This is a genomic window from Solihabitans fulvus (assembly GCF_008386585.1).
GTDB lineage: Bacteria > Actinomycetota > Actinomycetes > Mycobacteriales > Pseudonocardiaceae > Solihabitans > Solihabitans fulvus.
This window is the reverse complement of the sequence record NZ_VUOB01000065.1, coordinates 1-57,671: the sequence shown is the minus strand read 5'-3', so window position 1 is coordinate 57,671 and position 57,671 is coordinate 1. Positions and strand designations below refer to the sequence as shown.

Here is a 57,671-nt window from a genome sequence, read left to right as displayed (position 1 = left end):
CGCGCGTACCCGGACGAGGCGTACAGCGCGAGGGCCTCCGGCTGTTCCGTGCCGGTCTCCAACACGGCCCGCCGCCTGCCCGCGGCCAGCGCGGTCCGCTCCAGCTCGGCGAGCACCGCCCTGGCCAGGCCCCTGCCGCGCGCCGCGGGCACCACGTACATCCGCTTCCACTCGGCGTCGCCGACCTGGAAGTCCGGGAGCGGGCCGTCGTGCGCGCGCCAGCCGCCGCAGCAGACCGGCTCGTCGTCGAGGTAGCCGACCAGGAACAGGCCGTTCGGCGAGGCGAACTCCGCCGGGTCGACCGGAGTGACGTCCTGGTCGCCGTAGCGGCGCACGTACTCCTGCTGGACCTCGGCGATCAGCTTCGCCGCGTCGGGATGGTCGTAGGCGGTCGTCCTCAGCTCCACGGCCGTCACAGTAGGTGTTTCGCCGGGACAACGACCAGACCCTGATCCCAACGCACTAGCGCCAGTGCTCCCAGCCCGCCGGCTTCTCATAGGCGATGCCGTCGACGGTGACACCGGAGCCGTGCCGGACCGTGCCGATGGTCCGCCAGCCCTCCGGCACGCCGCGCGGGTCGGGGAAGGTCGCGGCGAGCGCGTGGTCCTCGCCGCCGGTGAGCACCCAGTGCCGGGGGTCCGCGCCGAGCGCGGAGGCCACGTCCTGGAGCCGGGGGTGCACCTCGAGCAGATCGGTGCGCAGGTCGATGCCGATGCCCGAGGCCACGGCGATGTGGCCGAGATCGGCGAGCAGCCCGTCGGAGACGTCCACCATCGCGGTCGCGCCCGCCGCCGCGGCCTGCGGCCCCGCCGCGTACGGCGGCTCCGGCACCCGCTGCGCGCCGACCACCGCGACCGGCGACCGGAAGCCCCTGCCGAGCACGGCGAGCCCCGCGGCGGCCCAACCCAGCCGGCCGCATACCGCGACGACGTCGCCGACCTGGGCGCCCGCCCTGGTGACCGGAGCGGCGCCGTTGAGACTGCCGAGCGCGGTGATCGAGATCACCAGGGTCTCGCAGGTGACCATGTCACCGCCGACCACCCCGGCCCCGGCCACGGCGGCCTCCTGCCACATACCGGCGGACAGCTCGTCCACCAGTGTCGCGGGAGTGTCGGCCGGGCAGCCGAGGCCGACGAGTAACGCCGTCGGCGTCGCGCCCATCGCGGCGATGTCGGCCATGTTGACGGCCACCGCCTTGCGTCCGACCTGCTCGGGAGTCGACCAGTCCAGCCTGAAGTGGACGCCCTCGACGAGGACGTCGGTGGTGGCCACGACCCGCCCGTCCGGCGCGGCCACGACTGCGGCGTCGTCGCCGGGACCGAGCAACGTGCTGGGCGGCTGGATCCTGCCCTGCGTCACTCGACGGATGAGACCGAACTCACCCACTCCGGCGACGGTGTCCGCGTTCTGCGGCGCGTCCGGACGCAAGACTGCCTCCCATCCTGAGCATTCGGACCCCCGACTGGGGTACGTTGCTGCTCACGTTCCTACCCCGACCTAACCCGTCGAGACGAAGGGGCACGCCGTGGTGCACGCATACATCCTCATCCAGACCGAGGTCGGGAAGGCAGCCGCCGTCGCGTCAGAGATCTCCGGGATTCCCGGGGTCACCACGGCGGAGGACGTCACCGGCCCGTACGACGTCATCGTCCGTGCCGCTGCGGACAGTGTTGACGAGCTCGGCCAGCTTGTGGTCGCCCGCATCCAGAATGTGGAGGGCATCACTCGAACGCTGACCTGTCCGGTGGTCCACCTGTAGGCCGTGTTGTCATAGCGGGGTGCCCGACGACGAGCTGACCGAGAGGTCCACCCCGCTGTCCCGTCCGTTGCTCGTCGTGGTGATCGGACTGCCCGTGCTGCTCGCCGTCGCCGTCGCGGCGGCGGGCTTGTTCCTCGGCACGGGCGGCCGGGGCGACTCCTCGGCGGCCGCGAGCAGCTCGCCTGCCGCCGACCGCTCAGGACCGCTGCCCCTGGTGCCGGTGCCCGCACCCTCGGCAGGCTCGCAGGACTGCGTGAAGCTGGCCGGCGCGCTGCCGGCCAAGCTGGTGTCCGGCGGCGCGACGCTGACCCGGCGCGAGCTGGCCGCGCCAGCACCCGTCGGCGCGACGGCGTGGGGCGACGCGAGCCACGATCCCGTCGTGCTGCGCTGCGGCCTGGACAAGCCGAGCGAGCTGACCCAGACCTCGAACCTGCGCGAGATCAACGGCGTGAAGTGGCTCGAGGTGGACGGCGACGGCGCGGCGACCTGGTACGTCCTTGACCGACCCGTGTACGTGGCGCTGACCGTGCCAGCCGACGCGGGAACGGGACCGTTGCAGGACATCTCCACCACCATCGCCGCCACACTCCCGGCAAAGCAGTGACATGAAGGGACCCGTCAGGACACCCAACGTCCTGACGGGTCCCTTCGTGACATCCGTCAGCGGAGGCCGGTGCCTCGGGCGATCGCGGTGTCGATGAGGGTGGTCAGGAGCGTGGGGTAGTCCACGCCCGTGACGGCCCACATCTTGGGGTACATGGAGATCGCCGTGAAGCCGGGCATCGTGTTGACCTCGTTGATGATCAGCTCGCCCCGGTCGTCGACGAAGAAGTCGACCCTGGCCAGCCCCTGGCAGTCCAGCGCGCGGAACGCGGTGACCGCCATGGCCCGCAGCCGCTCGGACACGGCGTCGTCCAGCTTGGCCGGGATGTCGAACTCGCAGACGTCGTCGAGGTACTTGGCGTCGAAGTCGTACCAGTCGGTGCTCTCGCTGACGATGCGCACCTCGGCGGGCAGCGACGCCTCGACGCGGCCGTCGGGGAACTCCAGCACGCCGCACTCGATCTCGCGGCCGGACACGCCGGTCTCGATGATCACCTTGGGGTCGGTCTCCCTGGCGAACGCGATCGCCGCGTCCAGGTCGGCCCAGTCGGTGACCTTGGTGATGCCGACGGACGAGCCCGCCCGCGCCGGCTTCACGAAGACCGGCAGGCTGAGGCGGTCGCGGTCGGCCTGCGCCAGGGTGTCCTGGTCGCGCCGCAGCACCGCGTAGCTGCCGACCGGCAGGCCCTCGGCGGCGAGCAGCTTCTTGGCGTACTCCTTGTCCATGGCGACCGCGCTGGCCAGCACGCCGGGGCCGGCGTAGGGGATCTCGGCGAGCTCGAGCAGGCCCTGGATGGTGCCGTCCTCGCCGAAAGCGCCGTGCAGTACCGGGAACACCACGTCGACGGCGCTGAGCAGCTCGCCCTCCCGACCACGTTCGAGCGCGACGAGGCCGCCGCTGGTCGGGTCGCCGGCGAGCACCAGCGCGGCGCCCTCGGTGACCGAGGGCAGCCGACGCTCGTGGGTCTCCAGCTCCGTGCGGTCGGCGGAGCCGAGCACCCACGCGCCGTCGCGGGTGATGCCGACCGGCACGACCTCGAACCGCTCCCGGTCCAGGTGCTCGAGCACGCTGCCAGCGGAGAGACAGGAGACGCCGTGCTCGGTGCTGCGCCCGCCGAAGACGACCGCCACCCGGGTCTTGCGCTGAGTCATGGGAAGCGACCCTACCCGGGCGTGGACTTCGCCCGACCGAGCAGTTCGACCAAATCCGGCAGCACACCGGCGAGCTGCGCGCGGGAACACGCGCCGTAGCCGATCGCCACACCGTGCGTCCTCGGCCGGCCGGCGTGGTGCCGGCCGAGGCCGTCCAGCCGCAGGCCGCGCTCCTTGGCCGCGCGCAACAGGTCCTGCTCGGCCTGGTCCGACGGCAGCGCCACCACGATGTGCGCGCCAGCATCGTCGCCGACCACCGGGATGCCGGCGGCGGCGAGAGCGTCCACCAGCAGGGCGCGCCGCTCGGCCAGCTCCCTGCGCAGCTTGCGCAGGTGCCGGCCGAGGTCGCCGTGCCTGGCCAGCTCGACGAGCACCCGCTGGCCCGCGGCGGCCGGCCCGGTGCCGGTCCGCTCGCGGTGCGCGAGGACGGCGGCGGCGACCGGCGGCGGCGCGACCATCCAGCCCGCGCCGAGCGTCGGGGTGAGGATCTTGCTGGTGGTGCCGAGGTGCACCACGACGTCCGGGGCCAGCGCGGCGAGCAGCGGCAGCGGCGCGACGTCGTAGCGCAGCTCGCCGTCGTAGTCGTCCTCGATGACCAGCCAGCCGTCCCGCCTCGCGCGCTCGACCAGGGCGACCCGCCTGCCGGCCGACATGCGCCCGCCGAGCGGGTACTGGTGCGCCGGCGAGCAGTAGACCGCACGCACGCCCCTCGGCACGGCCTCCACCAGCAGGCCCTCGTGGTCGACCGGGGCCGGCAGCACGCGCAGGCCAGCGGCGCGCATCGCCTCGACGGCCCGCTGGTAGCCGGGCTCCTCAACGGCGACGGTGTCCCCGGGACTGAGCACCGCGACGGCCAGCTCCGCGACGGCGGCCGTGGTGCCGCCGGTGGCCAGCACGACGTCCTCACGCAGCCCGCCCTCCACGGCGAGGCCCCGGTGCCGCAGCAGGTGCTCGACGACGACCGCGCGGTACTCGGGCAGGCCGGCGCGCTGGGGCCGGAACAGCGGGACGGCGTCGGCCGCCGCGCGCCAGGCCCGCCGCCAGGCCGCCCGGTCGAGGCCGCCAGCCCACGGCCCGCCGGGGGCGAGGTCGACCACCTCGGTCTCAGCCGGCGCGCTGGCCGGCCGCCGGGGCTTGGCGCGCACCGCGCCGGGCGGCGTGGTGGTGACGTAGGTGCCGGAGCCGTGCCGGCCCGCGATCCAGCCCTCGGCGTGTAGCTGCTCGTAGGCGGCGGCGGTGACGGTGCGGCTGACGCCGAGGCGGGTGGCCAGCGCCCTGGTCGACGGCAGGCGGTCGCCGCTGCGCAGCTGCCCGGCCGCGGCGGCGGCGCGCAGGGCGTCGGCGAGCTGCACCGCGAGCGGGGCCGTGGACTCGCGGTCGAGGCTGACCGGCAGGGCCGTGGGGAGGGCGTTCTCTGGCACGGAAAGTGGCCTTCCGTCTTTCCTTAAAAATGGACCTTTCTAGGATGCCACTTTACGGACCACACTGGCCACATGACCCGCCCGAGCCTGTCGCCGACCCCACGCAGCACCATTCAACGGGGTAAGAAGCACGCTGTCACCGACCGCGCCGCGCTCGACGCGGTGCTCGACGCCGGGCTGATCTGCCACCTGTCCGTCGTCGCCGACGGCGCGCCGCTGGTGCTGCCCACTGGGTACGGCCGCGACGGCGACACGCTCTACCTGCACGGATCGAGCGGAGCGCACACCATGCGCGCCGCGGCCGGCACGGACGTGTGCGTCGCCGTGACCCTGCTGGACGGCATCGTCTACGCGCGGGCCGTGTTCAACTTCAGCGTCAACTACCGCTCCGCGGTGATCCACGGCGTCGCCGTGCCGGTGACCGAGCCCGCAGCCAAGCTGCACGGCCTCCGGGTGCTGACCGAACACCTCGCGCCGGGCTCGTGGGACCACGCCAGGGAGCCCAACGCCCGCGAACTGGCCGCCACCACGCTGCTCGCCCTCGACCTGACCGAGGCGTCGGTCAAGATCCGCAGCGGCCCGCCTGCGGACGACGACGAGGACGTCGCCGCAGGGACCGCCTGGGCAGGCGTGCTGCCCGTGCGCAGCCAGTGGGGCGCCCCGGAACCCTGCCCGCTGCTGCCCGAGGACATCGCCGTGCCGGAGCACGTCACCAACCGCGGCTGGTAGGACGATCTCGGGCATGGGCACGCCTTTGTTGCGCGGGGCGCGCGAAGGTACGTGACTGCGCAGCAGTCCTTGGCTGGGGTGCGCGGCCGTGTCATATCGCCATCGACCGGGGTGCTGGGGCGCCTCCGTCGTGACCATCTCCGTAGGCGTGCCAGGCGGTGGTCAAGCGGTGTACCGCTTCGCTCAGCGTGTCCGGGGTAGCAAGGAAGTGGATTCGGATGAATTCCTTGCTACCCCCTGAGGCATCCAGTCCGCTGCCGGGCAGCACGGCGACGCCGTGGCGGAGGGCCGTCTGCGAGAAGGAGTCCCCGTCGCCGTGCGGGAGCCGCACCCACAGGGTCTGACCCCCGGTGACGGGTGGGGCCTGCCATTGCGGCAGCCGTCGTGCCAGTTCGGCACGCAGGTGGTCATGGCGGGTCTGGCGGTCTGCCGCGATGTCCTGACACAGGCCTTCCAGGCGGGGTAACAGGTAGGCAGCGGCGAGTTGTGCTGGGAGGTTCCCGCCGAGATCGTGAACCGCTCGAAGCCTGGCGAGGCGGTCGATGACGCGCCGTGCGGCTCGTATCCAGCCGATGCGGAGCCCACCCCAGACGCTCTTGCTGAGCGAGCCCACTGAGACGACCGTTGCGCCGAACGCGGCGACAGGAGGGGGTATTCGCTGCCCGGGAAAGGCCAGGTGGGCGAGGACTTCATCGTCGATGAGCAGCACGTCGGCATGGGCGGCGGCCACTGCGAGCCGTCGGCGCAGCAGCGACGGCAGTACCGCGCCGGTTGGGTTGTGGTGGGTGGACACGAGGTAGGCGAGGTCCGGGCCGCGAGCAGCACGGGCCGCCGATTCGAAGCCGTCCAAGCCGACCGGAAGCGTCTGCAAGGACGCGGTCTGTTCGCGGAACGCCTCCAGCGCGCCGGGATAGGTGGGTGCCTCGACGACTACCGTGCCGCCGGGCTCGACGAAGGCGCGGGCCAGCAGGGAGAGAGCCTGCTGTCCGCCGTTGGTGATGAGGACCTGATCAGGATCGGTCGGTAGCCCACGGTGCGTGTAGTGGTCGGCGACAGCACGGCGCAGTTGCCAGAGGCCCGATGGGTGGTACCCGATGTCGCTCGTGATCGTGGCCAGCTGGGACAACGCCCGCTCGTAAGCCGACAGCAGGATCGGCGGAGGCGAGGCGGGTGCGGCGCACGCCAGGAGAATCACGTCATCGTCCTGGGGTTCCAGCAGGTGGAGGAAAACCGGCGAGCCTGTGGTCGGCCGAGGCTCAGGACGTGACGGCCCAGCCACGCGGGTACCGCTTCCCTGACGCCGAATGATCCGGCATTCCACGCGCAGCTGTTCATACGCGGCCACGACGGTCCCGCGCCCTACCGCGAGCGCGGACGCGAAGGCCCGATCAGGTGGCAGTGCAGTGCCGGGCGGCAGCTCACCCTCGTCGATGAGGCGCCGCAGCTGCGCGGCGAGAAGGAGGTACAGCGGTCCACGTCCGGCCGACCACCGGCCAAGGCGGTCAGTCAGCTCGGCTGGGGCAATCGACATGAGCGAGTTCTTTCGAGCCGGACGCGGCCAAGGCGAGTGGTTCGTTCGGAGGACCAATTGTGGCATGTTGGCTCTGTCACCTGGCCACGATGACATCGAGGATTCGTGGCATGACCACACGACATGAGGACCTGCGGCCTCTTGCCGCGGTATCGGTGCCCGAGGCCATTGCCGCACTCCCCGGGGCCTTCCAGCAGCACAACCTGGCGATGGTGAATGACACGACCGTCGTGCGCCTCGCACGGCTGGAAGGCGAGTTCCCCTGGCACTACCACGACGAGGACGAGCTGTTCTTGTGCTGGGACGGCAGCTTTGAGATCCAGCTGGAGGAACGGGACCCGGTGGTGCTGAAGGCCGGCGAACTGTTCGTCGTCCCCAGAGGGATGCAGCACCGCCCAGTTGCCGAGGGAACCGCCCACGTCCTGCTCATCGAGCACCCGGACACCAAGCAGTACGGGAGCTGACGCACGCGGCCGACGATGCCCTGCCGACGCGGCTACGCAGCGGGCAGCGCCGCCCTTTCTTCATGCGGGGAACAGCGGGTCGCTCGCCCAACGGAGCCGGAGCCCCGCCAAACGGAGCCGGAGCCCCTCCCAACGGAAGAACCCCACCCAGTAGAGAAACCCCGCCCACCTCAGGGGGCCGTGCCCTTGGCCAGTCTATCGGCGATCCCGATCGAGGCCGCCGAACCACGGCCGCCTGTGGATGGCGCGACCGGTTGTGCACAACTCGGGCGACCTGCCCGCCGGATCAGCCCCAGTCCCAGTGCATCCGGTAGAGGCCGGGCGCCAGGTCGATGTGGGCGGCGTGCGCGATGTTCGCCGAGCTGATCCACGCCTCCCGCAGGTCCTCCTCGCGGCCGGCCGGGGTGTCCATGCGGCTGGAGTAGCACCGCGCGGGCACGGCCTCCTCCGCGAAGTGCACCTCGATCACGTACTGGTGTGTCGGCAGCTGGAACGCGCGGTGGTAGACGTTGTCCGGCTCGACGTCGCCGAGGTCGACCTCGTACTCCAGGATCGTGGTGTCGCCCTCGGCGAGCACCCGGTCAAGGGCCAGCTCGGCGACGGTGAACGAGCGTTCCTGGTCGCAGCGAACGCGCCCGAGCCGGCAGTACCGCGTCGAGGAGATCGCCGGCGGCCGGCCAGGTGTGTCACCCCGGAACACCACGAACGTCCGGCTGATCCGGTCCTCCTCGGCGCGCACCACCTCGCGCACCCGCAGCTGCCGCTGCGTGCGGTCCGGCCCGAGGTGCAGCGACTCGTGCAGGCTCAGCCTGCGCAGCGGGTTGATCGGCGGCGCCTGGAGCCACTGCATGAGCGGCCCGACCACGCCGGGCCGGTCCCACATCTGCTCCATCCGCACGCTGCCGGAGGCCGGCGCCACCCAGCGTCCGCGCGGCCGCCTCGGCCCGAGCAGGTCGCGCAGGGCGCCGCGCGGCAACCCGAGCACGTCCTCGAGGACCCGCACGCCGCGCAGCGAGTCCGGGCGCTCCGGCCGGCTGCGGCCGGTCTTCCAGTAGCTCAGGGTCGTCGTGCTGACGTGCACCCCGACCTGCGCCAGCCGGTGTTGCAGGCGTTGCAGGCTCAGCCCGCTCGCCTCGACCGCGAGGGTCAGCGCGCGGGAGAACGGCCCATGGGCGAGCGCCTCGTCCAGCTCCTGCTGCGCGTTGGGCGCACGCAGCGACGCCCCGGCGGCCTGCACCTTGCGGAGTGTCATCCACCACGCCGCCGCCCGCAAGGCCCATTAGTCGGACCCGGTCGACGAGCGCGGCAACAGAGTTGAAGTTAAAGTCTGTTGACATCACATTATTTACGTTTTGCCTCGCACTTCTCCCTCATTTCGCCCGGGCGGATTAACGTCCAGTTCACCGCGCCGGGTCCGGACGAGAAAGAAAGGAACGGGCCGCGCGGATCGACTATCCCGCCCTGCGAACAAAGGGAGATCGATCAGTATGAGGACATTAGCCGCGGCGCGCGTCATCAGCGCCGCACTACTGGTGGCCGGCGCGGGCGCGACCCTCGCGCTGCCGACCGCCGCCGCCGCTCCTGGCACGGCGGCCACCCCCGCGACCGTCCGCGCCTGCGGCGACACTCTGCCGGGACGCGCCCGCTGCCTGGCACTCGAGCGCACGGATGTGCACGGCGGCCTCGGCGTGCACGCGGCCGCGGCCCCGTCCGGGTACGGCCCTTCGGACATCCAGTCCGCCTACCAGCTGCCCGCCGGGGGCGACGGCGTGACCGTTGCCATCGTGGACGCCTACGACGACCCGAATGCCGAGTCCGACCTCGCCGTCTACCGCAAGCAGTACAACCTGCCCGAATGCAGCACCGCGAACGGCTGTTTCCGCAAGGCCGACCAGCGCGGCGGCACCGGCTATCCGACCGGCGACTCCGGCTGGGGCGCGGAGATCAGCCTCGACCTCGACGCGGTGTCGGCGGCCTGCCCCAAGTGTCACATCCTGCTGGTGGAATCCGACGACAACAACAATCCCAATATGTACGCGGCCGTCAATGAGGCGGCCAAGCTCGGCGCGAAGTTCATCTCGAACAGCTGGAGCAGTTCCGAGAGCTCGAGCCAGACCAGCGACGACGAGACCTACTTCAACAAGCCAGGCGTGCTGCTCGCGTTCGCAACCGGCGACAGCGGCTTCAACGGCGGCACCCAGTACCCGGCGTCGTCCAAGTACACGCTGGCCGTCGGCGGCACCTCGCTGAACCACTCCTCCGGCACGCGGCCCTGGTCCGAGTCGGCGTGGAGCGGCGCGGGCTCCGGCTGCTCGGCCTACGAGACGGTCCCGTCCTGGCAGCAGAACTCGCACACCAGCTGCGCAAAGAAGGCCAACTCGGACATCTCGGCGGTGGCCGACCCGCAGACCGGCCTCGGCATCTACGACAGCTACGGCAAGAGCGGCTGGCTGGTCTACGGCGGCACCAGCCTGGCGACGCCGCTGGTCGCCGCCATGTACGCGCTGGCCGGCACCCCCGGATCGAACGACAACCCGGCGTCCTACCCGTACGCGCACACCGACCAGCTCAACGACGTGACCGGCGGCAACAACGGCAGCTGCGGGGCGCCCATGTGCTCGGCCGGCACCGGCTGGGACGGCCCGACCGGGCTGGGCACCCCCAACGGCGTCGGCGCGCTGAAGCCCGGTGGCGGCAACCCACCGCCGAGCGACGTGACGGTGGCCAACCCCGGCGACCAGACCAGCGCGGTCAACAAGTCGGTGTCGCTGAACAACAGCGCCACCGGCGGCACGACCCCCTATCAGTGGTCGGCAAGCAGCCTCCCGACCGGCCTGTCCATCGACGCGAGCACCGGCACCATCACCGGCACGCCGACCACAGAAGGCACATCGAAGGTCACCGTCACGGCGAAGGACAGCGCGGGCAAGACGGGCAGCGCGACCTTCAACTGGACGATCAGCAAGGGCGACAGCGGCCCGGTGACCGTGGCCAACCCAGGCACCCAACTCAACTTCTCCGGCGACCAGGTGTCGCTGGACAACAGCGCCACCGGCGGCACGGCCCCCTACCAGTGGTCGGCAACCGGCCTCCCAACCGGCCTGTCCATCGACGCGAACACCGGCACCATCACCGGCAGCCCAACCACAGGCGGCACCTACACGGTGACGCTCACCGCCAAGGACACCGCCGGCACGACCGGCTCAACCACCTTCACCTGGTGGACCTGGGCCTTCTAACCACCCCACCCAACCCACCCCTGCCCCACCCTCTACCAACCCTCCCAACCTCCCAACCTAACCTTTTGCCCCCAATGCCGATCACGCCTCGGCATTGGGGGCAAACCGTCAACTGTGATTCAATTCCACCAGATCGGTTATTGCATTCCCGCTCTTACCCACAGATTCGCCGCCAATTCATGGTGCGGCCACGAACCGGCTAGTCCACTGCCGAATCCTCGTCTACGTTGTGGCCAGGCTCACAATCAGGAGGAATTCATGCGAATCGGCAGAATGACGAGCCTGCTCGTGGCCGCCGTCGGTGCGGCCGGCCTGCTCGGCGGCTCGGTCGCGGCGGCCGCCGAACAGCCCTTGGCGCTGGCCTCGGTCCCGCGACCCGACCACGTCGTCGTTCTCGTGATGGAGAACCACTCCTACAGCCAGATCATCGGCAGCTCGTCGGCGCCGTACCTCAACTCACTGGCCAACGCCGGGGCGAAGTTCACCAAGTCGTTCGCGGTGACGCACCCGAGCGAGCCGAACTACCTCGCGCTGTTCTCCGGCTCCACCCAGGGCGTCACCGACGACTCCTGCCCGCACACCTACACCTCGGCCAACCTCGGCAGCGAACTGATCGGGGCGGGCGCCACGTTCGCCGGCTATTCGGAAAGCATGCCGTCCGACGGTTACACCGGTTGCACCAGCGGCAAGTATGCCCGCAAGCACAACCCATGGGTCAACTTCAAGAATGTCCCCGCCTCTTCCAACCTGCGCTACACCCAATTCCCAACCAATTTCGCGGCGCTGCCCACCGTGTCGTTCGTCGTGCCCAACCTCTGCAACGACATGCACGACTGTAGCGTCGCCACCGGCGACAAATGGGTCAAGGCGAATCTAGACGGCTACGTGCAGTGGGCGAAAACGCACAACAGCGTCCTCGCGGTGACCTTCGACGAGGACGACAGCAGCGCGAGCAACCAGATTCCCACCATCTTCAGCGGCCAGCACGTCAAGGCCGGCAGCTACGCGGAGCGCATCACGCACTACTCCGTGCTGCGCACCATCGAGGACATGTACGGCCTGGCCTGCACCGGAAGCGCGTGCGCGGCCACGCCGATCACCGACACCTGGCAGTAGGTCAGGACGAGCCGTGGGTCCGTGGCGCCGCGCCGCGCTCCGGGCCCACGGCGCGGGGGCCGTCGACCGGGTCGAAGCGGTAGGACGTCATGCGCCGCTCGGCGCGGTAGACGTGCAGCGTGACGGCGGGATCCGGGCCCTCGTTGCTGACCTGGTGCACGTAGTTCGGGCCGAACACCCTGGACTGGCCCGCGACGACCCGATGCAACACCTCGACCGCCCGCCCGGCGCCGTCGGTGTGCGCCACAAGCTCCGTCAACGCGCCGCTGACCACGGTGAACGCGCCGGACTCGCCGCCGTGGTCGTGCAGGTCGGTCTGCTGGCCGGGCAGCCAACTCATCAGCCAGACCTCCTGCTCCTCGGTGCGCTCCACGAGCGCGGAGAAGCGGGTGTCCGGGTCGTAACGAAGGAGATGCGCCCACCGCTGGCGCTCCTGGGCGAACCGCGCGGCAACGAGCGCGGGATGCGACACGGCCCGCGCAGCGGGCAGGGCAACAGTGTTTTCGGGAACGGCGAACATGAGCTGGAATGTCCTCACGAGGTCACGAGCAGTAGCCGGCACCAAGGCCGGCCCGGTCTCAAGTGATCAGGCGATCGGACACAGCGCGCTCGCGACCCGACGAAGGTCGATGTGACCCCGTCCCACGATCATCGCGCGCAGCAACACGTCAGCCACCCAACCACCCAACCCCACCCCGGTCAACGCCGTCCCACCCAATGAACCCAACCTCACCCAATAGAGCCACCCACCGCCCCAGTAACGGCGCGGGCCCACACGTGCCGGGTGGTGACGCCCCACACTCCGCGCACCACACCCCACGCCCCACACCCCGCGAGCGGGAACCCCCGACCTCGCCCCAGCTATCCACAACCCACCCGTTATCCACAGGCCGCCCCACGCCACCCGCCCGCACGGCCGCAGGTGGCTACGCTGGCCAAGGGCACGTCCCCCAGGGTGGGTGGGGTATTTCCACAGGTGGGCGACCCACATTTCGCGCCAGCACCCCACACTCCACGTCCGGCGCCTCGCGCCCCGCGTCTTCAACTTTGTGACGGCGCGGGCCCACGCGTTTTTCCACTTTGTGGCGGTGCGGGGTGTGCGAGTTCGCCGTCGGTCCCTGGAGGCGCAGGAGGGTCGACGGAGCGAAGCGGAGTCGGCCCGAGAAGCTGAAGGGGCCGACTTGAGGNNGCCGAGCGAAGCGAGGCCCAAAAACACAGGTAGCTCAGAAACCGGCAGGGAGCTAAGCGAGTCGCCGGCCGGGGCTTTTGTGCGTCCCACCCAAAGCGAGTCAGGCCAGCGCAGCCAGCGCTCCCGTTACGTCCCCGACCAGATCCGCCGTGTCCTCGCAGCCGGCCGACAATCGCACCAGCCCCTCAGGCACCGGGTCGCCCCACTGCGCCCGCCGGTCCAGGCTGCTGTGCAGCCCCCCGAAACTGGTCGCCGCGACCACCAACCGACTCTCCGCAAGAAACGCATCCACGGCCGCCACCGACGGCAGCTCGAACGTGAGCACCCCACCGAACCGGCGCATCTGCCGCGCGGCCGCCTCGTGCGCGGGATCTTCCGCCGCCCCCGGCCAGCGCAGGCCGGTCACCGCGGGATGCCCGGACAGTGCCTCGTGCAACGCGGCCGCGTTCGCCGCCTGCCGAGCCAGCCGCAGATCCAGCGTGCCGAGCCCGCGATGCGCCAGCCACGCCTCAAACGGCCCCGGAATCGACCCCGCCCTGGTGCGGGCGGCGCGCAACTCCTCAGCCAACGCAGAGTCGGCCACGCTGACATGCCCAAGCAGCACATCGCTGTGCCCGGCAAGCGCCTTGGTGTCACTGGCCACTGAGATGTCCGCGCCCAACGACAACGGCAGCTGACCCAACGGCGTCGCCGTGGTGTTGTCGACCGCGACCAGCGCGCCGGCCTCGTGCGCCCGCTCGGCCAGCGCCGCGATGTCGCACACGTCCAGCCCGGGATTGGACGGCGTCTCCAGCAGCACCAGCCGCGCGCCGTCGAACACACCCTCCGGCCACGGCCCGGCCGTCGGCACCTCGCGGACGGTCAGCCCGAGAGCGGCAAGGTCGGCGGCCACGAACTGGCGCGCCACGAAGTAGCCGTCCGACGGCAGCACCAGCGTGTCGCCTGCGCGCAGCAGCAGCCGCAGCAGCGTCGAGATCGCCGCCATCCCGGACGGGAACAGCACGCAGTGGCCGCCGTCCAGCTCGCCGATGGCGTCCTCAAGCGCCCGCCAGGTCGGGTTGCCGCCCCGCCCGTAGAAGTCCTGCGCTGGCGGCTCGCCCGGCCCGGCCAGGTGGTAAGGCGCGGCGATCACCGGCCCGGCCAGGAACGGCCCGCCTGCCACCCGGTCCGCCTGGCCCGAGTGGACGCAGCGCGTGCCGTCGCCCCAGTGTCCCGCCGCGTCCGGCGACGCGGTCACGACCACTCCGCCTTCCGCTCGCGGCCGAGCAGTGCCGCGGCCATCACGCGCGCGTCCATGCCCTCGTGGCAGACGCGGTGCACGCCGTCGGCGATGGGCACGTCGACGCCGCTGCGCGCGGCCAGCTCCCGAATGGACGAACAGGATTTCACGCCCTCGGCCACCTGGCCGTGCGCCGCCTCCTGCGCCTGCGCGAGCGTGTCGCCCCGGCCGAGCCGTTCGCCGAACGACCTGTTGCGGGACAGCGGCGACGCGCAGGTGGCCACCAGGTCGCCCAGCCCGGCGAGCCCGGCGAACGTCAACGGGTCCGCGCCGAGCGCGGCGCCGAGCCTGGCCGTCTCCGCCAGTCCCCTGGTGATGATCGACGCCATCGTGTTGTCGCCGAAGCCGAGCCCGGCGGCCATGCCGCAGGCGAGCGCGATCACGTTCTTGCACGCGCCGCCCAGCTCGCAGCCGATCACATCCGTGTTGGTGTAGGGGCGGAAGTAGCCGGTCGAGCACGCATGCTGGAGCTCCACGGCCCGGTCGTGGTCGGTGCACGCGATGACCGTCGCGGTGGGCTGTTCGGTGGCGATCTCCATGGCCAGATTGGGGCCGGACACCACGGCAACGTGCGCCTCGTCCACCCCGGCGACCTCGCGGACCACCTCGCTCATCCGCCGCAGCGTGCCGAGTTCGACGCCCTTGGCGAGGCTCACCAGCGTCGCGTCGACCGGCAGCAGGTCGCGCCACGCACCCAGGTTCGCCCGCAACGTCTGGCTGGGCACCGCGAGGACGACGGCCTGCGCGTCGGCCAGCGCGGCCTCGGCGTCGGTCGTCGCGGTGAGTCCACTAGGGAGCGTCACGCCAGGCAGGTAGCCGGGGTTGGCCCTGTCCCGCACGATCGACTCGGCGATCTCGGGCCGCCGCGCCCAGAGCACGACGTCGCGACCGGCGTCGGCCAGCACCTTCGCAAACGCAGTGCCCCAGGATCCTGCGCCGAGCACGGTGATCCGCTGCATACCCATCTCAGACTTCGCCCTTTTTCGCGTCGCCCTTTTCCGCCTCGCCCTTCGAGGTCTCACCCTTCGAGACTTCGCCCTCCGCAGCCTCGCCCCTCGAGGCCTCACTCTTCTTGGCACTAGCCCGGTAGAAGCCCTCAGGCGCTGGCTCCTCACGAACCTCAGCCAGCAGCTCCTTCACCTGTCCCATCAGCAGATCCGTCACCTCGCGCAGCAGCGCGTTGTTGAGCGGTCGCTCCCGGTAGGCGGACAGGTCGACCGGCTCGCCGACGCGCTGCACCACCAGTTTGCGCGGGAACGGCCGGAACTTCTTGTTGTACTGGTCGTAGATGTCCCGCGTGCCCCACCTGGCCGCCGGGATGACGGGCACGTCGTTCTCCAGCGCGAGCCGCGCGACGCCGGTGCGCGAGTGCATCGGCCAGCCGTCGGGGTCGCGGGTGATCGTGCCCTCCGGGTAGATCACCACGACCTTGCCGTCCCGCAGGGCCTGGTGCGCGTCGCGCAGGCTCTGCTGGGCGTCGGCGGTGCCCCGGTAGACCGGGATCTGGCCTGTCCCGATCAGGACCTTGCCGACCAGCGGGATCGTCCACAGGCTGTGCTTGGCCAGGAACCTCGGGATGCGGGTGTTCTTGTGCACGAACACCGCGTCGAAGACGGGGTCGAGGTGGGACACGTGGTTGTAGACGAGCAGCGCGGCGCCCGTGCGCGGAATCCGTTCGCCGCCGACGTTCCTGCGGCGGGCCAGCAGCGCGGTCACCGGATAGACGATGCTCGCGGCGAACCCGACCCAGAAGCCGCCCTTCTCCTTGGCCACGTGTTACTCCCTCTCTCCAGCCTGTGGTTCCTGTCTCGATCCGTAGGACAGGCGATCCGGCAAGAGTCTTCCCCTGCGGGGTCGGCCAGGTCCAGCGGGGCGGGTCGACGACCGTCACGTGCGGACGGAATCGGGCAGGATGGCCTGGTGCGCACGAAAGTGGACCTGGTGATCCCGGTCAAGGCACTTGGCAGGGCGAAGTCCCGCCTGGTCGGGGCGGCCGACGGCGGCGCGGGAGATCCGGACGCGCACGCCGCGCTGGCGCTCGCGCTCGCGTTGGACACGGCGACGGCGGCACACGCGGCCGATGTCGTGCGCCGCGTGGTGACCGTCACGTCGGATCCGGCCGTCGCGGCCGAACTGCGGGCCGTCGGCGTCGAGGTGCTGTCGGAGGAACGCCCGGAATCCGGTTTGAACACCGCACTGCGACTCGGCGCCGCGCTGCTGCGTGGGCGGGATCCGCGCTCGGTCGTCGGCGCGCTCCAGGCGGATCTGCCGGCGTTGCGCCCGGAGGAGCTGGCCGCCGCGGTGCGCGCCTCGGCCGGGCGGCGCGCGTTCTGCCCCGACCGGCAGGGCACCGGCACCACCCTCCTGCTGTCCGCGCCCGGCGGGGATCTCGGCCCGAGGTTCGGCGTCGGCTCGGCGGGCGCGCACCGGGACTCCGGCGCGGTGGCGCTGCTCGGGCCGTGGCCGTCGCTGCGTTGCGATGTGGACACCGAGGAGGACCTCGTGCTGGCCGGCGAACTAGGTCTCGGCTCGCACACCGCCGCCCGCCTGTGCCCGCTGTAACCCACAGCCCCACGGCTCCACCGCCCCACGAACCCACGAGCCGCACCCGCGAGACCTAGAATCGCGGCATGGACGAGCAGGCGACCGTGTACTCGGTGGCCGGCGACGGCTCCGTGACGCTGCTGCGGGACGACGGACTGCTCGTCGACGCCGATGCCGAGGCCGTCACCGAGGGTGGCTGGCGGACACTGCGGCAAGGCCAGCGGGTCGCGGTGCGCCGCTCGGCAGACGGCCGGGTCGTCTCGGTGTCCCGTCCGGTCTGAACCATTGACGCGTTGTTCACCTCATTGCCCGTCTTGCTCAGGGCAATGCTCGCGTTCGTGAGGAACAATGGCGCCCGTGAGCACCGACCGAAGCGACGACCGGGCGACGGCGCGAGCTGACAGCGCCGCCTCGCCGTCAACCACGCCCCGTAACGGCGGCGCCAGCCGACGACCTCGTCGCCCGTCCTCGGCGACCAGCGCGGCCGAGCGCAAGCCGTCCGGCGGCACCGCCGTCGCCGAGGTGGAGCCGGCCGGAGCAGCAGCCGGAGCCGCCGGAGCAGCGGGCGCAGCCGGGGCGAGGGCCGTGCCCTCCGCGCCGCCCGCGGCCACCAACGCGGACGCGGTCATCACGGATCTGCCGGACGACCGGTACTTCAACCGGGAGCTGTCCTGGCTCGACTTCAACGCCAGGGTGCTGGCGCTGGCCGAGGACGCCTCGCAGCCGCTGCTGGAGCGGGCGAAGTTCCTGGCGATCTTCGCGTCCAATTTGGACGAGTTCTACATGGTGCGGGTCGCCGGCCTCAAGCGCCGCGACGAGACCGGCCTCTCCGTGCGCAGCGCCGACGGGCTGACCCCGCGCGAGCAACTGGAGGCCATCGGGGCCAGGACCCAGGACCTGGCCGAGCAGCACGCCAGGGCGTTCCTCGACGACGTCCGGCCGGGCCTCGCCGAGCACGGGATCCGGATCGTGAGCTGGTCCGACCTCGACGACTTCGAGAAGCTGCGGCTGTCCAACTACTTCAGCGAGCGGGTCTTCCCGGTGCTGACGCCGCTCGCGGTCGACCCTGCGCACCCCTTCCCCTACATCTCGGGGCTGTCGCTGAACCTCGCGGTGACCGTGCGGGATCCGAAGGAGGGCGGCGAGCGCTTCGCGCGGGTCAAGGTGCCGGACAACGTGCCGAGGCTGGTGCGGGTCGAGGCGCAGCGCGGCAGCGAGACCGCGACCTTCCTGCCGCTGGAGGGCCTCATCGCGGCCCACCTCGACGAGCTGTTCTTCGGCATGGACGTGCTGGAGTGCCACGTCTTCCGAGTCACCCGCAACGCCGACCTCGAGGTCGAGGAGGACCGCGACGAAGACCTGTTGCAGGCGCTGGAGCGTGAGCTCGCGCGGCGCAGGTTCGGCCCGCCGGTCCGGCTGGAAGTGGCCGACGACATGACCGAGCACATGCTGGAGCTGCTGCTGCGCGAGCTGGAGGTGGACCCGCACGACGTGATGCAGGTGCCCGGCCTGCTCGACCTGTCCTGCCTGTTCCAGCTGCACGGCCTCGACCGCAAGCAGCTCAAGGACCCGCCGTTCGTGCCGGCGACGCACCCCGCGTTCGGGGAGCGGGAGACGCCCAAGAGCGTGTTCGCGACGCTGCGCGAGGGCGACGTGCTGGTGCACCACCCGTACGACTCGTTCTCCACCAGCGTGCAGCGGTTCATCGAGCAGGCGGCGGCCGACCCGCATGTGTTGGCCATCAAGCAGACCCTGTACCGCACCAGCGGCGACTCGCCGATCGTGGACGCGCTGATCGATGCGGCCGAGGCCGGCAAGCAGGTCGTCGCCCTCGTGGAGATCAAGGCGCGGTTCGACGAGCAGGCGAACATCAAGTGGGCGCGCACGCTGGAGAAGGCGGGCGTGCACGTCGTCTACGGGCTGGTCGGCCTCAAGACGCACTGCAAGACCTCGTTGGTGGTGCGGCAGGAGGGCTCCACGATCCGGCGGTACTGCCACATCGGCACGGGCAACTACAACCCGAAGACCGCGAGGCTGTACGAGGACATCGGCATCCTGACGGCGGAGCCGACCATCGGCGCGGACCTCACTGACCTGTTCAACAAGCTGACCGGGTACGCCAACCAGGAGCGGTACCGCAGCCTGCTGGTCGCGCCGTACGGGGTGCGGCGCGGCATCATCGAACGCATCGAGCGGGAGATCGAGTACGCGCGGCTCGGCCAGGAGGCCGGCATCCGCATCAAGGTGAACTCCCTGGTGGACGAGCAGGTCATCGACTCGCTGTACCGGGCGTCGCAGGCTGGGGTGCCCGTCGACGTCGTGGTGCGCGGCACCTGCTCGCTGAAGCCGGGCCTGCCTGGACTGAGCGAGAACATCCGGGTCCGGTCGATCCTCGGCCGGTTCCTCGAGCACTCGCGGATCATCCACTTCGTCGGTGGCGAGGAGCGCTGGATCGGCAGCGCGGACATGATGCACCGCAACCTGGACCGCAGGGTCGAGGTGGAGTTGCAGGTGACCGACCGGCGGTCCGTGCCGCAGATCGACGCGATCCTGGACTCCGCGCTGGACCCAGCGACCCGGTGCTGGGTGCTGCACTCCGACGGCGAGTGGGTGGCGTCCCCGGCGGACGGCACCCGCGTGCGCGACCACCAGGTGGAGTTGCTGCGCCTGCACCGGGCACTGGGCTGACGGCGGCAGGCGCGGCGGATCAGGCTCATGGCACAGCAACTCCCGGAGGCGGGACTCATGGTTGGCGAGGCGCGACCGCCGGCAACGGCGGGGACCCCCGAGACCGTCGGCAGGGACCGGATTCCGGCCGCGGGAGCCGTCCTGTGGCGACCGGGGCCTGACGGCGGTGAGCCCGCCGTTGCGGTGGTGCACCGCCCCCGCTACGACGACTGGTCGCTGCCAAAGGGAAAGCTCGACAGCGGGGAGACCGTGCCGGCGGCGGCCGTGCGGGAAGTGACGGAGGAAACAGGCTGCACGGCCGTGCTCGGGCCCTTTCTCGGCCGGGTGGAGTACCCGATCGTGCGGCGCGGTCGCGCCGCGACGAAGGTGGTCGACTATTTCTCGGCGCGCGCGACGGGCGGCGAGTTCGCGGTCAACGACGAGGTGGACGAACTCCGTTGGCTGCCCGTGCCCGAGGCCGCGGCACTGCTTAGTTATCCGCACGATCGCGGCGTGCTCGCCGAATTCGCCGCCCTGCCCAGGGACACCCGGACATTGCTGCTGACGCGGCACGCGAAGGCTGGCAAGCGGGAGCACTGGGCCGGGGACGACGAGCTGCGCCCGCTGAGCCCGGCGGGGAGGCGGCAGGCCGAGGCGCTGCGCGGCCTGCTGCCGTTGTTCGGCGCGGACCGGGTGCATGCGGCGCCGAGGGTGCGCTGCGTACAGACCGTCGAGGGGCTGGCCGAGGATCTCGCGGCGCCGGTCGTCCGCGAGCCGCTGCTGTCCGAGGAGGGCTACTGGCCCAACCCGGAAATCGGTGCGGCCAGGCTGATGGACATCCTGGCCGGCGGCGGGGCGCCGGTGGTGTCCAGCCAGGGCGGCGTTATCCCGCACCTCGTCACGGAGCTGGCCCGGCGCGGCGGCCTCGACCTCGGCACGATCGCCTGCAAGAAGGGCAGCGTATGGGTGCTGTCCTTCGCCGCCGGTCACGCGGTGTCCAATTCGGACGGAGTGCCCCAATTGGTGGCCGCGCACTATCTGCCGAGCCCTCTCCCGGCCCCGGCGATGCGCGCCTGAGCCGCACCGCGCGACGGTGTCGGGCACAACGGTATTCGGTGCGCCGGCATTCGGCTCGGCGGGATTCGAGGCTGCGGGATTCGGCTCGCTGGGATGAGAGCCGTGTAGGGATTCCGACGCTCGCGTCGGCTACCGGGAGCTGGCCGGCGTTTTGGGCCTCGACCGGGTCTTTGGGCTCGGCTGGCTCTTTGGGCCTCGACCGGGCATCTACCGCGTGTCGGCTGACTGTCGGCTAATCAGTCTCGGACAGCGCTTGGGCCCATGGTGCGTAGGGGATTCGCACCATGGGCCCAGAACGCTGCCGAACTAAGCGGGTACTACTTGGCCGCCGCCTTGCGGGTGGTGGCCTTCTTGGGCGCGGCGGCCTTGGCCGTCGTTGCCTTGGCAGCAGTCACCTTCTTGGCCGGAGCGGCCTTCTTGGCGGCGGCAGGAGCCTTGGCGGTCGTGGCCTTGGCGGTGGTCGCCTTGGCGGTGGTGGCCTTGGCCGCCGTCGCCTTCTTGGCGGCCGGAGCCTTGGTGGCCGGCTTCGCTGCTGCGGTGGTCTTACGAGCCGCAGGAGCCTTGGTGGCCGCAGCAGTCGCCCTGGTGCTGGTGCTCCGGGTGCTGGTGCTGCGGGTCGAGGCGGCACGCGTGCCAGCGGCACGGGTCGCCGGGGCGGTGCCCGCCGAGCGGGTGGTCGCGCGGGCGGTGGTGCCGGCGGAAGCCGACTTCGCCGCGGTCACACGGGGCAGCTTCTTGGCGCCGCTGACGACGTCCTTGAACGTCGAACCCGGGCGGAACGCGGGAACGTTCGTCTTCTTCACCTTGACCGTCTCGCCCGTACGCGGGTTGCGCGCGGTGCGGGCGGCGCGGGCACGCTTCTCGAAGACGCCGAAGCCCGTGATGTTGACCTTCTCGCCGCTGTTCACGTTGCGCACGATGACATCGACGATACCGTCGACCGCGGCACCCGCGATCTTCTTGTCGCCAAGGCGCTCGGCGAGCGCCTCGATGAGCTGGGCCTTGTTCACCGTCAGTCCCTCCCAGGACGCTCACGGCCCTAGTTGGGCCGACTTCCGTGCCACGGTAAGCCCAACAGAACAGAAATACCAATCGCCACGCCAGATTTTTCGTTGTGGCGTGGTCGATTCCGCTCTCTAGGGGGACAGATCGCCCCGTTTGGGAGGCCCGGGAGCGTCCCGGGGCCGCCGGATTCCCTGGCTGCGCGGGGAATCCGGCGGCGCCCATTCAGCCCGTCGAAACGGGTTCCGTGCTGGGCAGCCAGGAGGGCCGCCGCGCCTCGAAGTCGGCGATGGATTCGGCGTGCCGCAAGGTCAGGGCGATGTCGTCCAGGCCTTCGAGCAGCCGCCAGCGGGTGTAGTCGTCGATGCTGAAGGAGGCGGTGAAATCCTTGGCGCGAACAGTCTTCGCCGCCAGGTCGACCGTGACCTCCGTGCCGGGCTCGGTCTCCAGCAGCTTCCACAACAGTTCGATGTCGGATTGTTCGCACTGGGCGGCGAGCAGGCCCTGCTTTCCCGAGTTGCCCCGGAAGATGTCCGCGAACCTGGCGGAGATCACCACCCGGAAGCCGTAGTCGGCCAGCGCCCAGACGGCGTGCTCCCTGGAGGAGCCGGTGCCGAAGTCGGGGCCGGCGACCAGGACGCTGCCCGCGCGGTAGGGCTCGGCGTTGAGCACGAAGTGCTCGTCCCCGCGCCAGGCGGCGAACAGGCCGTCCTCGAAGCCGGTGCGGGTGACCCGCTTCAGGTAGACCGCCGGGATGATCTGGTCGGTGTCCACGTTGGACCTGCGCAGCGGGACCCCGACGCCGGTGTGCGTGGTGAACGGTTCCATGACTTGAGCCCTCCTCAGGACAGGTCGGCCGGCGAGGACAGGCGTCCCCGGACGGCGGTGGCGGCGGCGACGAGCGGGGAGACCAGGTGGGTTCGGCCGCCCTTGCCCTGCCTGCCCTCGAAGTTGCGGTTGGAGGTGGACGCGCTGCGCTCCCCCGGCTTGAGCTGGTCGGGGTTCATGCCAAGGCACATCGAGCAGCCCGCGGCCCGCCACTCGGCGCCCGCGGCGAGGAAGACCTCGTGCAGGCCCTCGGACTCCGCCTGCACGCGCACCCGCATCGAGCCGGGCACCACCAGCATCCGGACGCCGTCGGCCACCTGGTGGCCGCGCAGCACGTCGGCGGCGGCGCGCAGGTCCTCGATCCGGCCGTTGGTGCAGGAGCCGAGGAAGACGGTGTCGACCGCGATCTCGCGCAGCGGGGTGCCGGGGACCAGGTCCATGTAGGACAGGGCCTTCTCGGCGGCGACCCGCTCGTTCTCGTCCGCGATGGCCTCGGGGTCGGGGACGAGCGCGGACAGCGGGAGGCCCTGGCCCGGGTTGGTGCCCCAGGTGACGAACGGGGCCAGGTCGGCGGCGTCGATGCGGACCTCGGCGTCGAACTCGGCGTCGTCGTCGGTGCGCAGGGTGCGCCAGTAGTCCACCGCCGAGTCCCAGTCCGCGCCCTGCGGGGCGTGCGGGCGGCCCTTGAGGTAGGCGAAGGTGGTGTCGTCCGGGGCGATCATCCCGGCGCGGGCGCCCGCCTCGATCGACATGTTGCAGACGGTCATCCGCGCCTCCATGGAGAGGGCGCGGATCGCGCTGCCGCGGTACTCCAGGACGTAGCCCTGGCCGCCGCCGGTGCCGATCCGCGCGATGACGGCGAGGATGAGGTCCTTGGCGGTGACGCCGGCCGGGAGCGTGCCGTCGGCGCTGTCGATGGTGATGGCCATCGTCTTGAAGGGGCGCAGCGGGAGCGTCTGGGTGGCCATGACGTGCTCGACCTCGGAGGTACCGATGCCGAAGGCGAGCGCGCCGAACGCGCCGTGCGTCGAGGTGTGGCTGTCGCCGCAGACCACCGTCATGCCGGGTTGGGTGAGGCCGAGCTGCGGGCCGACCACGTGCACGATGCCCTGCTCGGCGTCGCCCATCGGGTGCAGCCGGACGCCGAACTCCGCGCAGTTGCGGCGAAGCGTCTCGACCTGGGTGCGCGAGACGGGGTCGGCGATCGGCAGCTCGATGTCGGTGGTCGGGACGTTGTGGTCCTCAGTGGCGATGTGAAGGTCGGGGCGGCGGACCTTGCGGCCGGCCAACCTCAGGCCGTCGAACGCCTGTGGGCTGGTGACTTCGTGCACAAGGTGGAGGTCGATGTAGAGCAGATCCGGCTCCGCGCCGGTTCCCTGGCGCACCGTGTGCGCCTCCCACACCTTCTCCGCGAGCGTGCGGCCCATCGCTTCTCCGCTCCTGCCAATCGAGGTTTTCTCGGCGTTTTCTCGTCGTCTTCTCGGCCAGGTCGTGTCGGGTCTCGCCGAGGTCGTGATCAGGTCTCGATCCCAAGGTCTGGACTTCCCATATGTCGGGAAGTTAGTATCGAGACGTGGGACAGCATAGCGGGATCGGCGTGCTGGACAAGGCGGTAGCCGTGTTGAACGCCGTAGCGAAAGATCCATGTGGGCTCGCCGAGTTGTGCAATCGAACCGGCCTGCCAAGAGCGACCGCGCACCGGTTGGCGGTCGGACTGGAGGTGCATCGGCTGTTGCGCCGAGGGGCCGACGGTCGGTGGCGGCCGGGTGCCGCACTGGCCGAACTGGCCGGTGGGGCAACGGATCCGCTGCTCGACGCGGCGTCGTCGGTGCTGCCTCGGTTGCGCGACATCACCGGGGAGAGCGTGCAGCTGTATCGGCGGGACGGCATGCAGCGCGTGTGCGTCTCGTCGGCCGAGCCGCCCAGTGGCCTACGCGACACTGTGCCTGTTGGCGCGCGACTGCCCATGACTGCGGGCTCCGGCGCAAAGGTCCTGGCCGCATGGTCGGACGCCGCGACGCAGCGTTCCCTGTTGGCCGACGCGGTCTATGGCGAACGGACGCTGCTCGAGGTGCGCAGGCGCGGCTGGGCGCAGAGCGTCGCCGAACGGGAACCGGGAGTGGCGAGCGTTTCCGCGCCCGTACGGGACAGTTCGGGTGCGGTGGTCGCTGCCGTGTCGGTGTCGGGACCGATCGATCGGATGGGACGACGCCCAGGTGCCCGCTGGGCCGCGGATCTGTTGGCGGCTGCGGAGGCGTTGCAGTCGCGGCTGTGAGGCGTGTGGTGGGGGTGTGAGGGGTTCGTAGTGGGTGGTGCGGGTGGTGGTTGGTGCGGGTGCTGTTGGTGCGGGTGGTCGGGGTAGTTGGGGTGGTTGCGGAGATGTTGCGGAAATGTTGCGGTGGTGGGGCGTGAGAGGCCGTGGTGTGGCGGTCTTGTGGGGCTGCGGTGGTGCGGGCGGGTGGTTGCGTTGAGGGATGCGCGGGAGTGCGATGGCACGGCAGTCCCGTGGGGCCGCGGTGGTGTGGGCGGCTGGTCGCGTTGAGGGATTAAGAGAATGTCCTCGCCGGACGGGCAGGTCACCAGGATGGTGTTGGAGTGCGGGAGCGCGCCTGTTGAGCAGGTGGTTGCGTGAGGGTGCGCACCATCCCGTATGACCGCCTGAGGCAACCACACGCGTCAAGGGGGCAGTTCCAGCGGATGGTGCCAGAGCGCGGGATGTGCCCCCTTGACCCGCGCGGTTGGGCTACGCCCGGTCATACGGGATGGTGCGAAGCCTCCCTATGTAGACAGACGACCATCGGCTCCCTGGCGGCACGCTGCGGTTCAGCGGTGAGGCCAGGTGAAGAGCACAGAGAGGCGGGAGAGGGGCAGGCGGAGGAGCACGTGCGGGAGGGGTTAAGACGGAGAGCAGAGGGCGGAGAGCAGTAGCGCGTGGTGGGTGGCGCGTGGCGGGGTGGCGGGGTGGCGGGTCACGCCGGCGCCGAGCAGAAACGGGAAGCCGTAGCGGTAGTGGCGAGCAAGTCACGCCAGCGCCAAGCGTGAGCGGGCTGCGGCAGCACCGACCGGAGCGGACGGTGTCAGCGTCAGCGAGGACGTGCGGCAGCGCTGGGCGGGAGCACGCCAGGCGGGACAGGAACCGTCGCGACAGCACCGAGCAGAAACAGACGAAGCCGAAGGCGAGCCACCCCGAGGTAGGCGCGAAGCCGAAAGCGAGCCCACCCAAGAGGCGCCAAGCCGTAGGCGAGCCCACTCGAGCAGCGAAGCCGAAGGCGAGCCCTACGCCCAAGTCACGAAGCCGAAGGCGAGCCACCCCGAGAGAGGCGCGAAGCCGAAGGCAAGCTTCACCGAAGTCGCGAAGCCGAAGGCGAGCCCACCGAAGCGAGCGAAGCCGAAGGCGAGCCCACCAACAGCGAAGGCCGCAGGCCGAGCAGGGGGTCCGGGGGGCGAAGCCCTCCCGGCTGGGGGTCTGGGGGGCTCGGCCCCCCAGTGTAAATGCGAAAAGATCCCCGTCTGCGTAAGCAGACGAGGATCTCCTCGATCTTGTAGCCCCGACGGGATTTGAACCCGCGCTACCGCCTTGAGAGGGCGGCGTCCTAGGCCGCTAGACGACGGGGCCTTGGTTGCAGAAGAACTGTATCAGATTGGATTTCGTTCTTCCAAACCGCTGGGGTACCAGGACTCGAACCTAGACTAACTGAACCAGAATCAGTCGTGCTGCCAATTACACCATACCCCATTGGCTTTCCGATCAACGCTCCGGCTGGGCCGTCCCGCTGTTCGTGCTGCCGAAGAAAGATACTAGACCAGGTGCCCGCTCGAATGGAAATCGGGCCCCCGGCAGCGCTCGGCGAGCCCGTCGGGAGGCGGCCTACCAGGTCAGACGGACACCCCGGACAGCTCGCAGATCAGCAGCTCAGGCAGCTCGGCGAGACTGCTGATGGCCTTGATCCCGTCGGGGAGCGAACCGTCCTGCGGGCCGTGCCGGTTGAGCCACACGCCGCGCATGCCGGCGTCTCTGGCGCCGATCGCGTCGGCGTGCAGGCGGTCGCCGACGTGGACGGTTTCGGTCGGTGCGACGCCTAGCCCGAGGCACGCCGTGTGGAAGATCACTGGGTCGGGCTTCGCCGCACCCACCTCGCCGGCGATCAACACATGATCGAAGTACTCGGCCAGTCCGAGCGAGGCGATCTTCACTCGCTGGTGGTGACCTGAGGCGTTGCTCACGGCCGCGATGGGCAGACCCGTCGCCCGCAGCCAGTCCAGGCACGGCAGCACGTCCGCGAACAGCGTCCAGCCCTCCGCGAGCACGGCCTGCCGGCGCACCTCGCGCTTGGTCGCCTCACCTTGGTCGAGGAACTCCCCCAGCTCGGCGAAGAACGCCCGCGTGCGGATGTTGCGCATCGACGCGTAGTCCAGCTCCCCCGCGAGCAGCCGCGCACAGTGCTCGTCCGTGATCCGCTGCCACAACTCCCACGCCCCCGCGTGACCGACCATGTCGGTCAGGGCGGCTCGCGACGACGTCGTGTAGTCGACGAGCGTGTCATCGACATCCAGGCACACGGCGCGGATTTCTCGTGTCTTCTTCTCTTGGGCGAAAGCGGGGGATGGTGACGTCACCCCGCGAGGCTAGGCGGATACCCCCCTCCGGCGATGCGGCTAAGGAGGTGATTCTTTGAAATTCTGTCACGGTCAAGTTCGACACTGTTACCAAAACATGACTTGCACGCTCGCCCGTGCGCGTGACGCAATCGCCCGAACGAGCGGTCGCCACTTCGTCGCATCGTGAAATCGCGCGGTTCCTGATGGTGCAGAAGGCAACACGGCAGAATCGCTCGATTCCGGCAATGAACCAGTCGATGCGACCTGTCCACACACTTCGACTCGTGACCAGTCGCGTGGCATATGACCGAATCGGGACACCGCCCGGAACCGCTTGACCCCGCTGCGCTACGAGAGCATGCTCAGGTTATTCAACTACCGTTGAAATTTGGCCGACCCAGGGGGTTCTCATGGAGCGCACCACGTGCTGCGTAGTCGGCGGCGGACCCGCCGGCATGGTGCTCGGACTACTGCTGGCCAGGGCGGGTGTCGAGGTCACGGTGCTGGAGAAGCACGGCGACTTCCTCCGCGACTTCCGCGGCGACACCGTGCACGCCTCCACACTCACACTGCTGGACGAGCTGGGCCTCGGTCCGGCCTTCGCCCGCGTGCCGCAGCAGCTGATCGACAAGGCTCAGATCGTGCTGGACAGCGGCCCCGCCATGATCGCCGACCTGCGTCGGCTGCCCGGCCCGCACAAGCACATCGCGTTCGTCCCGCAGTGGGACTTCCTGGACGTCCTCGCGGACGCCGGCCGGGCCGAGCCGACCTTCACGCTCCGGATGAACACCGAGGTCACAGGCCTGCGCCGAGAACGGGGAGGCATCGCGGGCGTGCAGTACGTCGACACCTCGACTGGCGCGACCGGCGAACTGGCCGCCGACCTCGTGGTGGCCTGCGACGGCCGCCAGTCCCTGGTCCGCGAGCGCGCCGGGCTGCGGACCCGCTCCTTCGGCGCCCCAATGGACGTCTGGTGGTTCCGGCTCCCCCGCCACGACGGCGACCCGACCGGCGTGCTCGGCAGGTTCAGCACGGGCCGCGCCGCGGTGCTGCTCAACCGAGGCGACTACTTCCAGGTCGCCTTCCTGATCCGCAAGGGCGACGACCAGCGCCTGCGGGCCGCCGGGGTGGACGCGTTCCGGCGGGAGTTCGGCGAACTGGTGCCCTGGCTCGCGGACCGGGTCGACGCGGTCGGCTCGCTGGACGACGTGAAGCTCCTGGACGTCCGGCTGGACCGCCTGCCGCGCTGGCACACCGACGGGCTGCTCTGCGTCGGCGACGCCGCGCACGCCATGTCGCCCATCGGCGGGGTCGGCATCAACCTCGCGGTCCAGGACGCGGTGGCCGCCGCCCGACTCCTGGCCGCGCCGCTGCGCAGGGGCCGCGTGCGCACCGCTGAGCTGGCCAGGGTGCAGCGGCGGCGCTGGCTGCCCACAGCGCTTACCCAGGCCGTCCAGCGCGCCGCGCACACGCGATTCCTGAGCCCCACGCTGGACGGCGCGATCCCGCCGTCGACCGACGGTCGGGCGCCCGCGCCGATCCGGTTGCTCCAGCGCTTTCCGCTACTCCAGGGCATTCCCGCATACCTGGTGGCCATCGGGCTCCAGCCGGAGCACGCGCCCACATTCGCGAGGAGGAACGGCTGACGACGATTGGCTGCGGAGGGGAGGGGGCGATTGGTTGCGGAGGGGCGATTGGCTGCGGAGTGATGGCGGTGGCGATGATGGGGGTGATGCGATGGGGGCGGGCGGAGTATTGCGTTGCGGGGCGGTGGGTGTTATGGCGTTGTTCGGTGGTGTTAGTGGGAGTCGGGGGGGCGGGTTATGGGCCCAGCGCGTAATTGACGGATTCGCCGCTGAGTGCGATCGCTACGGCGTGCGCTCGGTCGCGCGCGCCTAGCTTGCGCAGAATTGCCTTCACGTGGGTCTTCACGGTGTCGGTGCTGATGAACAACCGTTCCGCGATCATGTGATTGTCCAGGCCCTTGGCCAGTTCGGCGAGGACGTCGAACTCGCGAGCGCTGAGCCGGCCTAGGGTCGCGTGCGGCAGCAGCCTGCCCGGCATGTCGGCGCGGAGGCCCAGCCGGGTGTCGATGACCGGCGGCGCGCCCCGCGTCACGCTGACGATGGTGGGCAGCAGCTCCTGGAGGGGCGTGGTCTTGAGCAGGTAGGCATCGGCGCCGGCGTCCAGCGCCGCCCTGGCCCACTGTGGGTTGTCCACCCCGGACAGGACGATGACGGGCGCCTCGGGCCGGTGCTGGACGGCGTCGTGCACCGTGCGCAGCGGCCCGGCGCCCGGCACGTCGACGTCGGTGACCACGAGGTCGATCAGCACCCCGCGCAGGCTGCGCAGCGCGTCGGCGACGGTGTGCGCGATGCCGACGACCCGGAACGCCTGCGTGCGGTGCAGCGAGATGCGCAGACCCTCGGTGACCAGCTGCGACGCGTCGACCAGCAGGACGCGCGTCGGCTCCGCCTCCGCCATCGGTCACCTCCGCGTGCCAGCCAGTCAGCTCGCCCGTTCCCGGGCACGTCGACCCGATGAAACACGCAAGTTACCGGTTGGTACGGCAGAGTGTGAGGGGAGTTACTCACCAGTTAGGTTTGTTGCTCCGACCGGCGGCAGGGGTGGGTGCGGTCTGTCTAGTGGGCAGCTACCGGGTTGCTACCGGGTTGCTTAGCGTGCCGATGCCTTCGACGGTGATCGACACCGTTTGGCCCGGCTTCATCGGCGCCACGCCGGCGGGCGTGCCGGTGAGAATCACGTCACCTGGGGTCAGCGTCATGATCCCGGAGATGAACTCGATCAGCTCGGGGATCTCGTGCAGCAGCAGCGAGGTGCGCGCGTCCTGCTTCACCTCGCCGTCCAGCTCGGTGCGGATCGCCAGGTCGGCCGGGTCAAGCTCGGTCTCGATCCACGGGCCGAGCGGGCAGAACGTGTCGTGCCCCTTGGCCCTGGTGAACTGCACGTCGGCGCGCTGCTGGTCGCGGGCGGTGACGTCGTTGGCGATCGTGTAGCCGAGGATGGTGCTAGCGGCGCGGGCCGCAGGGACGTCCTTGAACGGGCGGCCGTCGATGGTGCCGATCACCACGGCCAGCTCGCCCTCGAGGTCGACCTGCGCGGAGTCGGCCGGCAGCCTGATCGGCATGTTGGGGCCGACCACCGACGTCGGCGGCTTCAGGAAGATCAGCGGGTTGTCCGGCAGCGCGTTGCCAAGCTCCTCGGCGTGCGCGGCGTAGTTCCGCCCGACACCGATGATCTTGGGCGGCAGGATCGGCGCGAGCAGCCGCACGTCCGCGAGCGGCCAGCGACGGCCGGTGAGGTTCGGCTTGCCGAAGGGGTGTTCGGCGATCTCCTCGGCGACCAGGTCGTCACCCTCGCCGACGACGGAGACGAACGACAGGCCCTCGGGGTGGGCGATTCGAGCGATGCGCACCGGATCACCATAGCGAACGGGAGGCGCGGGGTCAGCTCGACGAACCGGTCCATTGTGGACTTGGCGCGGGGGGGTGATGGCTGGTCGGCTAGCGTGGTGGGTGTGAATCAGAAAAGCCGCCCTGAGCTGGTCATCTTCGACTGTGACGGCACGTTGGTCGACTCGGAGCGGATCGCGAACGAGGTGTTCGCGGCGCTCATCACGAGCGAGGGGCTGCCGACCAGCTTCGAGCAGTGTGTCGCGCGCTACATGGGGCGGTCGGCGTCGTCCTGCTTCGCCGAGATCGAGCGCGAGCTCGGCCACCCGCTGCGGGCCGACATGGCCGAGGAGCGCACCAGGCGGCTGAACGAGCGGCTGGTCGCCGAGCTGGTCGCCGTGCCCAGCATGGCCGACGTGCTGACCGGGTTGGCTGCCGAGGGCGTGCCGGTGTGCGTCGCCTCCAGCAGCACGCCGGAGGAGATCGCGTTCCGGCTGGACCGGACGGGGCTGACGGACTTCTTCGACGGCAAGCTGTTCAGCGCCACGATGGTCGCCAACGGCAAGCCGGCCCCGGACATCTTCCTGTTCGCCGCCGAGAAGCTTGGCGCGCGACCGGAGTCCTGCGCGGTGGTGGAGGACAGCCCCATCGGTGTGGCGGCGGGGCGAGCGGCCGGGATGCGGGTCGTCGGCTTCGCCGACCTGGTGGCCCCGGACACGCTGCGCGCGGCCGGGGCCGACCTGGTGGTCACCGACGCCGCCGATCTGCCTGGGGCGCTTGGCTTCTGATGTGGCCGGGCGGTCTCAAGAGGTGGTGAGCTGGGACACGTGCATGGCCTTGTGCACCAGCGCGTCGCAGAGGGCCAGCCAGCTTGCCTCGACGATGTTGCCGTGCACGCCGACGGTGGTCCACTCGTGGTCGCCGTCGGTGGACTCCACCAGGACCCTGGTCACCGCGTCGGTGCCGGGGTGCTCGGTCAGGATCCGCACCTTGTAGTCGGCGAGCTCGACGGTGTCCAGCCACGGCAGGTGCGGCAGCAGTCCCTTGCGCAGCGCGGCATCCAGCGCGTGCACCGGGCCGTTGCCCTCCGCGGTCGCGATCACCCGCTCGCCGTCGACCCGCACCTTCACCGTCGCCTCGGACACGATCGCGCCGTCGGGCCGCCGGTCCAGCAGCACCCGGTAGGACTCCAGGGTGAACGGCGGCTCGGCCGCCGGCAGGTCGGCGTCCTCCCGCATCTCCCTGCGCAGCAGCAGTTCCAGCGAGGCGTCCGCCGCCTCGAAGGACCAGCCCTTCGCCTCCAGCTCCTTCACCTTGCGCACGGCGCTGCTCAGCGCCTGTGGCTGACCGGCCAGGTCAATTCCGAACTCACGTCCCTTGAGTTCCAAACTGGCCCGGCCGGCCATCTCGGTGACCAACACCCGCATGCCGTTGCCGACGGTGACCGGATCGATGTGGTTGTACAGCTCCGGATCCACCTTGATCGCGCTCGCGTGCAGTCCCGCCTTGTGGGCGAAGGCCGACGCCCCGACGTAGGCCTGGTGGGTGTCGGGGGCGATGTTCGCGATCTCGGCAAGGGCATGGGACACGCGGGTGAGCTCGGCTGCCGAATCGGCTGGTAGCACGGGCATGCCGAGTTTGGTCACGAGATTCCCTACTACGGCGAACAGGTCGGCGTTGCCGGCCCGCTCCCCGTAGCCGTTCGCGGTGCACTGCACGTGGCTCGCACCGGCCTGCACGGCCGCGACGGAGTTCGCGACCGCGCAGGACGTGTCGTCCTGGCAGTGGATGCCGACCCGGAAGCCGGTGCGGGCCACCACGTCGGTGACCGTCTCGGCGAGCCCGGTCGGCAGTTGTCCGCCGTTGGTGTCGCACAGCACGACGACGTCCGCGCCACCGTCCACCGCGGACTCCAGCACCTTCAGCGCGCACGCCGGGTCGTAGGCGTAGCCGTCGAAGAAGTGCTCGGCGTCGAGGAAGACCCGCCGCCCCTCGCCGACCAGGAACCGCACGGTGTCGCGCACCATCGCGCAGTTCTCCGCGATGTCGGTGCGCAGCGCCCGTTCCACGTGCCGACGGTCGGACTTGGCCACCAGCGTCACCACGGGCGCCCCGGAGTGCAGCAGCGCCAACACCTGCGGGTCCTCGTGCGCCTTCGCGCCGGGCCTGCGGGTGGCGCCGAAGGCCACCAGCGCCGCGTGCTTCAGCTCCAGCTCGCCCGCGGCCGCCCTGGCGAAGAACTCGGTGTCCTTGGGCATCGCGCCCGGCCAGCCGCCCTCGATGAACCCGACGCCGAGCGAGTCGAGATGCCTGGCCACCAGGAGTTTGTCTGCCACCGAGTACGAGATTCCCTCGCGCTGGGCCCCGTCGCGCAGCGTGGTGTCGTACACGTGGAATGAGTCGCCGAGCGGCGTGCCGGCGGGGCTGGTGCGGGTCACTGGTTCTGCTCCTCGCGGAGGTAGGAGGTCAAACGGTCGGACTGGGGATGACTGACTCCGGAAAACAAAAAGACCCCCCGCGGATGCGAGAGGTCGGCGCGTCGGGTGCTGGAAGGCACTACCCGACGCGCTCGGAAATGATGATCACAGCGCGGAAAGCCACGGTCGCATGGTGCCACAGGGGACAGTCACCAACCAAGCCCTGGGCACTTTCTCCCACATGGTGAACACCATCGGGCGGGCCCGGACAGCAGTCCGGGCCTGTCGCGACCGACAGAAGTCGGTGTGACAGGCCCGGAGTGTGCTGCTTGGTCAGGCGCCGGTGCGGACGTTCGAGGAGACCAACGCGGCCAGCCGGTCGCCGATCGCGTAGGTCGCGCCGGGCGACTGGTGGTCCCTGGTCGCCAGGTCGAAGGCGACCGAGGCCTCGATCCGGCGGGCCGACTCCTGCTCGCCGAGGTGGTCGAGCATCAACGCGACGGACAGCACGGCCGCCGTCGGGTCCGCGATGCCCTGCCCCGCGATGTCCGGCGCGCTGCCGTGCACCGGCTCGAACATGCTCGGATTGCGCCGGGTCACGTCGAGGTTGCCGCTGGCCGCCAGCCCGATGCCGCCGGTCACCGCCGCCGCGAGGTCGGTCAGGATGTCGCCGAACAGGTTGTCCGTGACGATCACGTCGAACCGGCCGGGGTCGGTCACCATGTGAATGGTGGCCGAGTCCACGTGCTGGTACGCGACGGTCACCTCGGGGTGTTGCAGCGACACCTCCTCCACCACCCGCGACCACAGCGAGCCCGCGTGCGTCAGCACGTTGGTCTTGTGCACGAGGGTCAGGTGCCGGCGCGGGCGGTTGGCCGCCCGCGTGAAGGCGTCCCGCACGACCCGCTCGACGCCGAACGAGGTGTTGATGCTGACCTCGGTGGCGATCTCGTGGGGCGTGTCCTTGCGCAGCAGGCCACCGTTGCCGGCGTAGAGGCCCTCAGTGCCCTCTCGCACGACGACCATGTCGATCTCCGGCGGGTCCGCGATCGGGCTACGCACGCCCGGGTACAGCCGCGCCGGGCGCAGGTTGACGTGATGGTCCAGTTCGAAGCGCAGCCGCAGCAGCAGACCGCGCTCCAGGATCCCGCTCGGCACCGACGGGTCGCCGACCGCGCCGAGCAGAATCGCGTCGTGTTGCCTCAGTTCGGCGAGCACCGACTCGGGCAACAGCTCTCCCGTGGCATGCCACCTGGCCGCGCCGAGGTCGTAGCGGGTGATCTCCGCCGTCGGCACGACCTCGCCGAGCACCTTGAGCGCCTCGGCGACCACCTCGGGCCCGATCCCGTCACCTGGGATCACCGCGAGCCGCATCTACACACCTCCCGGGTATCGGTCCCCGAACAGCGGGACCCTTGCCTCTGCCGAAGGCTACCGGCAGCAAGCCTGTTGGCTGCATGCCGGACACACTTCCGGGTTGATCTCTCCCGTACTGCGGGACACCCACATGGTTCACGTGCCACTTCTGTGGGTCACCCGTTCCAGTTCTACGCCTGTCGGGGCTCATCCGCGCCTCAACGGGCGAAGCCCGGACCGCGAGTCTCCTCGCCGTCCGGGCTTCGCCTTCACAGGGGTCCTGCCTTGTTCAGTTGTTCACCGCAGGAAGGCGGTCACTCTGCCGCCGTGATGCCGCCGGGCAGCCGGTGGCCGGGACGGCCGCCGGGCGCCGGGCGCTGCCGGTCGGCGTTGACCTTGACCACGTGGGCGCGGTCGCCGGAGGCGTTGTGGTGGTCGATCACCAGCAGGCTGTCCGACTTGTCCACGGCCGCCGCGGCCGCGTCCCGGTTGACCACCAGCGCGGTGCCCGGCTTGGCCACGTAGCCGATCGCCGCGTCACCGCCGCCCTGCGTCCACAGGCCCGGCTTGAGCGGGTCGAAGGACATCGGGGTGCTGATCGAGCTGATCAGGCCGGTCTTGTCGCCGGGGGCGGTGTAGAAGCCCGCGACGCTGGCGGTGTAGGAGATGCGCGCGCTGTCCTTGCTCGGGTCGATGCCCAGCGCGGTCAGCGCCACCGGCAGCACGATCGTGTTGGTGTCGAAGACGTTGGTGTCGACGTCACCGAACTGACCGTTCACGGCCTCCTGGTCGACGACCTGGAACGAGCCGTCCGCCTTCTGCTTGTTCAGGTCGACCGTCTGGGCCAGCAGCACGTCGGTCCCGGACGGCTTGGTCACGAACACCTCGAAGTCGGGCTTGCCGTCGCCGTTGGTGTCGATGTCGATCGCCGGAATCGTGTTGCTGCCAAGGTTGTACCAGTTGCCCCAGGTGACCAGGCCGAACGCCAGCAGCGAGTCACCGGCCTTGCCCTGCTCCTTGGCCAGCGGGGCCGTCGAGGTCACACCGACGTACCGCAGGTCGCCGCCCTTGGCCGTCTTGTTCAGGGTGCAGTTCTCGATGACGTTCTTCTTGCACTCGGGGAGCTGCGCCTTCGAGCCCTGGAGCTCGAGCACGCTGATCAGCGAGCGGTACGCCTGGGTGCCAGTGCCCTGGTCGACACCCTTGCCCTTGACGTTGAGGATCTCCTGGGTATCGCTGCCGCGGAAACGCAGCGAGTCGGCCGTGGTGATCTTCGAGACCGGCTTGGGCGCCGAGTAGACCGGCACCCGCAGCGGAACCGTGGAACCGCTGCGCGGGGTGAGCACCACGCGGCCGGAGGCGTCCGCCAGGAACTGGCGGGCGACGCCGAGCTGGGTCGTCTGCACCGTGGGGTCGATCGTCTTGCGCAGCGCCGACGGGTCGTCGATCTTCAGGGTCAGCTTGATCCTGCTGACGCCCTTCGGGTTCAGCTTCACGGTGTCGCTGGAGAGCTGGTAGCTGACGCCGGGGATCTGGGTGATCGCCTGGTAGGCGGCGCCCAGCTCGACGGCGTTGACGCCCTTGTTGACGACCTTGATGGTCTTGGTCAGCGAGACGGGACCGCCGACCTCGACGGTGCCGAACGAGACGCTGACGGCGCCCGGGTCGTCCTGGTTCATCGCCAGGACCTGGTTGTCGATGGACGCCTTGGCATCGATGCGGCCCGCGCCGACGCGCTGCGGGGCCTCGATCGAGCCGGTCTTGTTGGCGCCCGAGTAGACGTCGTTGTTGGCGGTGTTCATCACCGACGCCTTGACCTCTTCCGGCGTCCAGTCCGGGTGGACCTGGCGCACCAGCGCGGTGATGCCGGCGACGTGCGGGGTGGCCATCGAGGTGCCGCTGATGACCAGGCGGTCGTTGCCGCTGCCGCGCAGGGCCGAGGAGATGTCCTGACCCGGCGCCGCGACGTCCGGCTTCACGGCCGGGCCGCGCACACCGCGCGAGGTGAAGGAGCTCGGGGTGTCCACGATGCCGGCGTCGAAGGTCGGCACCTGGGTGCGGAGTTTGCCGTCGAGACGCACCTGGAGGGTGCCGGCGGCCAGGGCCGGGCGGACCTGCTTGGACGCGCTGCCGGTGAACTGGTAGACCGGGATGTCGGTGTCACCGGTGATGCCGGCGCCGAAGGTGTCGACAGTCGAGGAGAACAGCGCGCCAGCGGCGCCCGCCGCCTTCGCGTTGCCGGACCGGCCGACCGAGCCACAACGGCGCGAGGCGTCGTTGTCGTCCCACTCGAGCCAGACGAACTTGCCGGCCACCGCGGCCTTGTCGGCTGCGGAGAACGGCAGGCAGCCGTCCTTGTTGGCGGCGTCGGACATCGCCACGACCGGCTTGGTCAGGTTCAGCGTGTCGAACTTGGTGTAGGCCTGGCTGTACTGGCCGGCCTTGACACCGGTCACGTCGGCCGGCGCGGTGACCTCGGCGCCGTCACGCAGCGCGTGACCGTCCCGGGTGCTGGCCACGGTGAGCGCCTCGACGCTGTTGCCGGGGGAACCGCCGACGTCGTAGAGGTCGCCGCCGTTGCCCTCGGCGATGACCGGGAGCACGTTGTTGGCGACCAGCTTCTTGACGAACAGGCTGTCGGGGTCGTCCGGGGCGCCGAAGTCACTGCCAAGCGACAGGCTGACGATGTCGACGTGGTCGGAGAAGTCGCCCTCGCCAGCCGGGTCCAGCGCCATGTCCATGGCCTGGCTGGTCAGGTTGGTCGAGCCCTCGCAGCCGAACACCTTGAACGAGTAGAGCAGGGCGTTGGGCGCGGTGCCTGGCCCGATCCGCATCTTGTCCAGGTCGGCCGAGGTGAGCTTGGAGTAGTCGCCCCGGAAGGTGCTGCCGTCGGCGTTGACGCCGAAGCCGCCGAGGGAGCCGGCCACGTGGGTGCCGTGCTCGCCGCAGGCCAGCGGGTTGGGGTCGGGCACCGGCTTGTTGGGGGCCTTCTTGCCCGCGCCGTCGTAGTTGTTGCCGGCGAGGTCGTAGCCGCCGACCACCTTGGCGGTCGGGAAGTAGGACGGGTCGACCTTGGTGGAGTCGATCGCCTTGTACGCCTCGGGCGTGCCGGGGCCGCCGAAGTCCGCGTGCGTGTAGTCGAGGCCGTCGTCGATGATCGCGACGCGCACGCCGTCACCGAACTTGCCGTACTGCTGCCAGACGTTGAGCGCCTTGGTCAGCTGGACGGCGTCGGCGTTCGTGCGTTCCTTTGGCACGGTCGTGTAGACGGCCTTGACGTCGGGACGCGCGGCGAGCTCGCGGATCTTGTCGGCGTTGGCGGTGACCGTGATGCCGGGAACCGCGTTGGCGGTCTTGGCGACCACCGTCGTGGCAGCGTCCTTCGACGTGAGGTCGGCGACGACCTTGTCGGTGGTCTGCGCGGTGTCCGCCTTGGCGTCCTTGGCCGCCTGCTTGGCCTGGTCCTTGCTGCCGCCCTGGCTCTTCTTCTCGTTGAACGCGTCGACGGCCGGCTTCTTGTCCAGCTCGACGAACGCGGTCACGACGCCGTTGGCGTTGGCCAGCTTCGGCTCGATCTTGTTGGTCAGATCGCCGGTCGGCAGGCCCTTGTGGCTGGGCAGCGACTGCGCCAGCGGGTCGTTCTGGTTCTGCTCTTGGCCAACCGCAGCCCCGACACCGGTGGAACCGGCCAGGATCACGGCGAGCACCGCGACAGCGGATCTGGCCGCGATGCGGCCAGCGCCCCGTGTCACACGGAAGCTCCTCACAGCTTGCCCTCACTCGAGGTCGTCTCCGACCGTGCGCGCATCCGGGACAGAAAGGAACTGGCCCCCTCGGATGAGCGGCGTGGCGTCGTGCCCTCAACGACTCCTGGTCCGACCTCGGGACGGAACCTAATCGCTGATTGCCCACCGTCGGATACTCCAAACGAGTGAACGATGCTCGATCGAGACCACTCAGACGAGAACTGTTACACGGACGGTGCTTGGAGCGATAAGACCTGTTTGGGGCAGGTTCACGAAAACGGGGCCACTACGCCAAAAACCGACCCGGCCACCACCAGGCGGCCGGGTCGGCATACGAAAGTACTGGATCGGATCAGAGGATCCGGTCAGGTCTTGCTCAGAACGACACGGCGCTGACGGTCTTCGCGCCGACGGACGCGCCGATCGGGTCGAGCACCGCGTTGTCCACCGGGCGGTCCACCCGCAGCAGCATGACCGCGTTGGAGCCGTCCCTGGTCTGGCTGATCTGCGCGGCCTCGACGTTCACGCCGGCCTCGCCGAGCAGCGTGCCGACCGTGCCCATCACGCCGGGCCGGTCCGGGTACTCCAGCAGCAGCACGTTGCCCTCGGCCCGCAGGTCGAAGTACCTGCCGTTGACCGCGACCAGCTTCTCCACCTGGTCGAGGCCCGTGATCGTGCCCGCCACGCTGAGCCGCGTGCCGTCCGCGTGCACGGCGTACACGGTCACCAGGCTGCGGTGGTTGGCGCTCTCGGGCTCCTTCACCAGCTCGACGGCCACGCCGAGGTCCTCGGCCAGCCCCGGCGCGTTGACGAAGGTGACCTGCTGCTCGACCACGCCGGAGAACACCCCGCGCAGGGCCGCCAGCGGCAGCACCGAAACGTCCTCGTTGGACAGTTCGCCCCGGACCTCGACCGTGACCGAGGTCGGCGCCCGGTGGCACAGCGCGGCGAGCACCGTGCCGAGCTTCTGCACCAGCGACAGGTAGGGCCGCACTTCCTCGCCGACCACGCCGCCGCTCTGCACGTTCACCGCGTCCGGCACGAACTCGCCGCGCAGCGCCAGCCGCACCGAACGGGCCACGTCGGTGCCAGCGCGGTCCTGCGCCTCCGCCGTCGACGCGCCGAGGTGCGGGGTGACGACCACGTTCGCCAGCTCGAACAGCGGGCTCTCGGTGGTCGGCTCGGTGACGAACACGTCGATGCCGGCGCCGCCGACCTGGCCGCTGCGCACCGCGTCGGCGAGGGCGGCCTCGTCGATCAGGCCGCCGCGCGCCGCGTTGACGATCAGCACGCCCTTCTTGGTCTTCGCCAGCTGCTCCGCGCCGATCAGGCCCTTGGTCTCCGGCGTCTTGGGCAGGTGGATGGAGATCGCGTCGGCGCGCTCCAACAGCTCGTCCAGGCTGACCAGCTCGATGCCGAGCTGCGCGGCGCGGGCCGAGGAGACGTAGGGGTCGTAGGCGATCAGCTCGGTGCCGAACGCGGCGAGCCGCTGCGCGAACAGCTGGCCGATCTTGCCCAGGCCGACGACGCCGACGGTCTTGCCGTTGAGCTCGACCCCCGAGAAGGAGCTGCGCTTCCACGCGCCACCACGCAGGCTCGCGTCCGCGGCCGGCACCTGGCGGGCCACCGCGAGCAGCAGCGCGACGGCGTGCTCCGCGGCGGAGACGATGTTCGAGGTCGGCGCGTTGACGACCATCACGCCGCGCTGGGTGGCGGCCGGCACCTCGACGTTGTCCAGGCCGACACCGGCCCGCGCCACCACCTTGAGCTTGTCGGTGGCGGCGAACACCTCCGCGTCCACCTTGGTCGCGGAGCGGACGAGCAGGGCGTCCGCGTCGGCGACCGCCGCGAGCAGGGCGGGCCGGTCGGTGCCGTCGACGTGGCGGATCTCCGCTTCGTCGCCGAACACGTCGAGCACCGACGGCGCCAACTTCTCGGCGATGAGGACCACGGGTCGGCTGAGGTTGGTCACGGGGCTTGCTCCCAGAAGTCGTTGGACGTCTTCGAGCGCGGGCGTCGCTGGGTGCGTTGCCGCGCTCAGCCGGTCGGGGGTCTGGATCCTGCCCCTGCGTCACGGGGCCCGCGCCGACCGGTCACGACTCTGTGTCCGGACCAGGCGCAGTGTAGCGAGGTCCCGTGTGCGCGGGGGAAAAAGATTGTTTCGGCCGGGGCCCGCGTCAGGAGCCCTTGGTCACCACGGCTCGTCGAACTCGCCGTCCTTGGCGCCCTCGATGAACGCGTCCCATTCGGACGGCGTGAACACCAGCACCGGCCCCTCGGGGTGCGCCGAGTTGCGCATCGCCACGTAGGTCACGCCGTCGGTGTGCGGCACGAACGCGACCTCGACGTGCTCCCCCTCCTGGTCGCCCTCGTCGCTGCGCTGCCACTCGGCATCGGTGAGGTCGAGCTTGCCCCGCACCTCGGCCTTGTCGTCGTAGATCGGCGCGCTCTCCGTCGTCATTGCCGTCCCCTGAATATCTGGTAGCTACGGGTAGTCGACCGGTGCCGGTCGGTAACAAGATATACCGGCCGAACGACCGCCAGGAAACGCCTTTGGGCCCGCCGCGACTATGCGCGGCGGGCCCATTGCACAGTACGACTATTAGGCCGTCTCGGTGATCGGCCGATCGACCCAGGACATGAGGCCACGCAGCTTCTTGCCGGTCTCCTCGATCGGGTGGCGCTCGCCCTCCTGCTGGAGGCGGGTGTAGTTCGGCCGACCGGCCTCGTCCTCGGCCACCCACTCCTTGGCGAAGGTGCCGTCCTGAATCTCGCCGAGGATCTTGCGCATCTCGTCCTTCACGGCGGCGTTGATGACCCTCGGGCCCCGCGTGAGGTCGCCGTACTCGGCGGTGTCGGAGATGGAGTACCGCTGCCGCGCGATGCCGCCCTCGTACATCAGGTCGACGATGAGCTTCAGCTCGTGCAGCACCTCGAAGTAGGCGATCTCCGGGGCGTAGCCGGCCTCGGTGAGCACCTCGAAACCGGTCTGCACCAACGCGCTCGCGCCGCCGCAGAGCACCGCCTGCTCGCCGAACAGGTCGGTCTCGGTCTCCTCGGTGAAGGTGGTCTTGATGACGCCGGCGCGGGTGCCGCCGATGCCCTTGGCGTAGGACAGCGCGAGCGCCTGGGCGTTGCCGGTGGCGTCCTGGTGCACCGCGATCAGCGCCGGCACGCCCTTGCCGTCCACGAACTGGCGGCGCACCAGGTGGCCGGGGCCCTTCGGCGCGACCATCGCCACGTCCACACCCGACGGCGCCTCGATCAGGCCGTAGCGGATGTTGAAGCCGTGTCCGAAGAAGATCGCGTCGCCCTCGGACAGGTTCGGCGCGATGTCCTCGGCGTAGATGTGCCGCTGCTTGGTGTCCGGGGCCAGGATCATGATCAGGTCGGCCTCGGCGGAGGCCTCGGCCGCGGTGAGCACCCGCAGGCCCTCCTCCTCGGCCTTGGCGCGGGACTTCGAGCCCTCCGGCAGGCCGATCCGAACGTCCACACCGGAGTCGCGCAGGCTCAGCGCGTGCGCGTGGCCCTGGCTGCCGTAGCCGATGACGGCGACCTTGCGCCCCTGGATGATGCTCAGGTCGGCGTCGTCGTCGTAGAAGATCTCGGCACTCATGTTGCTCTGTACTTCCCTTCCTTACAGCGGAAACCTGATGGCTAGCGCACCGCGGTCGCGGTGATGGAGCGGGCGCCCCGGCCGATCGCGACCATGCCGGACTGCACGATCTCGCGCAGCCCGTAGGGCTCCAGCATGCGCAGCAGCGCGTCGAGCTTCTCCGACGTCCCGGTCGCCTCGACCGTCACCGCCTCCGGCGACACGTCGACGACCTTGGCGCGGAACAGCTGCACGGTCTCCAGGACCTGGCTGCGCACCGTCGCGTCCGCGCGCACCTTCACGAGCAGGAGCTGCCGCTGCACCGAGGCCGACGTCTCCAGCTCGACGATCTTGATGATGTTGACGAGCTTGTTGAGCTGCTTGGTGACCTGCTCAAGCGGCAGCTCGTCGACCGACACCACGATCGTCATCCTGGAGATGTCCGGATGCTCGGTGCGCCCGACCGCGAGCGACTCGATGTTGAAACCGCGCCGGGAGAACAGCCCGGCGACCCTGGCGAGGACGCCTGGCTTGTCCTCGACCAAAACGCTCAGCGTGTGCCTAGTCATGGTCAGACGTCATCCTCGTCGAACAGCGGGCGGATGCCCCGGGCGGCCTGGATCTCGTCGTTGCTCTTGCCGGCCGTGACCATCGGCCAGACCTGGGCATCCTTGCCCACCACGAAGTCGATCACCACCGGACGGTCGTTGATCTCGATGGCCTGCTTGATGATCTCGTCGACCTGGTCCCGCGACTCGCAGCGCAGGCCAGCGCAGCCGTAGGCCTCGGCGAGCAGCTTGAAGTCCGGGATGCGGTGCTTGTGCGTGCCGAGGTCAGTCTGGGAGTACCGCTCCCCGTAGAACAGGTTCTGCCACTGCCGGACCATGCCGAGGTTGCCGTTGTTGATGACGGCGACCTTGATCGGCAGCCCCTCGATGGCACAGGTGGCCAGTTCCTGGTTGGTCATCTGGAAACAGCCGTCGCCGTCGATCGCCCAGACCTGCTTGTCCGGCGCGCCAGCCTTGGCGCCCATCGCGGCCGGCACGGCGAAGCCCATCGTGCCGAGCCCGCCCGAGTTGATCCACGACCTCGGGTTCTCGTACCGGATGAACTGCGCCGCCCACATCTGGTGCTGGCCGACGCCCGCCGTGTACAGGGCGTCCGGGCCGACCAGGGCGCCGATCCGCTCGATCACGTGCTGCGGGGACAGCGTGCCGTCCGCAGGCCAGTCGTAGCCGAGCGGGAACGTGTCGCGCCAGGAGTCCAGCTGGGTCCACCACTCGGACAGGTCGGGCTTCCCGCCCGCTGTCTCGTGTTCGGCCCGCGCCGCCTCGATCAGCTCGGCGATGATCTCCTTGCAGTCGCCCACGATCGGCACGTCGGCCCTGCGGTTCTTGGAGATCTCGGCCGGGTCGATGTCGGCGTGCACGATCGCCGCGTCCGGCGCGAACGTGGCGAGCTGGCCGGTGACCCGGTCGTCGAACCGCGCGCCGAGCGCCACCAGCAGGTCGGCGCGCTGCATGGCGGCGACGGCGGTGACCGAGCCGTGCATGCCAGGCATGCCGACGTGCTGCGGGTGCGAGTCGGGGAACGCGCCGCGGGCCATCAGCGTGGTGACGACCGGGATGCCGGTCAGCTCGGCCAGCGCCAGCAGCTCGGCGTGCGCGTCGGCCTTGATGACGCCGCCGCCCACGTACAGCACGGGCCGCTGCGCGCCGCTGATCAGCTTGGCCGCCTCGCGGACCTGCTTGCTGTGCGGCCGGGTCGTCGGCCGGTAGCCGGGCAGCCGTAGCTCGGGCGGCCAGGAGAAGGTGGTGGTCTCCTGGAGCACGTCCTTGGGGATGTCGACCAGGACCGGGCCGGGCCGGCCGGTCGAGGCGATGTGGAACGCCTCGGCGATCGCCCTCGGGATGTCCGCGGGCTCGGTCACCAGGAAGTTGTGCTTGGTGATCGGCATCGTGATGCCGCAGATGTCGGCTTCCTGGAAGGCATCCGTGCCGATCAGCGCCCTGCTCTGCTGGCCGGTGATGGCGACGACGGGCACGGAGTCCATGTTGGCGTCGGCCAGCGGGGTGACCAGGTTCGTCGCGCCGGGGCCGGACGTGGCCATGCACACACCGACCTTGCCGGTGGCCTGCGCGTAGCCGGTTGCGGCGTGCCCGGCGCCCTGTTCGTGCCGGACCAGGACGTGCCGGACCTTGGTCGAGTCGAGCAGCGGGTCGTAGGCCGGCAGGATGGTGCCGCCTGGAATGCCGAACACGACCTCACAGCCGACGGCTTCGAGCGAGCGGACGAGTGACTGGGCGCCGGTTACCCGGACGGGTGCGCCGCCGGGTGGCGTCGGCTTGGGCCGGGGCCCTGGGCGTGGACCTGTGCTTGGCGACGGAGTCTCGCCCTGAGCCGGGGCTTGTCGCGAGGTTGCGCTGGTCATCTGGTCTGCCTCGTGGGTCGGGGTGACATCTTCAGGCACTAAAAAACCCCCGCCGACCGGTGTGGCCGTACGAGGGTCGCGCGTCGACGCAGCAGTTCTGCCTAGGCGTCGACGCGCCTGGAAAGTACGAGAACGAGCGTGCGCTGCATGGCTCTGACGGTAACGGCCGGCTTCGGGCACCGTCAACTCTGCGGGACAACCTTCCCGGATGGTGGACGCCTCGCTCGGCGACCTACCCGCGTCCAGATCGCCCTGACCTGCGACTATGCGACCGTCCGCCGACCGGTCGCGCCGAGCCGGCCGGCTGAGGTCCACCGAAAGTGGGATGGGACCATTGGTGTGTGGACACCGAAGACCGGCCCGCCGAGACCAGCGGCGACGAGGCCGCGACGACACCGCACGAGCCCCAGCCCCAGCTGCCGCCGAAGCTGGTGTTCCGCGTCCCCGGCATCGCGCTGCTCGCCGTCCTGTTCGCGGCGATGTGCGCGACGCCGATCGCGTTCGCCAAGCCGGGCCTCCAGGTCATCTACCTGGTGCCGCTCGCCATCGGCGTGTGGGTGGTGCGCAACCGGACGGTCGTCGACCGGGAACGCCTGGTGGCCAGGACCACCTTCGGCGGGCGCGACCTGCCGTGGGCGGAGGTCGCCGCAGTGAAGGTCGGCGCGAAGTCGTGGGCCGTGGCGGTACTCGACGACGAGACCGAGGTCCCGCTGCCCGCGGTGCGGGCAAGGCACCTGTCACTGCTGGCCGCCATGAGCGGCGGTCGGATGGGCGACCCCTCGGCCGCGGAGTAGCCTCGAAAACACCGCTCCCCACCAGGGTGCCCACCCGGCGCCTCGTTATCGAATACTGCTGTTCTCCCTCTGGAGGAGCCGTGCCCCAGCTCCGGTCCCGCGTCACCACCCACGGCCGCAACGCCGCGGGCGCCCGCTCGTTGTGGCGGGCCACCGGCATGACCGACGACGACTTCGGCAAGCCGATCGTGGCGATCGCCAACTCCTACACGCAGTTCGTGCCGGGTCACGTGCACCTGCGCGACCTCGGCGACATCGTCGCGGACGCGATCCGCGAGGCAGGCGGCGTGCCGCGCGAGTTCCACACGATCGCCGTCGACGACGGCATCGCCATGGGACACAGCGGAATGCTCTACTCGCTGCCCTCCCGCGAGATCATCGCCGACGCCGTCGAGTACATGGTGAACGGGCACCAGGCCGACGCCCTGGTCTGCATCTCCAACTGCGACAAGATCACGCCGGGCATGCTGAACGCCGCGCTGCGGCTGAACATCCCGGTGGTGTTCGTCTCCGGCGGCCCGATGGAGGCCGGCAAGGCGGTCGTGGTCGGTGGCGTCGCCCAAGCCCCGACCGACCTGATCACCGCGATCTCCGCGTCCGCCAGCTCCGAGGTCGACGACGCCGGCCTCGCCGAGGTCGAGCGGTCCGCGTGCCCGACCTGCGGGTCCTGCTCCGGCATGTTCACCGCCAACTCGATGAACTGCCTCACCGAGGCGCTCGGCCTCGCGTTGCCCGGCAACGGTTCCACGCTGGCCACGCACGCCTCCCGCCGCGAGCTGTTCGAAAACGCCGGCCGGACCGTGGTCGAGCTGTGCCGGCGCTGGTACGGCGAGGACGACGAGTCGGCGCTGCCCCGCTCCATCGCCAACCGCAAGGCGTTCGAGAACGCGATGGCGCTGGACATGGCGATGGGCGGCTCCACCAACACCGTGCTGCACATCCTCGCCGCGGCGCACGAGGGCGAGATCCCCTTCACGCTGGAGGACATCGACGCGATCAGCCGGCGGGTGCCGTGCCTGTCGAAGGTCGCGCCGAACTCCGACTACCACATGGAGGACGTGCACCGGGCCGGCGGCATCCCCGCCATCCTCGGCGAACTGGACCGGGCGGGCCTGCTGAACCGGGACGTGCACGCCGTGCACAGCCCGTCCCTGCAACAGTGGCTCGGCGAATGGGACATCCGCGCCGAGTCGCCGTCGGAGCGGGCGGTCGAGCTGTTCCACGCCGCGCCGGGCGGGGTGCGCACCACCAAGGCTTTCTCCACCGAGAACCGATGGTCCTCGCTGGACACCGACGCCGAGGGCGGCTGCATCCGCGACCTCGCGCACGCCTACACCGTGGACGGCGGGCTGGCCGTACTGCGCGGCAACCTCGCCGAGGACGGCGCGGTGATCAAGGCGGCCGGCATCAACGAGGACCTGTTCCACTTCCAGGGCCCCGCCCGCGTGGTGGAGAGCCAGGAGCAGGCCGTGTCGGCGATCCTCAAGCGGGAGATCCAGGCGGGCGAGGTGCTGGTCGTCCGGTATGAGGGCCCGTCCGGCGGGCCCGGCATGCAGGAGATGCTGCACCCCACGGCGTTCCTCAAGGGCGCGGGGCTCGGCAAGAAGTGCGCGCTGGTCACCGACGGTCGGTTCTCCGGCGGCTCGTCGGGCCTGTCGATCGGGCACGTCTCGCCGGAGGCGGCGGGCGGCGGCGTGATCGGCCTGGTCCAGGACGGCGACCAGATCCTGATCGACGTGCACGAGCGGCGGCTCGAACTCCTCGTCGACGACGAGGTGCTGGCCGAGCGCAGGGCGAAGATGGAGTCGAGCGAGCGCCCGTGGCAGCCGGTCGACCGGGTCCGCCCGGTGTCCACCGCGCTGCGCGCCTACGCCCGGATGGCCACCGCGGCCTCCACCGGCGCGGTCCGCGACGTCAACAAGTAAGTCATCGTCAACAAGTAGGTCATGAAGGGGCCCATCAGGACGTTCGGTGTCCTGGTGGGCCCCTTCATGACGGGCCTCGGGTCAGTGGCGCAGGACCAGCAGGGTCACGCAGGCGGCGGCCGCCGTCAGCAGCAGACAGAGGAAGCCGCTGAGCACCGGGCGGCGGAACCACGGCCGGCCGTTGTCCAGCGCCACCCGGCCGGGGCCGGCGAACAGCAGCGCGAACGCCGCCGCGGCCAGCATGGCCTCGTGCTCGTAGCCGTTCGCGCCGAGCACGCCGCCGCGCCACTTGAGCGTGATCGCGTTGGCCAGCAGGCCGAGCAGGCCTGCCGCCGCCAGCGGCGTGAACAGGCCGAGCACCAGCAGCCCGCCGCCGGCCAACTCGGTGACACCGCAGACCCAGGCGAGAACCCTGGTGTGTTGGAAACCCGCTTCGGCCAGGAAGCTGCTGAGCCCGGAGATGCCGGAGCCGCCGAACAGCCCGAAGACCTCCTGTAGCCCGTGCAACAGAAATCTGCCGCCGAGCGCCAGCCGCAGCACGATCAGGCCGATGTCGGCCCCGGCGTGCCAGCCGAGCCTGCGCGGCTCCTCGTCGCCGTCGTCCAGCCTGGACGTCGGCTCCGTCAACGTGGCGCCATCCGCAGGCTCGTAGGCCGCGGTCGGCTCGTAGGCCGCAGTCGGCTCGTAAGCGCCAGCCGGCTCGTAGCCGCCGGCCCGCTCGTAGGCCGAGTCGTCGAAGTACGACGCGTGCTCGTCGAGGTGATGTGCTCCTTCCCGTACTCCCCCGACCGTGTAGGACCCTTCGTCGTGTGTGGTCACGCTCCGGCACGGTAGGCCCACGGGCCGGAGCCCGCGAGCGGCCACCTGGCGGTGCGTATTACTACGAACGGACTAAGAGCTCTTAACACAATGACTGTTCGGCGCGCGACGCCCAGGCAGACGACCTGCGGCGTTGTCGTCAGTCACCATGACTCCGTCATGCCTCCTTCCTCCGGTCACGACCCCTGCGAGACATCTCGCCCACCTGGCCGCCGCTCCCTGATCGAACGCCATTGTGTTAGGAGCTCTAACGTGATCAGTACTCGCCGCGCACGAGGTTGGCCGGTTCCCGCCCGGCGACGAACCTGGCGATCTCGGCCTTCGCCACCGCGTAGGCGCGTTCCCCGAGGCCACGGCAGCTGCCGGCCACGTGCGGCGTCAGCAGCAGGCCCGGCGCGGTCCACAGTGGATGGTCCTCGGGCAGCGGCTCGGGGTCGGTGACGTCCAGCGCGGCCAGCAGCCGACCGCTGGTCAACTCGGCGAGCAGCGCGTCGGTGTCCACCACCGGCCCGCGCGCGGCGTTCACCAGCACCGCGCCGTCGGCCATCGCGGCGAGGAACTCGGCGTCAACCATGCCCTTGGTCTCGCTGGTCAGCGGCACCACGACCACCACGGCGTCGTGCGAGCCGAGCAGGTCGGGCAGCTCGTCGACGCCGTGCACGCCGTCCCGCGCCGCGCGGCCGACCAGGGTGACGGTCGCGTCGAAGGGCTCGATGCGGCGGCGCAGCTGGTCGCCGAGGTCGCCAGCGCCGACCACGAGCACCCGCTTGCCCTGCATGGTGTCCGTCGTGTGGTGGTCCCAGCTGGACCGTTCGCGGGACCGCTCGAACGAGAACAGGTCGCGGTAGATGGCCAGCAGCGCGCCGACCACCCACTCCGCGGTGCTGCCGCCGTGCGCGCCCCGCCCGGTGGACAGCGCGACGCCGTCGGGGAGTTGGCCGATCCACTGCTCCGCGCCCGCGGTGAGCAGCTGCACCAGCCGCAGCCTCGGCAGCCCACCGAGCAGCGCGGGCACGTCCATGCCCGCGAGGAACCTGGGCACCAGCACCTCGGCCTCGGCGGCCTCCGGCGGCAGCGGCTCGCCCGGCGTGTAGCGGACCGCCCGCACACCGTCCACTTCGGACATGACTGCCAGGCCGAGGTCGTCGGGAACCAACACGATCATCTTCACGCAGAGCACCGTAACCCGTCCGTAGGAACGTCCCGACGATCAGCACATCGCAGTACGGCGAACCCTTGCCATAACCGGCAGACTTGGTCGGATGCGCGAGCACTCCGAAGGCCCGCTTGCAGGGCCGAGCGTCGCTGACGTGAGATCGGCCGACGGCACCCGGATCAGGGCGTGGTGGACCAGGACCGCCGGGCCCGACGTGCTGCTGTGTCCCGGGCTCGGCACGATGCCGGAGGCATGGCCCGCGCTGCTGGCACCGACCAGCGGGGTGCGCGTGCACAGCTGGTACCACCGGGGCACGATGGGCTCGACCCGCCCGGCCGACGAGTCCCGCATCACGCTGGCCGACCACACCGACGACGCGGTGGCCGTGCTGGACGCGGCCGGCCTGAAGCGCTGCGTGGTGCTCGGCTGGTCGATGGGCGTCACGGTGGCCACGGAGCTGGCGCTGCGGCATCCCGAGCGGGTGACCGGGCTGCTGCTGATCACCGGCGCGCCCGGCGACTCCTTCGAGGCGGTGCTCGGCCTGCCCGGTCTGCCGCCCGAGCTGCGCAGGCTGCTCGGCCGGGGCGGCGCCACGGTGCTGCGCGCGGTGGGCCCGCTGCTGGACGCCGTGCTGCACCGGGTGCCGGTCAACGCCGCGACCACGTTCCTGCTCAGGCACAGCGGCCTGCTGTCCTCGGTCAGCGCGCCGGACACGATCGGCCAGGCCGTCCGGCAGTTCTTCCAACACGACTGGACCTGGTACTTCACCCTCGCGCTCGCGCTTGGCGCCGCGCCACGCCAGGACCTCACCGGGATCAGCTGCCCGACGACCGTGCTGGCCGGCCGCTACGACCTGCTCGCCAGCCCGGAGAGCGTCCGGCGGCCGCTCGGCCCGCTGCCGCAGGCGCGGCTGCGGGTGCTGCCGAACACCCACTTCCTGCCGCTGGAGTCGCCGAGGGTGGTGGCCGAGGAGCTGCACCTGCTGCTGGACCGCGTGGACGCAGTGCGCCGCGCCATGCACGACGAGGAGCCGCCGCCGCCCAGAAAGCCCAGGTACCGGTCGGTGCGCGGACCACTCACCCCCGGCTCACGGCGTCGCGCCTAGGGTTCACTCTTGTGTCCCGTCCCAGCCGCGCGTCTCGACCAGCCGTGATCCGCACGCTGCTGGTGTCGGCCGCCGCCGGCCTGCTGCTCGCCGGCTGCGCCAGCTTCCCAGCACAGCCGCCCCAGGAGAGCTGGCAGCCGCAGCCGAGGCTGACCCCGCAGGCCGGCCCGCAGCCGCAGGCGCCCGGCCAGGACAGCCAGGGCATCCCCGGCAAGCCGGGTCAGCCGAAGGCGCCGACCTCGGTGCCGCCGCCCAACGGCTGCAAGGACTTCGACCCGGCCGTCATCGCCACCTGCCTTTCGCCGATCTCGGCGGTCGCCGTGCTGCCCGGCGGCGACCCGGCAAGCGGCGCGGTGAAGTCGCTGGCCGCCGAGCGGACCACCGGCCGCATCCTCCAGGTCGCCAAGGGCGCCGAGCCGATCGTGCTGGCGACCGTCCCGGTCGACGCGACCGGCGACGGCGGGCTGACCGGACTGTCGCTGTCCCCCACCTACGGCGAGGACCAGCTGATCTTCGCCTACGTGACCACCGCGACGGACAACCGAGTGCTGCGGATCGCGCCCGGCGACCAGCCCAAGCCGGTGCTCACCGGCATCCCGAAGGGCGCGACCGGCAACCAGGGCGTGCTGACCACCGACCGCAAGGGCGCGCTGCTGCTGGCGACCGGCGACGGCGGCAAGCCGGACGCCGCGGCCGACCCCAACTCGCTGTCCGGCAAGGTCCTGCGGATCGACACGTCCGGCAAGCCGGCCAAGGACAACCCCACCGCCAACTCACCCGTCGTGGCCAGCGGCCTGCACTCGCCCGGCGGCATCTGCACCTCGCTGGACGGCACCCGAACCTGGGTGACCGACCGGGTGGCGAGCGGCGACCTGCTCTACGCGGTGAAGTCGGGCCAGGCGCTCGGCACCGCCGCGTGGACCTGGCCTGACCGGCCCGGCGTCACCGGCTGCGCGGCCTACAGCGACATGATCACGGTCGCCACGGCCAAGAACCCCGGCATGCAGAGCATGCACCTGAACCAGGACGGCTCGTTCAAGGACAAGCCGCAACTGAGCATGCAGGACGACAAGGGCTTCGGCCTGCTCGGCGCGCTCGACCTGGTCGACGAGCAGTACATGATCGGCGGCACGGTGAACAAGGCCGGCGGAAAGCCCGTGTCCAGCGACGACAGGGTGGTCATCCTGGTCAGGCCGGACACCAGCGGCGGCGGTGGCGGCGGCGACTGACCGCCCGACGTCGTCAGACGACGTCCGACGACAAAAGGGAAGGCCACCACGCCGGAGTCGCGTGGTGGCCTTCCCTGTGCCGTAGCCGAGGATCGGGCTACTTGGCGCCCTGCTCGCTCACCGCGGTGCTGGTCTGCGAGGTGAAGCTCGTCACCGTGCCCGGCTTGATCCACGGCGTGGTCGGATGGACGGCCACCACGCGGTCGCCGATGTACTGCCCGGTCTTCGGGTCGAGGATCAGCTCGGTCCGGTCGGCCTTGTTGTCCTCGATGCCCAGCGCCATGCCGACCACGCCGTCGAGGTTTGCCGCCCGGTCGATGACCTGGATGCCGGGCAGCTTGGCCAGGGCCTGGTACGCGGCGGCGCGCACGTCCGCGGGCGCCAGGCCGGTGCCGAGGATCTGCGTGACGTAGTAGAGGATGGTGGAAGGCGAGCTGCCCTTCGCGGAGGTGTCCTTGGTCCAGCGCGCCAGCAGTTGGTCGGGGTCCCTCGGCAGGCCGGCGTAGTACTCCGGAAAGTCCCAGTCGTTCGCGTCGCCGCAGACCTTCGCCGGCTTGGACTTGGGGAAGAAGTCGCCGCACTTGCCGTGGTACTCGGCGTTCTGGATGTCGGCGTCGGGCTCGGGCCGGTTCATCGCCGACTCCGGCTCGGTGCCACCGAGCCAGGTCTTGCGCCCGGTCAGCTTCCTGCGCTCCAGCCAGTCGTCGCGGTAGTCGGCCGGCACCCAGCGGTCGATGGTCTGCTCGCGCAGGTAGCTGAAGCCCTTGGTGGGGTTGCCCTTGCTGTCGGAGGCCATCATGGTGCCCGTGGACCACCAGGCGTGCAGGCTGATGTGCCGGAACTGGCCCGGCGCGAGCGGCGTGTCCTTGCCGGCGCCGACCTGGGTGGCCGCGGTGGCCAGCGCCTGCTGTGCGGTCACCAGTTCGACGCCGCCCTGCTTGGTCTGCTGGGCGCTCGACGTGCCGGCGGCCCCGGCGGTCGAGTCGGTCGGCGCCGGCGAGGAGCCGTGCAGCGCGATGCCGCCGATCACCGCCGCGGCCACGACGGCGGCCGCGACGGACGCCCATGGCGCGGGAAACCTCCGCCTGCCGCGCGCCCGGCCGATCGGCGTGACGGTGGCAGTGCTCGCGACGGTCGCCGGCTCGGCCTTGTCGAGATCGGCCAGCACCCTGGCCCGCAGGTCCGTCATCGGCGCGTCGGCCGTGCGGGCCTCGACGTGCAGCAGGTGCAGCGCCTCGTCCAGGTCGGACTCGCTCAACGGTCCAGTGTTCAGGTTGTCACGCATGGTCGTTCTCCCCGCCGTTGTCCGCAGTGCCCTGCTCGATGTCGATGCCGCGCAGCTTCCGCCGCGCCCGGTGCAGCCGGGTCCGGACCGTGCTGGCCGGCACCCCAAGAGCCGCGGCCAACTCGCCGGGCTCCAGGCCTGCCCAGGAGGTCAGCAGCAACGCGTCCCGCTCGTCGTCGCTCAGGTCGGCCAACCCGTCGGCCAGCCCGCGCATCCGGTGCTCCGCGTCGACGCGGGCGGCCACCCGGTTGTCGTGCGGCTCGTTGTGCTCAGAGCCACCGAAGTGACCGGCGCGCGCGGTGGCCCGCAGGCCGCGGATCTCGTCGCGGCGGTGGTTGCGCAGCACGTTGGTGGCGATCCCGTACAGCCAGCCGCGCACCGGCACCCGGGTCGCGTCGTAGCTGTCCCGCCTGCGGAAGGCGATCAGGAAGGTCTCGGCCACCAGGTCGTCGGCCGCGTGCGCGCCCACCCGACCCGCCAGGTAGCCGCGCAGGGTGCGGGCGTAGGAGTCGAAGAGCCGCGCGAACTCGGCCTTCGCGCCAGGTCCCGCCAGATCCGGCCGGTCATGCTCGACGGAGGCAGGCGGACCGGGTGCGGGGCCTCGTGCCGTCAGTCTGTCGGTTGAAGTCGTCACATCAGGTTCTTGTCCGATCCCGTCCTCTGCGTCCCGTCCACACGAAAAGGGCCACCACGCGGACTCGCGTGGTGGCCCTCTCGTTGTGCCTTGTGGCCGGTCAGCCGCCGCAGCGGGCGATGACCAGGTCCCGCACCTTCTTCGCGTCGGCCTGGCCCTTGGTGGCCTTCATCACCGCGCCGACGATCGCGCCCGCGGCCTGCACCTTGCCGCTGCGGATCTTCTCCGCGACGTCGGGCTGCGCGGCCAGCGCCTCGTCGACGGCGGCCTCCAGCGCAGAGTCGTCGGAGACGACCTTCAGCCCGCGCCCCTCGACCACCTCGTCCGGCGAGCCCTCGCCCGCGAGGACGCCGTCCACGACGTCCTTGGCCATCGTGTTGGTCAGGCTGCCGCCGTTGACCAGCTCGATCACCCGCGCCACCTGGACCGGCGTGATGGACAGCTCGACCAGCTCGATGCCCCTGGTGTTGGCCTGCTGCGTCAGGTAGGCCACCCACCAGCGGCGGGCCTCGGCCGGCGAGGAACCCGCGTCGACGGTCGCCGCGATCAGGTCGACCGCGCCCGCGTTGACCAGGTCGCGCAGCTCGGCGTCGGTGAGCTGCCAGTCGCCCTGGATGCGCTTGAGGCGTTCCCAGGGCAGCTCGGGCAGGGTCGCCCGCAGCTCCTCGACCCACTCGGTGCTCGGCGCGACCGGCGCAAGGTCGGGCTCGGGGAAGTACCGGTAGTCCTCGGCGGTCTCCTTGGTGCGACCGGCGGACGTGCTGCCGCTGGACTCGTCGAAGTGCCGGGTCTCCTGCACGATCCGGCCACCCTCGGCGAGCACCGCGCCCTGCCGGCACATCTCGAACCGCACGGCCCGCTCGACGCTGCGCAGCGAGTTCACGTTCTTGGTCTCGGTGCGCGTGCCGAACTCCGCCTGCCCCTTGGGCTTGAGCGAGACGTTCGCGTCGCAGCGCAGCGAGCCCTGGTCCATCCGCACGTCCGAGACGTCCAGCGCGCGCAGCAGGTCCCGCAGCGCCGACACGTACGCCTTGGCCACCTCGGGCGCGCGCTCGCCTGCGCCCTCCAGCGGCTTGGTGACGATCTCGATCAGCGGGACACCAGCCCGGTTGTAGTCCAGCAGCGAGTAGTCCGCGCCGTGGATTCGGCCGGTCGCGCCGCCGACGTGCAGCGACTTTCCGGTGTCCTCCTCCATGTGCGCGCGCTCGATGTCCACCCGGAACACCTCGCCGTCCTCAAGCACGACGTCCAGGTAGCCGTTGAAGGCGATCGGCTCGTCGTACTGCGAGGTCTGGAAGTTCTTCGGCTGGTCGGGGTAGAAGTAGTTCTTCCGCGCGAACCGGCACCACGCGGCGATCTCGCAGTTCAGCGCGAGCCCGATGCGGATGGCCGACTCGACCGCCTTGCCGTTGACGGCGGGCAGCGCGCCAGGCAGGCCGAGGCAGGTCGGGCAGACCTGCGTGTTGGGCTCGGCGCCGAAGGTCGTCGGGCAGCCGCAGAACATCTTGGTGTTGGTCGACAGCTCGACGTGCACCTCGAGGCCGAGCACCGGGTCGAACCGCTCGACGACCTCGGCGTAGTCCATCAGATCCGCCACCCGCGTCACTTCTCCCCGCCCTTCCGCATGGCGCGGAGGGCGAGCGCGACACCGGTCGCCGCGGCCGCGATGCTCGCCACGGCGTTGACCAGCGCCAGCTTGTCGTTCTTCGCCCTCGCGGCGCGCAGCCCGGCGACCGCGCCGGCCACACCGACGGCCGAACCCAGCAGGCCGAACAGGCCGCTCGCCTTCTTGACCGCACCCATCAGACAGACACCTCCGGCACTCGGTGGATCAGTGGCCCGCCCTGGGCCGCGTCGCGGGCGACCTCGTAGGCCGCGGCCACCCGGTACATCCGGTGGTCCTCCATCGCCGGGGCCATGATCTGGAGCCCGACAGGGAGACCGTCCTCCTCGGCGAGTCCACTCGGGACGCTCAGCGACGCGTTGCCGGCCAGGTTGGACGGGATCGTGCACAGATCGGACAGGTACATCGCCATCGGGTCGTCCACCCGCTCGCCGATCTTGAACGCCGTGGTCGGCGTCGTCGGCGAGACCAGCACGTCGACCTGTTCGAAGGCCGCGTCGAAGTCCCTGGTGATCAGGGTGCGAACCTTCTGCGCCGAGCCGTAGTAGGCGTCGTAGTAGCCCGAGGACAGCGCGTAGGTGCCGATCATGATGCGGCGCTTGACCTCGGCGCCGAAGCCGGCCTCGCGGGTCAGCGACATGACGTCCTCAGCGGACAGCGACGGGTCGTCGCCGCCGACGCGCAGCCCGTAGCGCATCGCGTCGAAGCGGGCCAGGTTCGAGGACGCCTCGCTCGGCGCGATCAGGTAGTACGCGGACAGCGCGTAGGTGAAGCTCGGGCAGGACACCTCGACGATCTCGGCGCCGAGCGCGCGCAGCTGGTCGACCGCCGCGGTGAACGACGCCAGCACGCCCGCCTGGTAGCCCTCGCCCGCGAACTCCCGCACCACGCCGATCCGCACGCCGGACAGGTCGCCGTCGGCGCCCTGGCGCGCGGCCGCGACCACCGGCGGCAGCGGCCGGTCGATGGAGGTGGAGTCCAGCGGGTCGTGGCCGCCGATCACCTCGTGCAGCAGGGCCGCGTCCAGCACCGTGCGGGCGCACGGGCCCGCCTGGTCCAGCGAGGAGGAGAAGGCGACCAGCCCGTAGCGGGACACGGTGCCGTAGGTGGGCTTCACGCCGACGGTGCCGGTGACCGAGCCGGGCTGCCTGATCGAGCCGCCCGTGTCGGTGCCGATGGACAGCGGCGACTCGAAGGCCGCCAGCGCCGCGGAGGAGCCGCCGCCGGAGCCGCCGGGGATCCGGTCGAGGTCCCACGGGTTGTGGGTGGGGCCGTAGGCGGAGTTCTCGGTGGAGGAGCCCATCGCGAACTCGTCCATGTTGGTCTTGCCGAGGATGACCACGCCGGCCTCGCGCAGCCGCCTGGTGACGGTCGCGTCGTACGGCGGGATCCAGCCCTCCAGCATCTTGGAGCCGCAGGTGGTCGGCACGCCCTCGGTGGTGAGCACGTCCTTGAGCGCCAACGGGACGCCGGCCAGCGCGGAGGCCGGCTGCTGGCCTGCGACGCGGTCGGCGTCGACCTTGCGGGCCGCGGCGAGCGCGCCCTCGGTGTCGACGTGCAGGAAGGCGTGCACCGCGGTGTCGACCTGCGCGATGCGGTCGAGGTGCGCCTGCGTCACCTCGACGGCGGAGACCTCGCCTGCGTGGATCTGCGCGGCGAGTTCGGCCGCCGTGCTGCGAATAAGGTCGTTCATCATTCCTCCCCGAGAATGCGCGGCACGCGGAACCGGCCGGCCTCGGCGGCCGGGGCGCCGGCGAGCGCCTGCTGCTGGCGCAGTCCCGGTCGGAGCACGTCCTCGCGGAACACGTTGGTCAACGGCACGGCGTGCGAGGTCGGCGGAACGTCGCTGGTGGCGAGTTCGCCGACGCGCGCGACCGCCTGGAGGATGACGTCGAGCTGGCCGGCGAACAGGTCCAGTTCGTCCTCTGTGACGGCGAGCCTGGCCAACCGAGCCAGATGCGCGACCTCGTCGCGGGAGATGCTGGGCACTCCTTCAACCCCCGGTGTGCACCGGTTTTCGCCGATGCGATTGGTTTCGTGGGACCGGGGGAGTCTATGGGCAGGTCAGCGGGGGCTTCGACCGGGTTCCACCAGGACTCGCCGGAAAGCGCCGCATTTTACCGGGTCGCAACACGGACGGAGGGTCGGAAAGTAATCTTCGGTCTGCGAGAATCAGCGGCTGACATCGGCGCGAGAGGCCAGCGTTCACGCCTTCTCGCGTCTTGACAGGCACGGACGGGAACGTTCGCGCACGAGGCAGGAGGCGTTCGCCTTGTCCTTCCTGATCCGGGTCCAGCTCCCGGACCGTCCCGGCACCCTCGGCGCGGTGGCTTCCGCGCTCGGCGAGATCGGGGTCGACATTCTCAGCGTGGACGTGGTTGAGCGCGGTTCCGGCGTGGCGATCGACGACCTCGTCGTCGAGCTGCCCTCAGGCCGGCTGCCGGACGGCCTGATCACCGCCGCGGAGTCCATCGAGGGCGTCGAGGTGGACGCGGTTCGCCCGTACGCAGGGGTGTTGGACACCCATCGGGAGCTGGAGCTGGTCGAGGAGGTCGCCGAGGAGCCCAAGCGCGGGCTGGAGATCTTCGCCGAGGGCGTGCCGAGGATCGTGCGGGCCGGCTGGGCAATCGTGATCGGCCAGGAGGGCCGGGAGCTGCGGCGGCTCGCGGCGAGCACCGCGGCCCCCGAACGGACGTTGCAGGACCCGCCGTGGCTGCCGCTGCACCGCGCGACCGTGCTCGACGGCGAGGAGGACTGGGTGCCGGAGACCTGGCGGGAGCTTGGCACCGAACTCGCCGCGACGCCGCTTGGCAAGCCCGACCGGGTGCTGTTGGTCGGCAGACCCGGTGGGCCGATGTTCCGCGCCGCCGAGGTGGCCAGGCTGGCGCACCTCGCCGGCATCGTCTCCGTGGTCCTGCCGGACTAGTAGCGTGTCGCTGCTTA

General features: G+C 70.6%; 50 protein-coding genes and 2 tRNA genes (1 of these 52 running past the window's edge). 18 read left to right on the top strand and 34 right to left on the bottom strand.

Going from position 1 to position 57,671, the window contains the following annotated elements:
- Together F0L68_RS32595 and F0L68_RS32590 are read right to left on the bottom strand one after the other, a co-directional pair.
- A protein-coding gene (locus F0L68_RS32595; RefSeq protein WP_223199333.1) for a GNAT family N-acetyltransferase crosses the window boundary here: on the bottom strand, positions 1-407 show its 5' portion. Its footprint begins 67 nt before the window's first position; only the first 407 of its 474 coding nucleotides appear in the window; its start codon is at positions 405-407; its stop codon lies beyond the left edge, outside the window.
- 55 nt (positions 408-462) lie between these two features.
- On the bottom strand, positions 463-1,428 hold the full coding sequence (locus tag F0L68_RS32590; RefSeq protein ID WP_149853714.1) for a thiamine-phosphate kinase: 966 nt from the start codon (positions 1,426-1,428) through the stop codon (positions 463-465).
- Positions 1,429-1,525: 97 nt separating this feature from the next.
- On the opposite strand from F0L68_RS32590, the gene F0L68_RS32585 reads away from it, so the two are divergent.
- Together F0L68_RS32585 and F0L68_RS32580 are read left to right on the top strand one after the other, a co-directional pair.
- Positions 1,526-1,759, top strand: a complete 234-nt coding sequence (locus tag F0L68_RS32585) for an Lrp/AsnC family transcriptional regulator (RefSeq protein ID WP_149853713.1) — start codon at positions 1,526-1,528, stop codon at positions 1,757-1,759.
- Between the two features lie 19 nt (positions 1,760-1,778).
- Positions 1,779-2,363, top strand: a complete 585-nt coding sequence (locus tag F0L68_RS32580; RefSeq protein ID WP_438672335.1) for a DUF3515 domain-containing protein — start codon at positions 1,779-1,781, stop codon at positions 2,361-2,363.
- A 56-nt stretch (positions 2,364-2,419) separates the two neighbouring features.
- Here the strand turns inward: F0L68_RS32580 and F0L68_RS32575 are convergent, their stop codons facing one another.
- Entirely contained in the window at positions 2,420-3,514 is a 1,095-nt protein-coding gene (locus tag F0L68_RS32575; protein WP_149853712.1) for a D-alanine--D-alanine ligase family protein, read from the bottom strand.
- Between the two features lie 11 nt (positions 3,515-3,525).
- The gene (pdxR, locus tag F0L68_RS32570; RefSeq protein ID WP_149853711.1) at positions 3,526-4,935 is read right to left on the bottom strand and encodes a MocR-like pyridoxine biosynthesis transcription factor PdxR; all 1,410 of its coding nucleotides are present in this window, start codon (positions 4,933-4,935) and stop codon (positions 3,526-3,528) included.
- A 72-nt stretch (positions 4,936-5,007) separates the two neighbouring features.
- On the opposite strand from pdxR, the gene F0L68_RS32565 reads away from it, so the two are divergent.
- Entirely contained in the window at positions 5,008-5,664 is a 657-nt protein-coding gene (locus tag F0L68_RS32565; protein ID WP_149853710.1) for a pyridoxamine 5'-phosphate oxidase family protein, read from the top strand.
- A gap of 91 nt (positions 5,665-5,755) precedes the next feature.
- On the opposite strand, the gene F0L68_RS32560 is transcribed toward F0L68_RS32565, so the two are convergent.
- Entirely contained in the window at positions 5,756-7,195 is a 1,440-nt protein-coding gene (locus F0L68_RS32560) for an aminotransferase-like domain-containing protein (RefSeq protein ID WP_149853709.1), read from the bottom strand.
- Between the two features lie 110 nt (positions 7,196-7,305).
- Between F0L68_RS32560 and F0L68_RS32555 the strand changes: the two genes are divergently transcribed.
- A complete protein-coding gene (locus tag F0L68_RS32555) occupies positions 7,306-7,659 on the top strand; it encodes a cupin domain-containing protein (protein WP_149853708.1) in 354 nt (117 codons plus the stop codon).
- A 286-nt stretch (positions 7,660-7,945) separates the two neighbouring features.
- Here F0L68_RS32555 and F0L68_RS32550 read toward each other — a convergent pair whose 3' ends face one another.
- Entirely contained in the window at positions 7,946-8,911 is a 966-nt protein-coding gene (locus tag F0L68_RS32550) for a hypothetical protein (RefSeq protein WP_149853707.1), read from the bottom strand.
- A 235-nt stretch (positions 8,912-9,146) separates the two neighbouring features.
- Here F0L68_RS32550 and F0L68_RS32545 point away from each other — a divergent pair, with 235 nt between their 5' ends.
- Both F0L68_RS32545 and F0L68_RS32540 read left to right on the top strand, forming a co-directional pair.
- Positions 9,147-10,898 carry a putative Ig domain-containing protein gene (locus F0L68_RS32545; protein ID WP_149853706.1) on the top strand — a complete coding sequence of 584 codons (1,752 nt, stop codon included), beginning with the start codon at positions 9,147-9,149 and terminating at the stop codon, positions 10,896-10,898.
- 258 nt (positions 10,899-11,156) lie between these two features.
- Positions 11,157-12,014 carry an alkaline phosphatase family protein gene (locus F0L68_RS32540; protein ID WP_149853705.1) on the top strand — a complete coding sequence of 286 codons (858 nt, stop codon included), beginning with the start codon at positions 11,157-11,159 and terminating at the stop codon, positions 12,012-12,014.
- 1 nt (position 12,015) lies between these two features.
- Here the strand turns inward: F0L68_RS32540 and F0L68_RS32535 are convergent, their stop codons facing one another.
- From F0L68_RS32535 to F0L68_RS32520, 4 genes are all read right to left on the bottom strand, one after another.
- Positions 12,016-12,534 carry a cysteine dioxygenase gene (locus tag F0L68_RS32535; RefSeq protein WP_149853704.1) on the bottom strand — a complete coding sequence of 173 codons (519 nt, stop codon included), beginning with the start codon at positions 12,532-12,534 and terminating at the stop codon, positions 12,016-12,018.
- Positions 12,535-13,303: 769 nt separating this feature from the next.
- Positions 13,304-14,440, bottom strand: a complete 1,137-nt coding sequence (locus F0L68_RS32530; RefSeq protein ID WP_438672334.1) for a cystathionine gamma-lyase — start codon at positions 14,438-14,440, stop codon at positions 13,304-13,306.
- Positions 14,437-15,441, bottom strand: a complete 1,005-nt coding sequence (locus F0L68_RS32525; RefSeq protein WP_149853809.1) for an NAD(P)H-dependent glycerol-3-phosphate dehydrogenase — start codon at positions 15,439-15,441, stop codon at positions 14,437-14,439. Before F0L68_RS32525 ends, F0L68_RS32530 begins: the two co-directional genes overlap by 4 nt.
- Positions 15,442-15,448: 7 nt before the next feature.
- Positions 15,449-16,255, bottom strand: a complete 807-nt coding sequence (locus F0L68_RS32520) for a lysophospholipid acyltransferase family protein (protein WP_149853702.1) — start codon at positions 16,253-16,255, stop codon at positions 15,449-15,451.
- Between the two features lie 147 nt (positions 16,256-16,402).
- Here F0L68_RS32520 and cofC point away from each other — a divergent pair, with 147 nt between their 5' ends.
- The 4 genes from cofC (at position 16,403) to F0L68_RS32500 (ending at position 20,770) form a co-directional block, all read left to right on the top strand.
- Complete coding sequence (gene cofC / locus F0L68_RS32515; RefSeq protein ID WP_149853701.1) at positions 16,403-17,044, top strand: 2-phospho-L-lactate guanylyltransferase; 642 nt, start codon at positions 16,403-16,405, stop codon at positions 17,042-17,044.
- Positions 17,045-17,112: 68 nt separating this feature from the next.
- The gene (locus tag F0L68_RS32510) at positions 17,113-17,307 is read left to right on the top strand and encodes a cold-shock protein (RefSeq protein WP_149853700.1); all 195 of its coding nucleotides are present in this window, start codon (positions 17,113-17,115) and stop codon (positions 17,305-17,307) included.
- Between the two features lie 67 nt (positions 17,308-17,374).
- On the top strand, positions 17,375-19,714 hold the full coding sequence (locus tag F0L68_RS32505) for an RNA degradosome polyphosphate kinase (RefSeq protein ID WP_223199332.1): 2,340 nt from the start codon (positions 17,375-17,377) through the stop codon (positions 19,712-19,714).
- A 27-nt stretch (positions 19,715-19,741) separates the two neighbouring features.
- Positions 19,742-20,770 (top strand): NUDIX hydrolase, encoded by a 1,029-nt coding sequence (locus F0L68_RS32500; RefSeq protein WP_223199331.1) that lies wholly within the window; start codon positions 19,742-19,744, stop codon positions 20,768-20,770.
- A 317-nt stretch (positions 20,771-21,087) separates the two neighbouring features.
- Here F0L68_RS32500 and F0L68_RS32495 read toward each other — a convergent pair whose 3' ends face one another.
- From F0L68_RS32495 to leuC, 3 genes are all read right to left on the bottom strand, one after another.
- The gene (locus tag F0L68_RS32495; RefSeq protein WP_149853699.1) at positions 21,088-21,780 is read right to left on the bottom strand and encodes an HU family DNA-binding protein; all 693 of its coding nucleotides are present in this window, start codon (positions 21,778-21,780) and stop codon (positions 21,088-21,090) included.
- 217 nt (positions 21,781-21,997) lie between these two features.
- Complete coding sequence (gene leuD / locus F0L68_RS32490; RefSeq protein WP_149853698.1) at positions 21,998-22,600, bottom strand: 3-isopropylmalate dehydratase small subunit; 603 nt, start codon at positions 22,598-22,600, stop codon at positions 21,998-22,000.
- Between the two features lie 14 nt (positions 22,601-22,614).
- Positions 22,615-24,027, bottom strand: coding sequence for a 3-isopropylmalate dehydratase large subunit (leuC, locus tag F0L68_RS32485; protein WP_149853697.1), 1,413 nt, complete (start codon positions 24,025-24,027; stop codon positions 22,615-22,617).
- Between the two features lie 146 nt (positions 24,028-24,173).
- Here leuC and F0L68_RS32480 point away from each other — a divergent pair, with 146 nt between their 5' ends.
- Entirely contained in the window at positions 24,174-24,875 is a 702-nt protein-coding gene (locus tag F0L68_RS32480; RefSeq protein WP_149853696.1) for an IclR family transcriptional regulator, read from the top strand.
- A gap of 1,268 nt (positions 24,876-26,143) precedes the next feature.
- Here the strand turns inward: F0L68_RS32480 and F0L68_RS32475 are convergent.
- The 3 genes from F0L68_RS32475 to F0L68_RS32465 form a co-directional block, all read right to left on the bottom strand.
- Positions 26,144-26,216 (bottom strand) — tRNA-Glu (locus tag F0L68_RS32475).
- Between the two features lie 48 nt (positions 26,217-26,264).
- Positions 26,265-26,336 (bottom strand) — tRNA-Gln (locus F0L68_RS32470).
- A gap of 140 nt (positions 26,337-26,476) precedes the next feature.
- Entirely contained in the window at positions 26,477-27,217 is a 741-nt protein-coding gene (locus F0L68_RS32465) for an HAD family hydrolase (protein WP_223199330.1), read from the bottom strand.
- A 392-nt stretch (positions 27,218-27,609) separates the two neighbouring features.
- Between F0L68_RS32465 and F0L68_RS32460 the strand changes: the two genes are divergently transcribed.
- A complete protein-coding gene (locus F0L68_RS32460; protein ID WP_149853695.1) occupies positions 27,610-28,845 on the top strand; it encodes an FAD-dependent oxidoreductase in 1,236 nt (411 codons plus the stop codon).
- Between the two features lie 175 nt (positions 28,846-29,020).
- Here F0L68_RS32460 and F0L68_RS32455 read toward each other — a convergent pair whose 3' ends face one another.
- Both F0L68_RS32455 and F0L68_RS32450 read right to left on the bottom strand, forming a co-directional pair.
- Complete coding sequence (locus tag F0L68_RS32455; RefSeq protein ID WP_149853694.1) at positions 29,021-29,683, bottom strand: response regulator transcription factor; 663 nt, start codon at positions 29,681-29,683, stop codon at positions 29,021-29,023.
- Between the two features lie 169 nt (positions 29,684-29,852).
- On the bottom strand, positions 29,853-30,635 hold the full coding sequence (locus F0L68_RS32450; protein WP_149853693.1) for a fumarylacetoacetate hydrolase family protein: 783 nt from the start codon (positions 30,633-30,635) through the stop codon (positions 29,853-29,855).
- 102 nt (positions 30,636-30,737) lie between these two features.
- Here F0L68_RS32450 and F0L68_RS32445 point away from each other — a divergent pair, with 102 nt between their 5' ends.
- A complete protein-coding gene (locus F0L68_RS32445; RefSeq protein WP_223199329.1) occupies positions 30,738-31,400 on the top strand; it encodes an HAD family hydrolase in 663 nt (220 codons plus the stop codon).
- A gap of 15 nt (positions 31,401-31,415) precedes the next feature.
- On the opposite strand, the gene cimA is transcribed toward F0L68_RS32445, so the two are convergent.
- The 8 genes from cimA to F0L68_RS32405 form a co-directional block, all read right to left on the bottom strand.
- Positions 31,416-33,050: a citramalate synthase gene (cimA, locus tag F0L68_RS32440; RefSeq protein ID WP_149853692.1), complete on the bottom strand. Its 1,635-nt coding sequence runs from the start codon at positions 33,048-33,050 to the stop codon at positions 31,416-31,418.
- A gap of 312 nt (positions 33,051-33,362) precedes the next feature.
- Complete coding sequence (locus F0L68_RS32435) at positions 33,363-34,403, bottom strand: 3-isopropylmalate dehydrogenase (protein WP_149853691.1); 1,041 nt, start codon at positions 34,401-34,403, stop codon at positions 33,363-33,365.
- Between the two features lie 296 nt (positions 34,404-34,699).
- Positions 34,700-38,137 (bottom strand): S8 family peptidase, encoded by a 3,438-nt coding sequence (locus tag F0L68_RS32430; protein WP_149853690.1) that lies wholly within the window; start codon positions 38,135-38,137, stop codon positions 34,700-34,702.
- A 370-nt stretch (positions 38,138-38,507) separates the two neighbouring features.
- Positions 38,508-40,103 carry a phosphoglycerate dehydrogenase gene (gene serA, locus F0L68_RS32425; protein ID WP_149853689.1) on the bottom strand — a complete coding sequence of 532 codons (1,596 nt, stop codon included), beginning with the start codon at positions 40,101-40,103 and terminating at the stop codon, positions 38,508-38,510.
- 219 nt (positions 40,104-40,322) lie between these two features.
- Positions 40,323-40,592, bottom strand: coding sequence for a DUF397 domain-containing protein (locus F0L68_RS32420; protein ID WP_149853688.1), 270 nt, complete (start codon positions 40,590-40,592; stop codon positions 40,323-40,325).
- Between the two features lie 141 nt (positions 40,593-40,733).
- The gene (ilvC, locus tag F0L68_RS32415; RefSeq protein WP_149853687.1) at positions 40,734-41,747 is read right to left on the bottom strand and encodes a ketol-acid reductoisomerase; all 1,014 of its coding nucleotides are present in this window, start codon (positions 41,745-41,747) and stop codon (positions 40,734-40,736) included.
- Between the two features lie 41 nt (positions 41,748-41,788).
- On the bottom strand, positions 41,789-42,295 hold the full coding sequence (ilvN, locus tag F0L68_RS32410) for an acetolactate synthase small subunit (protein ID WP_149853686.1): 507 nt from the start codon (positions 42,293-42,295) through the stop codon (positions 41,789-41,791).
- A 2-nt stretch (positions 42,296-42,297) separates the two neighbouring features.
- Complete coding sequence (locus F0L68_RS32405; protein ID WP_149853685.1) at positions 42,298-44,157, bottom strand: acetolactate synthase large subunit; 1,860 nt, start codon at positions 44,155-44,157, stop codon at positions 42,298-42,300.
- A 341-nt stretch (positions 44,158-44,498) separates the two neighbouring features.
- Here F0L68_RS32405 and F0L68_RS32400 point away from each other — a divergent pair, with 341 nt between their 5' ends.
- Positions 44,499-44,951 (top strand): PH domain-containing protein, encoded by a 453-nt coding sequence (locus tag F0L68_RS32400; protein ID WP_223199328.1) that lies wholly within the window; start codon positions 44,499-44,501, stop codon positions 44,949-44,951.
- Positions 44,952-45,031: 80 nt separating this feature from the next.
- Positions 45,032-46,876, top strand: coding sequence for a dihydroxy-acid dehydratase (gene ilvD / locus F0L68_RS32395; RefSeq protein ID WP_149853684.1), 1,845 nt, complete (start codon positions 45,032-45,034; stop codon positions 46,874-46,876).
- 81 nt (positions 46,877-46,957) lie between these two features.
- On the opposite strand, the gene F0L68_RS32390 is transcribed toward ilvD, so the two are convergent.
- A complete protein-coding gene (locus tag F0L68_RS32390) occupies positions 46,958-47,695 on the bottom strand; it encodes a DoxX family membrane protein (protein WP_188316949.1) in 738 nt (245 codons plus the stop codon).
- 256 nt (positions 47,696-47,951) lie between these two features.
- Entirely contained in the window at positions 47,952-48,860 is a 909-nt protein-coding gene (locus F0L68_RS32385; RefSeq protein WP_188316953.1) for a 2-hydroxyacid dehydrogenase, read from the bottom strand.
- A gap of 145 nt (positions 48,861-49,005) precedes the next feature.
- Here F0L68_RS32385 and F0L68_RS32380 point away from each other — a divergent pair, with 145 nt between their 5' ends.
- Together F0L68_RS32380 and F0L68_RS32375 are read left to right on the top strand one after the other, a co-directional pair.
- On the top strand, positions 49,006-49,956 hold the full coding sequence (locus F0L68_RS32380) for an alpha/beta fold hydrolase (protein ID WP_149853681.1): 951 nt from the start codon (positions 49,006-49,008) through the stop codon (positions 49,954-49,956).
- A 44-nt stretch (positions 49,957-50,000) separates the two neighbouring features.
- Positions 50,001-51,185 (top strand): PQQ-dependent sugar dehydrogenase, encoded by a 1,185-nt coding sequence (locus F0L68_RS32375; RefSeq protein WP_223199327.1) that lies wholly within the window; start codon positions 50,001-50,003, stop codon positions 51,183-51,185.
- Positions 51,186-51,282: 97 nt separating this feature from the next.
- On the opposite strand, the gene F0L68_RS32370 is transcribed toward F0L68_RS32375, so the two are convergent.
- The 6 genes from F0L68_RS32370 to gatC form a co-directional block, all read right to left on the bottom strand.
- The gene (locus F0L68_RS32370) at positions 51,283-52,470 is read right to left on the bottom strand and encodes a CU044_5270 family protein (RefSeq protein ID WP_149853680.1); all 1,188 of its coding nucleotides are present in this window, start codon (positions 52,468-52,470) and stop codon (positions 51,283-51,285) included.
- Positions 52,463-53,104, bottom strand: coding sequence for an RNA polymerase sigma factor (locus F0L68_RS32365; protein WP_223199326.1), 642 nt, complete (start codon positions 53,102-53,104; stop codon positions 52,463-52,465). Before F0L68_RS32365 ends, F0L68_RS32370 begins: the two co-directional genes overlap by 8 nt.
- 100 nt (positions 53,105-53,204) lie before the next feature.
- Positions 53,205-54,710, bottom strand: a complete 1,506-nt coding sequence (gatB, locus tag F0L68_RS32360) for an Asp-tRNA(Asn)/Glu-tRNA(Gln) amidotransferase subunit GatB (RefSeq protein ID WP_149853679.1) — start codon at positions 54,708-54,710, stop codon at positions 53,205-53,207.
- The gene (locus tag F0L68_RS32355; RefSeq protein WP_149853678.1) at positions 54,707-54,907 is read right to left on the bottom strand and encodes a hypothetical protein; all 201 of its coding nucleotides are present in this window, start codon (positions 54,905-54,907) and stop codon (positions 54,707-54,709) included. The genes gatB and F0L68_RS32355 overlap by 4 nt, the downstream gene beginning before the upstream one ends.
- Entirely contained in the window at positions 54,907-56,421 is a 1,515-nt protein-coding gene (gene gatA / locus F0L68_RS32350; RefSeq protein ID WP_149853677.1) for an Asp-tRNA(Asn)/Glu-tRNA(Gln) amidotransferase subunit GatA, read from the bottom strand. The genes F0L68_RS32355 and gatA overlap by 1 nt, the downstream gene beginning before the upstream one ends.
- A complete protein-coding gene (gene gatC, locus F0L68_RS32345) occupies positions 56,421-56,717 on the bottom strand; it encodes an Asp-tRNA(Asn)/Glu-tRNA(Gln) amidotransferase subunit GatC (protein WP_149853676.1) in 297 nt (98 codons plus the stop codon). The genes gatA and gatC overlap by 1 nt, the downstream gene beginning before the upstream one ends.
- 283 nt (positions 56,718-57,000) lie before the next feature.
- Between gatC and F0L68_RS32340 the strand changes: the two genes are divergently transcribed.
- Positions 57,001-57,654 (top strand): ACT domain-containing protein, encoded by a 654-nt coding sequence (locus F0L68_RS32340; protein WP_149853675.1) that lies wholly within the window; start codon positions 57,001-57,003, stop codon positions 57,652-57,654.
- Positions 57,655-57,671: the final 17 nt, after the last annotated feature.

Coding starts and splice junctions, on each gene's coding strand:
- F0L68_RS32575 (WP_149853712.1), bottom strand. CDS start 3,514: ATGACTCAGCGCAAGACCCGGGTGGCGGTCGTCTTCGGCGGGCGCAGC.
- F0L68_RS32565 (WP_149853710.1), top strand. CDS start 5,008: ATGACCCGCCCGAGCCTGTCGCCGACCCCACGCAGCACCATTCAACGG.
- F0L68_RS32560 (WP_149853709.1), bottom strand. CDS start 7,195: ATGTCGATTGCCCCAGCCGAGCTGACTGACCGCCTTGGCCGGTGGTCG.
- F0L68_RS32555 (WP_149853708.1), top strand. CDS start 7,306: ATGACCACACGACATGAGGACCTGCGGCCTCTTGCCGCGGTATCGGTG.
- F0L68_RS32550 (WP_149853707.1), bottom strand. CDS start 8,911: ATGACACTCCGCAAGGTGCAGGCCGCCGGGGCGTCGCTGCGTGCGCCC.
- F0L68_RS32545 (WP_149853706.1), top strand. CDS start 9,147: ATGAGGACATTAGCCGCGGCGCGCGTCATCAGCGCCGCACTACTGGTG.
- F0L68_RS32540 (WP_149853705.1), top strand. CDS start 11,157: ATGCGAATCGGCAGAATGACGAGCCTGCTCGTGGCCGCCGTCGGTGCG.
- F0L68_RS32535 (WP_149853704.1), bottom strand. CDS start 12,534: ATGTTCGCCGTTCCCGAAAACACTGTTGCCCTGCCCGCTGCGCGGGCC.
- F0L68_RS32525 (WP_149853809.1), bottom strand. CDS start 15,441: ATGCAGCGGATCACCGTGCTCGGCGCAGGATCCTGGGGCACTGCGTTT.
- F0L68_RS32510 (WP_149853700.1), top strand. CDS start 17,113: ATGGACGAGCAGGCGACCGTGTACTCGGTGGCCGGCGACGGCTCCGTG.
- F0L68_RS32505 (WP_223199332.1), top strand. CDS start 17,375: ATGGCGCCCGTGAGCACCGACCGAAGCGACGACCGGGCGACGGCGCGA.
- F0L68_RS32500 (WP_223199331.1), top strand. CDS start 19,742: ATGGCACAGCAACTCCCGGAGGCGGGACTCATGGTTGGCGAGGCGCGA.
- leuD (WP_149853698.1), bottom strand. CDS start 22,600: ATGGAACCGTTCACCACGCACACCGGCGTCGGGGTCCCGCTGCGCAGG.
- leuC (WP_149853697.1), bottom strand. CDS start 24,027: ATGGGCCGCACGCTCGCGGAGAAGGTGTGGGAGGCGCACACGGTGCGC.
- F0L68_RS32460 (WP_149853695.1), top strand. CDS start 27,610: ATGGAGCGCACCACGTGCTGCGTAGTCGGCGGCGGACCCGCCGGCATG.
- F0L68_RS32455 (WP_149853694.1), bottom strand. CDS start 29,683: ATGGCGGAGGCGGAGCCGACGCGCGTCCTGCTGGTCGACGCGTCGCAG.
- F0L68_RS32435 (WP_149853691.1), bottom strand. CDS start 34,403: ATGCGGCTCGCGGTGATCCCAGGTGACGGGATCGGGCCCGAGGTGGTC.
- F0L68_RS32420 (WP_149853688.1), bottom strand. CDS start 40,592: ATGACGACGGAGAGCGCGCCGATCTACGACGACAAGGCCGAGGTGCGG.
- ilvC (WP_149853687.1), bottom strand. CDS start 41,747: ATGAGTGCCGAGATCTTCTACGACGACGACGCCGACCTGAGCATCATC.
- ilvN (WP_149853686.1), bottom strand. CDS start 42,295: ATGACTAGGCACACGCTGAGCGTTTTGGTCGAGGACAAGCCAGGCGTC.
- F0L68_RS32405 (WP_149853685.1), bottom strand. CDS start 44,157: ATGACCAGCGCAACCTCGCGACAAGCCCCGGCTCAGGGCGAGACTCCG.
- F0L68_RS32385 (WP_188316953.1), bottom strand. CDS start 48,860: ATGATCGTGTTGGTTCCCGACGACCTCGGCCTGGCAGTCATGTCCGAA.
- F0L68_RS32370 (WP_149853680.1), bottom strand. CDS start 52,470: ATGCGTGACAACCTGAACACTGGACCGTTGAGCGAGTCCGACCTGGAC.
- F0L68_RS32355 (WP_149853678.1), bottom strand. CDS start 54,907: ATGGGTGCGGTCAAGAAGGCGAGCGGCCTGTTCGGCCTGCTGGGTTCG.
- gatA (WP_149853677.1), bottom strand. CDS start 56,421: ATGAACGACCTTATTCGCAGCACGGCGGCCGAACTCGCCGCGCAGATC.